The following is a 57,671-nucleotide window of genomic DNA, read 5'->3' as shown; positions in this document are numbered from 1 at the left end:
CTCTTCAAGTGCAACCTCCGCAGGCTGTCGGATTATGCCAATCTCCAGTCCTTCTGCCGCCGCATGTTCGACTGGCCTGGGATCGCCGAGACGGTCAGCTTCGATCACATCAAGCGCGGCTACTATTCGGTGACGGCGCTCAATCCGAGCGGTATCGTGCCGCTCGGCCCTGCACTCGAAGAGCTGTTCTGATACTCGACCGCCCCCAAAAACCCGTCTAAGGTCCGCCTCGTTTTGATGGAATTGGGAGGACCGTTATGAATGGGGAGGAGTTTCGGCGCTGGTCGGAAAAGGCGGCGAATTGGGGTGCGGATTATCGCGCATCGCTCCGGGACCGGCCCGTGCGGGCGCAGACGGCTCCCGGCGAAATATCCGCGCATATTGCCGATTCCCCACCGGAATCCGGCGAAGCGATGGAGGATATCTTCAAGGATTTCGAGGATATCCTCGTTCCCGGCATGACGCATTGGCAGCACCCACGCTTCTTTGCCTATTTCCCCGCCAATGCCGCCCCGGTCTCGGTGATCGCCGAATATCTGGTCAGCGCCATTGCCGCCCAATGCATGCTTTGGCAGACCTCGCCTTCCGCCACCGAGTTGGAGACCAAGGTGGTCGACTGGCTGCGTCAAGCCCTCGGCCTGCCTGACAGTTTCACCGGCGTCATCCAGGATTCGGCCTCAACCGCAACTCTTGCCGCCGTTCTGGTCATGCGCGAGCGGGCGCTGGACTGGCATGGCAACAGCCATGGACTTGCTGCAAACAAGGCGGTGCGGATCTATTCGACCGATCAGGTCCATACGTCAATCGACCGCGCCATCTGGATTTCCGGCGTCGGCGCGGAGAACCTGGTGCGCATCCCCTCCACCGGTCCGAACAAGGCCATGGATCCTCAGGCGCTTGCCGCGGCGATAGAGCAAGACCGCGCCGCCGGCTTGCTGCCGGCCGGTGTTATCGCCTGCGTTGGTGGCACCAGCGTCGGCGCCTGCGATGACATCGCTGCTGTCGTCGATGTGGCGCATGCCCACGGACTTTACGTGCATGTCGATGCCGCCTGGGCGGGCTCCGCCATGATCTGCCCGGAATTCCGTGAGCTGTGGCAAGGCGTCGAGCGGGCCGATTCCATCGTCTTCAATCCGCATAAATGGCTTGGCGCGCAATTCGATTGCTCCGTCCAGTTCGTTCGCGAACCGGAAACGCTGGTGCGGACGCTGGCGATCCAGCCCGAATATCTGCGTACCCATGGCCATGACGGCATCATCAACTATTCGGAATGGTCGGTGCCGCTTGGCCGGCGCTTCCGCGCGTTGAAGCTCTGGTTCCTGCTGCGCTATCACGGCCTGGAAGGGCTGCGGGGGATGATCCGCAATCACGTCGCATGGTCGCAGAATCTGGCTAAGCGCCTGGCGGCCGAACCCGATTTTGAGATTGTCACCCAGCCGTTTCTGTCGTTGTTTTCGTTCGATCACAAGGCGCCGACGGGCGCCGATCAGGAAAGCCATACGCAGCGCCTGATTGCCGCGATCAACAATGACGGCCGCATCTATCTGACGCAGACCCGCGTTGCCGGCCGCCTGGTCATTCGCTTTCAGGCCGGACAGTTCGAAGCGACAGCGGAAGATATCGATACGGCTTTTGCTGTCATCGTCGAAATCGCCAGAGCATTGCCCCCGGTCTAGAAAAACTGTTGTTCCCACGCGGAACGCGGGAGCATGCTATGCTCTGAAATCGATTGATGACACTGGTAAATAATTCGTTCATATATGGTGTCACCAATCTTGGCTTTGAAAGCAATCTCGTCTTTGAAAAATGCAGGGAAGGAAAATCCATGAAATTGTTGCGTGTAGGGCAAGCCGGAAAGGAAAAGCCGGCACTTCTAGATAGCGACGGCAAGATCCGCGATCTCTCCGCGCATGTCGCCGATATTGGTGGAGAGGCCATTTCGCCGGCTGGTCTCGCAAAGATCGCCGCTCTCGATCCGAAGAGCCTGCCGGAACTGGCGGAAGGCCGCATCGGCGCCTGTGTCGCCGGCACCGGCAAATTCATCTGCATCGGTCTGAACTTTTCCGACCATGCCGCGGAAACCGGTGCCACCGTGCCGCCGGAGCCGATCATCTTCATGAAGGCAAGCTCGGCCATCGTCGGCCCGAATGACAACGTGCTGATCCCGCGCGGCTCGGAAAAGACCGATTGGGAAGTCGAGCTCGGCGTCGTCATCGGCAAAAAGGCGAAATATGTCAGCGAAGCCGATGCTCTCGATTATGTCGCCGGCTATTGCGTTTCGCACGATGTTTCCGAGCGCGCTTTCCAGACGGAACGTTCGGGACAATGGACCAAGGGCAAGTCCTGCGACACCTTCGGTCCGATCGGCCCGTGGCTGGTTACGAAGGACGAGGTTGCCGATCCGCAGAACCTCGGGATGTGGCTGAAGGTCAACGGGAAGACGATGCAGAACGGCTCGACCAAGACCATGGTCTATGGTGTTGCCTACCTCGTATCCTATCTCAGCCAGTTCATGTCGCTGCATCCGGGTGACGTCATCTCCACCGGCACGCCTCCCGGCGTCGGCATGGGCATGAAGCCACCGCAATATCTGAAGCCGGGCGATGTCGTCGAACTCGGCATGGAAGGCCTCGGCACGCAGCGCCAGACCTTCCTCGCAGACGCATGAGGCCTTGAGGCTCAGGAACTTTAATCTTTTGAGATCATTGTTGATGCCGGAGAAGCGATTCTCCGGCGTTTTTATAGGTAAAACTCTCTGCAGTTATGTTGCCCCCCAGCAAAAACTGCTAGACTGGTTAGTAAGAGCTTAAAGGATGGAGATTGCGCCTGAGGAGCCGCAATCATCCTGCTGCGCAGCGCAACCGGAGGAGCGCCGCAATGAAAGCAGCGACATATGAGGCGCATGAGCTTTTGAAAATCTATGTGATTTGCAAGTTCGCGCGCCGGCATCTCGAAAGGTGACGCCCCCAAATGTTTTATCAGTTTTACGAACTCAATCATGCCGCCCTCGCACCCTTCCGCGCCGCTGCCGACATGATGCGCCTGGCCTCTGCCAATCCCCTTAATCCGCTGTCGCATACCATGCTTGGCCGCACGTTGACGGCAAGCCTCGAAGTCTTCGAGCGCACGACCAGGCGCTATGGCAAGCCGGAATTCGGGCTTCATGAGACGGCGATCGACGGCAAGCCGGTTTCGGTGCACGAAAAGATCGTCTGGAAGAAGCCGTTTTGCGATCTCATCCATTTCGAGCGCAGCCTGCCCGCCGGTCACGGCATCGATCCGCGCATCCTGATCGTCGCGCCGATCTCGGGCCACTATGCGACACTGCTGCGCGGAACCGTGGAAGCCCTTCTGCCGGGCGCCGATATCTATATCACCGACTGGATCGATGCCCGCATGGTGCCCATGACCGAAGGCACCTTCGATCTGGAGGATTATATCGATTACGTCATCGAGATGCTGCACCATCTCGGGCCGGACACGCATGTCGTTGCCGTCTGCCAGCCGTCCGTGCCGGTTCTCGCGGCCGTTGCGGTGATGGAGGCGGCCGGCGATCCTCTGGTGCCGGCGTCGATGACGCTGATGGGCGGCCCGATCGATACGCGCATCAATCCGACGGCGGTCAACAAGCTGGCCAAGGACAGGCCGCTCGAATGGTTTGCCGACAATGTCATCATGAATGTCCCCTGGCCGCAGCCGGGCTTCATGCGGCCCGTCTATCCCGGCTTCCTGCAGCTTTCCGGCTTCATGTCTATGAACCTCGATAGGCACATGATCGCCCACAAGGACTTCTTCGTGCATCTCGTCAAGAACGACGGCGAGCCGGCGGAGAAGCACCGCGATTTCTATGATGAATACCTGGCTGTCATGGATCTGACTGCGGAATTCTATCTGCAGACCGTGGACCAGGTGTTCATCAAGCATGCGCTGCCCAAGGGCGAACTCATGCATCGCGGCCGGCCGGTCGATCCTTCGGTGATCCGCAATGTCGCGCTGCTGACCGTCGAGGGCGAGAATGACGATATCTCCGGCGTCGGCCAGACCATGGCGGCGCAGACCATCTGCACCGGCATCCCCGATCATATGCGCATGCATTATCTGCAGCCGGACGTCGGCCATTACGGTGTCTTCAACGGCTCGCGCTTCCGCCGCGAGATCGCGCCGCGCATTTTAGCCTTTGCCCGCGAGCATGCCCGCACCGGCCGGCCGGTCGTCAAGCGGGTGATCAAGGGCGGGAAATCCGCCTGAGGAGCATGATCCAAAAAAGGCGCAGCGATTTTTGGATGAAGATCATGCAAAATCAAATAGTCAGAGCGTGATGACGTCCGAAAAGAACGTCATCACGCTCTGGCAGCGCAAATTATTAGCTTTTGTTGAATTATCCGCGCGGATTCAAGGGCTTGTCCGATTCCGCTTGAATATGCCATTGAAGGCTCACGAAGAGGTTACCATCTCGATTCCAGCGGTTTCGAAGATGATCGGGCCGTTTACCGCGCCGCGCGTCCTTGGAACGCGCTGAGATGCAGTAGAGCTTTAAAAAATGCGCAGAAGCCTTTCCGTCGATCGGTGTTGGTCGAGGGGCGATGCGCCGTGCGAGGATACCTCACGATGAACCAATCTGCATTGCTACGCCCGGATTGGACTCCGGCTACTATTGCCCTGATGGTGCTTGGCTTCGTGGTCTTTTGGCCGCTGGGCTTTGCCATGCTCGCCTATATTCTCTTCGGGGAACGTTTGCGGGATTTCAAAAGGGATGTGAATGAAAGGGCCGACGGCATGTTTGCCGGCTGCGGCCGCCATCGCGGCCGTCACCGTCATTCCTTCTCCACCGGCAACGTCGCCTTCGACGACTGGCGCAAGGCGGAACTTGAGCGCCTCGAGCAGGAGCGCCGCAAGCTGGACGAGATGCGCGCCGAATTCGACAGCTACGTCCGCGAGCTGCGCCGCGCCAAGGATCAGGACGAGTTCGACCGCTTCATGCGCGAGCGCAACAGCGTCAAGCGCAATGACAACAATGGCGGTCCGGCGACCGAATTCCAGACGCCATGACCGAGGCCCTGTGACGTAATCGAAACCGGCATCTGGCGATGCCGGTTTTTCTTTGCCAGATATCAGCCCGAATCGTATAAAACTGCCTTCCATGTTTCCGCTTCTATCCAGATCCCGCAGAGCGTCTGCCGAACCACCCGCGCCGGAAACGCGCACCCTGAACGTCGCCGGCCGTCTGATGCCGCTGACGATCCGCCAGCATGAGCGGGCGACGCGCATCACGCTTCGAATCGAGCCGGGCGGACGCTCGCTGAAGATGACCATTCCGCGCGGTCTTGCGGCACGCGAGGTCAATGCCTTCCTCGACCGGCATCAGGGCTGGCTTTTGACAAAGCTCGCCAAATTCACGACGGACAGCAGCCTGCGCAGCGGCAGCGAAATCCTTCTGCGCGGCGTGCGTCACCGGATCGAGCACACAGGTACCCTGCGCGGTCTCACCGAAGCCATCATTGTGGACGGCCAGCCGGTGCTGCGTGTCAGCGGTCTGCCGGAACATGCCGGCCGCCGCATCGCGACTTTCCTGAAGAAGGAGGCACGCGCCGATCTCGAAAAGCTCGTGGCGGTGCACGCCGGAACGATCCGCGCGCCTGTCTCCTCCATCACCATGAAGGACACCCGCAGCCGTTGGGGCTCTTGCTCTTCCCAGGGAAACCTCAGCTTCTCCTGGCGCATCGTCATGGCGCCGCCGCTGGTCATCGACTATCTCGCCGCCCATGAGGTCGCGCACTTAAGAGAAATGAACCACGGCCCGCGCTTCTGGGCGCTCTGCCGCAAGCTCTGCCCCGGCATGGACGATGCCAAGGCCTGGCTGAAGCGCCACGGCAGCCAGCTGCACGCGATCGATTTTGATTGAGCAAGCCGTTATCGGCTAAAGGCTTCTGGCCCTTTTCGCGTGATGTGGCTCATTCGGGTGCAGCGATGCGAATCGGCCGTGTGCCGATCGGAGCACCGGTTGCACGGTCGATCATGACGGGATCGATCTCCGTCCCGGTCTCGGCGTCGAAGAACCGGGTTACACCGTCTGCATTGCGGTGCTTTCGCCCCCACGCGCCGATCGCAAAAAGGACGGGCAGGAAGTCCTGGCCCGCTGCAGTCAATATGTACTCATCCCGCGGCGGCCGCTCCGAATAGCGGTGCTTCTCCAGCAGCCCGTCCTCCGTGAGCGCTGCAAGCCGACGGGTCAGGATCGTCGGGGCGATGCTGAGGCTCTTGCGGAATTCATCGAATCGGGTGAGCCCGGCATGGGCGTCCCTTAGGATCAGCATGCTCCATGCGTCCCCCACCAGCGCGAGGCTGCGGGCAATCAGGCATGATTGGTCTGAAAGATTCTGCATGTTAGTATCTTTTTGATAGTGACTTAGTTTCGAAATGATAGTAACTTGGTTTTCATCGATGTTCCATGATAAAAATGAAAGCCGAGACAGATGAGCGGTAAAGAACGCGGCGTCGCCCTGGTCACAGGCGCTTCCTCCGGCATTGGGCTGGCAACCGCACGAGCGCTGCGGCGCAATGGTTACCAGGTGTTCGGAACCAGCCGCAAGCCGATGGCCGACACCTCCGATGGCGTGACGATGCTGGTTTGCGACGTCACTGACGATCGTTCGGTACAGAGTGTGGTCGAAGATGTTGTGATCCGTGCAGGACGAATCGATCTTCTCGTCAACAATGCCGGGATCGGGTTGCTCGGAGGCGCCGAGGAGTCTTCTGCCGTACAGGCAAAGGCTCTGTTCGATGTGAATGTCTTCGGCGTCGTGCGTCTGACGAATGCGGTGCTGCCCATTATGAGACGCCAGCGAAAGGGCAGGATCATCAACATGAGCTCCATCCTTGGTCTCATACCCGCCCCTTCAACGCCCTCTATGCATCGACCAAGCATGCGATCGAGGGCTATTCGGAATCGCTCGACCACGAGGTGCGAACGCAAGGCATTCGCGTCGTGCTGGTCGAGCCTGGCGTCACCCGCACGTCTTTCGAGGAAAATCTCACGCGTGCTGATCAGCCGCTTCCCATCTACGACACCATTCGCACCGATGCGGAAAAGCTGATGCGGGAGATCGTCGAGACGGGAGATGCACCGGAGATCGTCGCCGACATGCTCGTTAAGGCGGCCAATGCGGCATCACCGAAGAGACGTTACACCGCAGGAAAGATGGCAGGCCAGGTCCGCTTCATACGCCGCTTCCTGCCCGAGTCATTCGTCGACAAAAATCTTCGGAAGTTCAACAGGCTTCCGGCCTGAGCCGCTAGCGCCGCAACCTTAGGAAAAGAAAGTCAGTATCATGAAGGCATTCTTGATCGATCGCTATGCGAAAGGTGCTGCTCTGCGCTTGGGCGAAGTCCCCGAGCCGGAGTTGCGGGAAGACGAAGTTTTGGTCCGGATCCATGCTGCCAGCGTAAACCCGGTGGATGCCAAGATCAGGGACGGCGAGTTCAAACTTGTGCTGCCATACCGCCTGCCGCTGATCCTGGGCAATGACGCGGCAGGCGTCGTGGTTCGGGTCGGATCTAAAGTCCGGAAATTCAAAACCGGCGATGAAGTCTATGGACGCCCGGCCAAGGACCGTATCGGCACATTCGCGGAGTTCATTGCGATCAACGAGGCCGACGTTGCGATGAAGCCGAAGAACCTGACAATGGAAGAGGCGGCATCGGTGCCGCTCGTCGCCCTGACCGCCTGGCAGGCGCTTGTCGACCGGGCAAACCTGAAGAAGGGGCAGAAGATTCTGATCCATGCCGGCTCGGGCGGCGTCGGGGCGATTGCCATCCAGCTTGCCAAACATATCGGTGCGACCGTGGCGACGACGACAAGCACAGCCAATGTCGATCTGGTCAGAAGTCTCGGAGCGGATGTCGTCGTCGACTACAAGAAGGACGATTTCGAAAACGTCCTGCAGGGGTATGATGTCGTGCTGAACAGCCTTGGCAAGGATACGCTGGAAAAATCACTCCGCGTCCTGAAGCCGGGTGGGAAGTTGATCTCGATCTCCGGTCCGCCAGATCCGGAGTTTGCCAGGGAAAGCGGTTCCGGCTGGCTGCTTCGGCAAGCTATGCGCCTGCTGAGCTTTAGCATCCGCAGAAAATCCAAACGCCATCGCGTCAGCTATTCGTTCCTCTTCATGAAGCCGAGCGGCGGGCAGCTCGAGCAGATCGCCTCATTGATAGAGGCAGGAGCCATACGACCTGTCGTCGATCGGGTCTTTCCGTTCGAAAAGACCAACGAGGCGCTGGCCTACGTCGAGACAGGCCGTGCTCGGGGCAAGGTCGTCATCGCGGTGCGGTGAGGACTTTTGCCACATGAAGGCCATTGTATAGGTTTCAGGCCAAAGAGCACTGTTACCCGCCGTCGCCTTCGGCAGCGCAAAATTCCCCCGCCTGTCGCCTTTAGGCTCGACTCTTTTGAAATTTCGTGTCACTCCGCTGCCATGAACCCCGATGTCAAAATTTGCGGTCTGAAGACGCCGGAAGCGGTGGATCGTGCGCTTGCGCGCGGCGCCACCCATATCGGCTTCATCTTCTTCGAGAAGAGCCCACGCTATATCGAGCCCGATCTGGCCGGCCGGCTGGCCGAGCGCGCTCGCGGCAAGGCAAAGATCGTTGCCGTCACGGTCAATCCCACCAATGACGATCTCGATGAGATCATGTCGCTGGTGCAGCCGGATATATTGCAGCTCCATGGTAATGAAAGCCCGGAGCGTGTCTTGACGATCAAGGCGGTTTATAATGTCTCCGTCATGAAGGCCATGTCGGTGCGTGACGCCGACGATCTGAAGCGGGTCGAATCCTATATCGGCATTGCCGACCGCTTCCTGTTCGACGCCAAGCCGCCTGTCGGCTCGGAGCTGCCGGGTGGAAACGGCGTGTCCTTCGATTGGGGCCTGATGAGCTGGCTCGACGATCGGGTCGACTACATGCTGTCGGGCGGCGTGAACAAGGACAACGTCGCGCTCGCGCTGGCATCCACCAAGGCCACGGGCATCGATCTTTCCTCCGCCGTCGAAAGCGCGCCGGGCGTGAAGGATCTGGGTAAGATCGACCAGTTTTTCGACGCATTTGCAGAAGCATGTCTGCCGGAACCGGCAGCAGGGAGTAGAGAGTGAACCAGACGCCAAAACTGAATTCCTTCCGCGCCGGCCCCGATGAGGACGGTCGTTTCGGCATTTACGGCGGCCGTTTCGTTGCCGAAACGTTGATGCCGCTGATCCTGGATTTGCAGGAGGAATGGAACAAGGCGAAGAACGATCCGGCCTTCCAGGCGGAATTGAAATCTCTCGGCACGCATTATATCGGCCGCCCGAGCCCGCTTTACTTTGCCGAGCGCCTGACGGCCGAACTTGGCGGCGCGAAGATCTATTTCAAGCGCGAAGAGCTGAACCACACCGGGTCCCATAAGATCAACAACTGCATCGGCCAGATCCTGCTGGCCAAGCGCATGGGCAAGACCCGCATCATCGCCGAAACCGGCGCGGGCCAGCATGGCGTCGCTTCCGCGACGGTTGCCGCCCGTTTTGGCCTGCCCTGCGTCGTCTACATGGGCGCGACCGATGTCGAGCGGCAGGCGCCGAACGTCTTCCGCATGAAGCTTCTTGGCGCCGAGGTCATTCCGGTAACGGCCGGCAGCGGCACGCTGAAGGATGCCATGAACGAAGCCCTTCGCGATTGGGTCACCAATGTCGACGACACCTATTACCTGATCGGAACGGCCGCCGGCCCGCATCCCTATCCGGAAATGGTTCGGGATTTCCAGGCTGTGATCGGCACGGAAGCCAAGCAGCAGATGCTGGAAGCCGAAGGGCGCCTGCCGGATCTCGTTATCGCGGCCGTCGGCGGCGGTTCGAATGCGATCGGCATCTTCCATCCCTTCCTCGATGATGAAGGCGTCAAGATCGTCGGCGTCGAAGCCGGCGGCAAGGGCCTTGAGGGCGACGAGCATTGCGCCTCGATCACCGCGGGCTCGCCCGGCGTGCTGCACGGCAACCGCACCTACCTGCTGCAGGACGATGACGGCCAGATCAAAGAGGGACATTCGATTTCGGCCGGCCTCGACTATCCCGGCATCGGCCCGGAACATTCCTGGCTGAACGATATCGGTCGCGCCGAATATGTGCCGATCATGGACCATGAGGCGCTGGAAGCCTTTCAGACGCTGACGCGCCTCGAAGGCATCATTCCGGCGCTGGAGCCGAGCCATGCGCTCGCCGAAGTCATCAAGCGCGCCCCGAAGATGGGCAAGGACGAGATCATCCTGATGAACCTCTCCGGCCGCGGCGACAAGGACATCTTCACCGTCGCCAAGATTCTGGGAATGTGAGTTAGACGCAATGACCGCACGTATGGACAAACGCTTCGCCGCTCTGAAGGCTGAAGGCCGCCCGGCACTCGTCACCTATTTCATGGGTGGCGATCCCGATTACGACACCTCGCTCGGCATCATGAAGGCGCTGCCGGAAGCCGGTGCCGACGTCATCGAGCTCGGCATGCCCTTTTCCGATCCCATGGCCGACGGCCCGGCGATCCAGCTTGCAGGCCAGCGCGCCTTGAAGGCCGGCCAGACGCTGAAGAAGACGCTGCAGCTCGCCGCCGATTTCCGTAAGACGGATGCCGATACGCCGATCGTGATGATGGGCTACTATAATCCGATCTATATTTACGGCGTCGAAAAGTTCCTCGATGACGCCCTTGTCGCCGGCGTCGATGGCCTGATCGTCGTCGACCTGCCGCCGGAAATGGACGACGAACTCTGCATTCCCGCCATCAGGAAGGGCATCAACTTCATCCGCCTGGCGACGCCGACCACCGATGACAAGCGCCTGCCGACCGTTTTGAAGAACACGTCCGGTTTCGTCTATTATGTCTCGATGAACGGCATCACCGGTTCGGCTCTGCCGGATCCGTCGCTGGTGTCGGGCGCAGTTGAGCGTATCAAGCAGCACACCGACCTGCCGATCTGCGTTGGCTTCGGCGTCAAAACAGCAGAGCATGCCAAGGTAATCGGCGGCTCCGCAGACGGCGTGGTCGTCGGCACCGCCATCGTCAACCAGATCGCCACCAGCCTCACCAAGGATGGCAAGGCCAGCGCCGACACCATCCAGGCCGTCGCGACGCTTGTCCGGGGCCTGTCGACGGGAACCCGCTCGGCACGCCTTGTTGCCGCCGAATAGTTTCCCCATATAGGCCTGTCTTCAAATCGTTGCGAATTGAAGACATGGCCTATGGGCATTAAGTGACGACTACGATATCGATTGATATGGTCGATTAGGAGTTTCGAATTGAACTGGATCACGAATTACGTTCGCCCACGGATCAACTCCATGCTGGGCCGTCGCGAAATTTCGGAGAATCTCTGGATCAAGTGCCCGGAGACCGGCGAAATGGTCTTCCACAAGGATCTTGAGGACAACAAGTGGGTCATCCCCGCTTCCGGCTTCCATATGAAGATGCCGGCCAAGGCGCGCCTTGCCGATCTCTTCGACAATGGCGAGTATGAAGCCCTGCCGCAGCCGAAGGTCGCGCAGGACCCGCTGAAGTTCCGCGATTCGAAGAAATATACCGACCGCCTGAAGGACAGCCGCATCAAGACCGAGCAGGAAGACACGATCCTTGCAGGCATCGGCAAGGTTCGGGGCGTCAAGCTCGTTGCCGTCGTGCATGAGTTCAATTTCATGGGCGGTTCGCTCGGCATCGCTGCCGGCGAGGCCATCGTCAAGGCATTCGAGCGGGCGATTTCAGAGAAATGCCCGCTGGTCATGTTCCCGGCTTCGGGTGGCGCGCGCATGCAGGAAGGCATCCTGTCGCTGATGCAACTGCCGCGCACCACGGTTGCCGTCGACATGCTGAAGGAAGCCGGCCAGCCCTATATCGTCGTTCTGACCAATCCGACGACCGGCGGCGTCACCGCCTCCTACGCCATGCTGGGCGATATTCATCTGGCCGAGCCGGGCGCGGAAATCTGCTTTGCCGGCAAGCGCGTCATCGAGCAGACGATCCGCGAAAAGCTGCCGGAAGGCTTCCAGACCTCGGAATACCTGCTGGAACACGGCATGGTGGACATGGTCATCAAGCGTCACGACATTCCGGATACCCTGGCCACGCTCCTGAAGATCCTGACCAAGGCGCCGGCAAACGACGTGTCCGCCAAGAGCAAGAATGGTGCTGCGCTGGCGATAGCGGCGAGCGCCTGATATCATCGATGGCGGAGGTGCGGGATGACGGCTATGGATCAATCCGCAATGAGCGAGGCAGCACGGGAGATTGACAAGCTGATGGGGCTGCACCCCAAGGGCTTCGATCTCTCCCTGGAGAGAATAACCCGGCTGCTCGATATCCTCGGTAACCCTCATAGGAAATTGCCGCCGGTGATCCATGTCGCCGGCACCAACGGCAAGGGATCGGTGACGGCCTTCTGCCGCGCGCTGCTCGAAGCCGGCGGTTACAGCGTCCACGTTCACACCTCGCCGCATCTCGTCAATTGGCACGAGCGCTACCGCATGGGCGTCAAGGGTGGCCGCGGCAAGCTTGTCGACGACGCCGTGTTCGCTGATGTGCTGCGGCGCATCGCCGACGCCAATGGCGGCCAGAAAATCACGGTCTTCGAGATCCTGACGGCAGCGACCTTCATCCTATTTGCCGAGCATCCGGCCGATGCCGCCGTCATCGAAGTCGGCCTCGGCGGCCGTTTTGATGCCACCAACGTCATTTCCGATCCGGCCGTGTCGGTCATCATGCCGATTTCGCTCGATCACCAGCCCTATCTCGGCGATCGCGTCGAGCTGATTGCGGCCGAGAAGGCTGGCATTATGAAATCAGGCCATCCTGTTGTCATCGGCCACCAGGAATATGATGCGGCGCTCGACGTGCTGATATCGACGGCCGAGCGGCTGCGTTGTCCGACGGCCGTTTTCGGCCAGGATTTTTCCGCCCACGAAGAATATGGCAAGCTGGTCTACCAGGACGAGTTCGGCCTCGCCGATCTGCCGCTGCCGCGCCTGCCGGGCCGCCATCAATATGCCAATGCCGCCGCCGCCATCCGCGCCGTCAAGGCCGCCGGTTTCGTCGTCACCGAAGCGATGATGGAAAAGGCGATGACCTCGGTCGAATGGCCGGGCCGCCTGCAGCGGTTGACGGACGGCAATCTGATGTCGCATGCACCCGAAGGCGCGGAGATCTGGGTTGATGGTGGCCATAATCCCGGCGCCGGCGAAGTCATCGCCGAAGCCATGGCCAATTTCGAGGAGCGCCAGCCACGGCCTCTGTTCCTGATTATCGGCATGATCAACACCAAGGATCCGGTCGGTTATTTCAAGGCCTTCGCCGGTCTTGCGGAAAAGGTCTATTGCGTGCCGATCCGCGCCAGCGACGCGATGATCGATCCGGTCATTCTGGCGAACGCGGCCTATGATGCCGGCCTGGTGGCGGAACCGATGTCTGATGTCGGCGAGGCGCTGGATGCGATCAAGGCCTTCGTCGTGCCGAATTCACCCGCTCCGCGCATTTTGATCGGTGGATCCCTCTATCTGGTCGGCGACGTTCTTGCCGATAACGGCACGCCGCCCCGATAAATTGGATCAGGATCAATAAAAAAGCCCGGTCGAGCCGGGCTTTTTTATTCTATTCAGTCGATACCTATCAGGATGCGCTGGAAATCCAGCTCTGCAGGGCGGTCTTCGGAGCGGCGCCGACCTTGATGTCAGCCACTTCGCCGCCCTTGAACATGGCAAGCGTCGGGATCGAGCGAACGCCGAACTGGGCGGCCAGTTCCGGATTTTCGTCGATATTGAGCTTGGCGACCTTGACCTTGCCTTCAAACTGTACGGCGAGCTCTTCCAAAGCCGGAGCGATCATCTTGCACGGACCGCACCATTCGGCCCAGAAATCAACGACGACGGGCTCTGCGGACTGCAGGACTTCAGCAGTGAAGTTGGAAGTATCGACTTTAACGGTAGCCATAGGCTGCTCCTTTACCAGGATTTGCGGTTGCTATGTATGTGAGGGGGCGGCGCCTGAATTTCAATGTCCGATATTTCACTTTGTCTGGAGCTCCGCAAGCGCCAATGCAAGGGCGTCGTCGGACAGCGTATAGATCGAAGCGTTTTCGGTATAGACCAGCAGGCAATCGATGCGTTTTCCCGGATAGAGCGGCGAAAGGACGGAGCGGTAGATAGCAAGCTGCGCTTTGTGCGCGAAGGGAATGTCCCGCTCACTGCCCGGGGGCACGCGATTCGTCTTGTAGTCCAGGATGACGATGCGGTCGTCGAGTACCGCCAGACGGTCGATGCGGCCCGAGACGGCGTAGGACTGGCTGCCGAGCGTCAACGTGCCCATGATCGAGACTTCGGCCTGGGCATGCGCGCTGAAGGTGCCTTGCAGGTCCGGGTGCGAGAGTAGCGCCATGACGGAGCCGATCAATGCTTCCCGCTCGGCCTGGGGCCAGAAGCGCGCGGCGCGTTCGGCGTAGCGCCGCGCCGCGTCGGCGCGATCCTCCGGCGCGATATCAGGCAGTGTCTGCAGCATGCGGTGGATGAAGCGGCCCTTCTGCAGAGCGTGGTCGGACTTCGCTTTCTCGCCGAAAAGCGCCGAAGTGACGAGCAGATTGTCGGCCTCATCGTCGATGACGGTGCCGACCCCAGAGGGGCTGAGCGGCCGGGGAAGGTTCCTCTGCGGCGGCAGTGGTCGGCTGAGTCCCGCAGGCAAGCCCGCGCGCTCCATCAGTTTCTCCGGCTCCGGCATGATTTCGAAATCGAGCTTCACTTGCGCAATTCGCCAGCTCAAGCCCTGCCAGTCACCATCAGCGCCGGAGAAAGTCCTCAACGTACAATGCTGCTCGTCCTGGCGCAGCGCCGCCGAAATCATCGCGTGCCATGTATCGCTGTTTTCGCGGATGCCGCGGTAGCCGCAGATGATCAGCCGGTCGGCAGCGCGCGTCATGCCGACATAGAGCAGGCGACGATATTCTTCCTCGGTCAGCGACTGCAGCCGCGCCGTATCGGCCTGCGTCAGCGAATTGGCAAGCGCGGAGACCGGCACCCAGACCGGCAGCGGGATCTGGTCCTTGCCGGTTTCGATCAGCCGCATCTTCGGCAGATGCGTATGGGTAAAGGCCTTGCCGCCGCCGTCGACGAGGAAGACGATCGGCGCTTCCAGCCCCTTCGATGCATGCACCGTCATGATCCGCACTTCGTTGCGGCCCTTGTCCTGCTCGCGCTTGACGGTTGGTGCTTCCAGTTCCAACGTCGAGATGAAGGATTGCAGGCCGGGCAGGCCGCCCGTCTCGTGATCCAGCGCGAAGGTCAGGAATTCGTCGAGGATGTCGCTGACCTCGGTGCCGAGCCGCGCCAGAAACTGCCGCCGGCCGCCGAAGCTGCCGAGCACGCGAGCGTAGAAGTCATGCACCGCCAGGCTTTTCGACAAAGCAAGGAAGGTCTTCAGCTGTTCGACGGCCCGGCTAAAGCGGTCATGGCCGTCTTCGGCGAACCGTTGCAGATGGCTCCAGACGCTCTCGTGGTCATCACGATAAGCCGCGACCGCGAAGACATCCTCTTCGCTGAGGTCGAACAACGGGCTTTTCAGCAGTGCGCAAAGCGAAAGATCGTCTTCCGGCAACAGCAGGAAGCGGCCGAGCGCCAGGAGATCCTGAATGGCGATATGGCTGGTCAACACCAGCCGGTCGGCACCGGCGACGGGAATGTTGCCGCGCCGTTTCAGGGCGCGGGTCAGCGCGTTGACGAAGCTGTCGCGCTTGCGCACCAGCACGAGAATGTCGCCGGCTTCGATGAAGCGGGCCTTGCCTTTTTCGATGATCGTCTCTCGCCCGATGAGGTTGCCGATCGTCTGCGCCATCCGCCGCGCCAGGATGGCGGGCGGTGCGCTTTCCGGCGTCGAATCGAAAGGTGCCGTCCAGTCCTCCTCCTTGGCAGCCGGTTCCGGCGCGATCATCTCCCAGAGATCGACGGCGCCGGGATGGCCGATGCGGCTGGAGCGGTGCACCACCGGCTCGTTGACGGCGCTGAGCCCCCTAGCGTTCTCCGGGCTGGTGAAGATATGGTCGACGGCGCCGAGCACATCGGCCGTCGAGCGGAAGGACAGCGGCAGCCGAATCGACGAGAACCGCAGGCCGCTGGCATCCACCCGTCGGCGGGTGCGATCGCTTTCCTCGGAAAAGCGCTCCGGCCGCGCGCCTTGGAACGAATAGATCGATTGCTTCTCGTCGCCGACGGCAAAGATCGTCCGCAGCGTCGGCCGCGCGCTTTCGCCGGCGAAGAAATCCTCCGCTAGCGACTGGATGACGCTCCACTGGATCGGGCTGGTATCCTGTGCCTCATCGACAAGGATGTGATCGATACCCTTATCCAGCTTATAGTGAATCCATGGCCCGACGCCCTTCTTGTTGAGAAGGTCCGCCGTGCGGGTGATGAGATCCTCGAAATCGAGCTGGCTGCGCCGCTTCTTCAGCTCCTCATAGTCTCGGTTCAGCCGGTCGGCGAGGATAAGGGCAGCGCGGGTCGCCCGGTACATCCGCATCAGTTTCAGCCGGTCGCGGCAGGCAACGACATGAGCGCGTGCCGCCGCCACTGCATCGGAAAGTGCCGGAGCGTCCGCCAGCATCGCCTTCACAAAAAACTGGCTGTCCGATTTCGGTTCGCCTTTCGCGGTCAGCATGACCTTTTCGAGTATCTCGGCGCGGGCGATAGCATCCGCCTCGCGTTTGGCGAGGCGCAGCGCATAAGCGATCTCCTGTGCTTTTGCACCGCCCTTCTGATCGGCGAGCGTGAGATAGAGCTCCAGCGTCGCACCGAAGAGGCCGGGAAGCGGCCAGTACTGTTCCGCAATGCCGGCTTCCGTGTCGTCGGCGGAAAGTCCGAGCCGCGCCAGCAGCGTCGCTTCAAGGCCGCCCTGTCGCTCCGCCGCTTCGGTAAAGCGGCGGATGGCGTTGCGTTTGGCGACGATATCGCCGAGCAGCGTTTCCAGGCCCGATTCATCGCCGAGATCGAGCACATAGGCAAAGGCTTGTGCCAGCTCGGCATCGCCGTGCGGCGTCGCGGAGGCCAGCAGCGCGCGGCGCGCATCCTCGAGTAGGGTCGCCGCCGCACGGTCGTCGAGAACGGAGAAATGCCCGGCGACATTCGCCTCGAGCGGGAATTGATGCAGCAAGGCCTCGCAAAAGGCATGGATCGTCTGGATCTTCAACCCGCCCGGCGTCTCCAGCGCCTTGGCAAAGAGCCGACGCGCCTCGGCAAGCTTGAAGATATCCGGTTCCGCGCCCTCGATATCGGCGATGCGCGTTTTCAACTCCTCGTCCGGCATCGTCGCCCAAGTTGCCAGCCGGTCGAAGACGCGGTTCGACATTTCGGAAGCGGCGGCCTTGGTATAGGTGAGGCAGAGGATGGCCGAGGGCCGGGCGCCTGATAGCAGCAGGCGGATGACGCGCTGGGTGAGCACATGCGTCTTGCCCGAGCCGGCATTGGCCGAAACCCAGGCCGAACGTTCGGGGTCCGAGGCGATGGATTGCTGGATCGTCGTCCAGCTGATCCAGACGCCGGGGTCGTCGCTGTCGGGCAGGCCGGCTGGTTCGCTGGCGGAAAGCTCACTCATCGCCGCCGCCTTCCTGTTCGCTTTCTGCCGTCGACCATTCCGAAACGCGGGCGAGGTGATCGTAATCGCCGCCATATTCGAACTGCTGGGCGGGGATCAGCCGCGAGGAGAAGCCCTTCTCGCCGGATTGCAGCAGCGAAACGAATTTGACGAACTGGTCCATCGCTTCCTGCGCCAGGTCCATAGCCGACTTTGTTTCCGTCTTGCTGCCGCGGCTGGAATGTTCGTTGTTGACCTGATCGACCTTGAAACGATCGCCCGGCCGCAGCCGCACGTAAAGCAGGTTTTCGGGAACCATCGCGCCGATATTGCGGAAGGCACCCTGTCTGAGCGCATAGGCCTCCAGCGCCAGCTGCGGGTCGAGCAGCGCGCGGGCCTGCGGCGGCGAGGGATTGTAGCCGGTCTTGTAGTCGATGATATCGGCCGCCTTGTCGCTCTTGATGTCGATGCGGTCGGCGACGCCAGTCAGCCTGACGCCGATGGGCTCGATTTCGACACCGGCCGGCACTTCCGTCGCCGTCTTGCGAACCTCCGGCCGTCGTTCCGCTTCCCAGGAGAGAAAGGCGCGGGCCACTTCGCGGAAGCGCGGCCGCCAGACGCTGTCGATATGGTCAGGCAGCCGCTGTGCATCGAACAGCTCAGCGATGATGCGATCCATAGCCAGCGTCGCATCCGGCGTGCCGGCAATGTGGCCTTCACGAACGAAGCGGTCGATGATCTTGTGATAGAGCGTGCCGCGCTCGGCCGGGCCGGGATCGCGATTGAACGGATCGACCGGATCGAGCCGCAGCACGCGCCGCGCATAGATGGCATAGGGGTCGCGACGCAGGCGGCCGACCTCGCTGAAGGAATAGCTTTTCGGCTGCAGTTCAGCGGGCGGCTTCGGCGCCGGCCGCAATGCCGGGGCCTGATTGTCGCCTTCGTCGATCAGGCCTGCCCAATGGCGGTATTGATCGCCGCGTGCCTTCAATGTGCTTTCAAGGTCTTCGCCGCCGAGCGCGATCAGCCGCTGCAGCCACCGGGAGGCGACCGTCGGCGTCGAACCCTGGCGCAGAGCGCGCGAATAGATGAGGTCACGGGTGCCGTTTGCCATTTCGAAATCGTGGGCAAGCTGGCCGATGCGTCGTTCCGGCGGCTCAAGGCCGATCTCCGTCTTCATCGTGCGCGAGATGAAGGGATTGTTCGCCGTCTGTCCGGGCCATGAGCCTTCATTCAAGCCGCCGAGGATCAGTGTGTCGACGCTCTGCAGGCGCGCTTCAAGCGTGCCGAAAATGAAAAGGCGCGGGTGGCTGAGAGCCCGCGGCTTCACCGCCTGTCCCACGCAGAGGGCCGTCATGATGTCGATCCATTGCGGCCCGTCCGCCTCGAGCTGGCCTTCGGTGTCGATGACTTCCTTCAGCAGGCTGGCGAGCGTATCTCCGGCTTCCCCGGACCAAAGCGCCGCGAGATCACCGCGCTCGTCGGTCGCGACGGCTTCGAGCGTCCGGCCGGTGCGCTCGGCCCATTCCGAAAGGGTAGGTAAGCCGTCGGCCGTCTGCAAGGAGAGTGCCGTCACAAGCGGCTCACATGCCCTGGTGACCCTACTCGCCAGCTCGCGTGCATGCTCCACGGATTCGGGGGGAAGCGATTTGCGCCATTGCGGCGCGTGGCGGTCGTTCGCCTGTTCGGCGAGCCTGATATCGAGCAGCGCCTCCAGCGTGCCGATATCGACATGGGTGACTCCGCCCCTGAGCGCCAGGATTTCCAGCGCGTCGACGCCGAGCCGGTGCGTCTGCGACAGCAAGCCGAAGCGGGCGAGGGGATGCTTGAGCAGCGAGACGATGGAGACGGGATCGCCAGGGCGGAGCGTCGCTTCGAGCAGCAATTGCAGCAGCGTGCCTTGCGGCATGGCCGAAAGCGGCGTGCCGGCCGAATCGTCGGCGGTGATGCCGAAACGGGATAGTTCTGCGGTCACGCGCCTTGCGAGGTTGCGGTCGGGCGTGATCAAGGCGGCCTGGCTTTCGCCGCCATTGCGTCCCGGCTTCTCCAGCGCCAGTCGCAATGCGATGGCGATTGCCGTCGCTTCCTCGCGCTCGTTTGCCGCCTCGATCAGGGCGACATCGGTGAAAGCGCTGGCTATGGCATCAGGAGCAAGCGTCTTGTGCCAGCTTCCCCAGCCGCTCGTCGCCTCTGCCGGCGCCAAAGCGCGCGACAGGATCTGCGCCCGCATCTGCATGCTCTCCGCCGCCTCGGCAACGGTTTCGACATCGTGACGGGTGGCATGCAAGCGCTTCAGCAGCAATGAAAGGCCGTATTGCGGATGGCTGCGCGTGGTCGGATCGGGCCTTTCGCCGGCGACCGTTTCCGGCGCGACGAGCTGCCAGTGCTCTTCCGGCATCGAAAGATCGAGTCCGGGCAGGACGATCACCCCCTGCGGCAACGAGGCGACGGCCGCGATCAGCTCCGCAGTTGCCGGCACCGAGCCGGTCGAACCCGCGACGATCACCGGTCCCGGATGCTGCGTCGCGGCAATCCGCTGTGCTTCGGCGCGAAGGATGGCATTGCGATTGCGGGCGGCGGAGGACTTGCCGAGCTCTTCGAGGCGCGCCGGCCAGAAGGCGCTGGCGATCCGCAGAAATTCGGCCGTCAGCTGCCACCAGAGCGCATGCTCTTCGGCGTTGAGACTGGCAAGCTCGCTCCAGTCCCGATCCTCGGTCTCAAGCGAATCGATAAGCTCGGCGAGATTGCGCGCCAGCCATATGGCATCGGCCGGGCTTGCGGGGGCGACGAGCGGTGAATCGGAATGGATGTCGCGCACGATCTGCGGCAGCTTGTTGCGCCAGGCAAGGATCAGCCGCGCCAGCTCCAGAAGCCGCGCCGTATTGGCAAGCGGCTGCGCCAGATCGGCCGTATCAGGTAGGGTTTCCTCGAAATAGCCGCTGTCGTCATCGGTTTCGCCGAGCGGGCGAATGACCGGCAGGATGGCGGAACGGCCGCCGAGCAGATCGACGAATTCCGAGCGCAGGACACGCGCCGCGCGCCGTGTCGGCAGGAAGATGGTGACCTTGGCGAGCGACAGCGGATCGCTCGGATCATGGCGGAAATGCTCGGTCAGCCGGCCGTCGCAAAGAGCAGCCGCAAGGGTCTTCAGGAAGGGCAGGCCTGTCGGGATCGTCAGGATGCGTTGCCGGTGGCCGCCTGCCATGGGCCTCACGCAAACGCCCGGAAAGTCCGGATCGTTTCCTCCGCCTCGCCGACTGCCTCGGGTGTCCCCACAGTCAGCCAGTGACCTTCGAGCATCGTACCGTAGAGCCGGCCGCGGGCAATGGCCTTGTCGAAGTATATATTGATGTTGAAGGCGTCAGCCGGTGCGTCGTCGAGGAGCGACGGATCCATCGCGATGGCGCCGGCATAGACGACGCCGTCATGCGGCGCGTCTCGATAGCGCTGGAGCCGGCCGTCTTCAGCCATGCTGAAATCGTTCTTGCCGTTATGGCCCGTCGTTTTTTCCAGCTCGACGCAGAGCATGGCCATGTCCATGCGGGAGGCGTCGTAGAATCCGGCTAAACGCTCAAGGTTTGTCGGTTCGCCTGGCCGTTCGCCGATCCAGAACAGATCGGCATTCATCACGAAAACCGGGTCGCGGCTCAGCAGCTTGAAGCCTTTGACCAGGCCGCCGCCGTTGTTCATCAGCGCGTCTCGCTCGTCTGAGATCAGGATCTCGAGCCCGCGATAGCTGCGCAGATGCGCTTCCATCTGGTCGGCATGGTGATGCACATTGACGACTGCACGCTCGACGCCGGCTTCGGCCAATGCGTCCAGTGCGTAATCGATCATCGACTTTCCGGCGATCTTCACCAGCGGCTTCGGGATGGTGTCGGTGATCGGCCGCATGCGGGTTCCGAGCCCCGCGGCCAATACCATGGCTTGCTTGATGGTCATCTCGTCTCGAACTCGTGATTCGGTCGCTTGCTTTCCTTTAGCACAAGGCCGGAAAGCCGTCGCCGGGTCTTCGGTCGCTATTCCTCGCCGATACCGGCTTTCTCGCACCATTCGCGCAAGGGAGCCAGCGCCTCATGCTCGAAGGCGATGGCGAGATAGGCGAGGGTGCGCGGCATGTGCTTGAGGTAGCCGGGTTTGCCGTCACGCTGCAGCAGCCGCACCCAGAGGCCGGCGAGCTTGCAGTTGCGCTGCGCCGACATGATGGCCCAGCTTTTCAGGAACTTGGCCTCGTCGAAGCCGCCCTCGGCATGCCGAAGTGCGAGGTAGTCCGATATCAGCTGATCGTGCAGATCGCGCTCGATCGTCACGCGCGCATCCTGCACGAGCGAGGCGAGATCATAGGACGTAGGCCCGATCATCGCGTCCTGGAAATCGATGAGACCGATGCGCTGGATGCCTTTTTCCGCCGCCCGCCAGATGATGTTGGGCGAATGCATGTCGCGCAGCAGCAGGTTTTTTTCCGCGTCATCAAGCTGGTCGATGAGCTGATCCCAGATCGCCAGATAATCGGCGCGTTCGGCGTCGCTGGCCGGGGTGCCGCGTTTCCAGGGCAGATGCCAGTCGAGAAGCAGCCGCGCTTCCATCTTCATGGCGGTCCGGTCGAAATCCGGAATGTGATGGGTATGATCCGGCGTCACCGGAATATCGTGGGGAATGGTAAGGCTGTGCAGATGTGCGAGGCACGCGACGCTGGCGCGATAGCGCTCGGCAATGGGCCTGCCATGCTCGTCGAGCACGCCATCGGTGCCGAGATCCTCGATCAGCAGGATGCCTTGCTCGTAGTCGACGGAGAAGATTTCGGGTGTGGCAAAGCCGTTCTCGCGGAGAATGTCGGCGAGAGCCACGAAGGGATAGGCATTTTCGGCGAGATGCGCGACCTTCGGATAGGGCTTGCCATCGAGCACCGCCGGTCCCTCCGGCAGTGGCGGCCAATCCATCAGGATCACACGGCTGCCCTCGCCACGCGGATAGATGGACTCATAGGCCCGCAGCGAGGCGTCCCCGGTCAGGAAGCGGCGCCGGGCGCCTGCATAGCCACTAGCATCGAGAAAGGCGCGTATCGCCAGCACGCGCCGGATGCGCGCCATTTGCCTGGCCGGGGCCATGATCGTCGCCCGCCGTCCTTCACCCTCATGTTCCAGTTTGATTACGATGCGCTCTTTCGGCAGCTCGCTTTCCGCCATTTCAGGCCACTCGACGAGGCAGATGCCGGTCTGCAGCGCTTCGTCGAAGCCGAGTTCCATCAATTCGCTGGGATCGCCAAGGCGATAAAGGTCAAAATGGGAGACGGGGATGCGCAGCTCATAGGACTGCACGAGCGTAAAGGTCGGGCTTGGTACGTCGAGTTCTACGTCATCGGCCATGGCACGCAGCAGCGCGCGTGCGAGCGATGATTTGCCTGCGCCGAGGTCGCCGGAAAGCGCCACGCAGTCGCCTGCCTTCAACGCCAGCGCCAGATCCTCCCCAAGCTGGGCGGTGGCCGTATCATCTGCGAGGAAGAGGGAGATGCTGGTGTCGGTTGCTGTCATTCTGCTGCGACGGAGTGGGGCAGTCCGGCGGACGGAATACGGCAGGTCACCTTCGTTCCCTTGCCCGGTTCGCTTTCGATCGAGACCTGGCCGTCATGCAGGCTGACAAAGCTTTCCACGATGGAAAGGCCAAGGCCCGCGCCGCTGCGCTTGCCGCCCTTGCCGTTGGAAGCGAAGCGGTTGAAGACCGTGTGGATCAGATCTTCCGATATGCCGGGGCCGTTATCCGCGACCGAGAAGACGAAATCCGTGCCTTCGCGTCCGCAGGTCAGCGCGATAGTCGATCCCTCGGGCGCGAAATTGGCGGCATTGGTCAGAAGCTTGAGCAAAATCTGCTTCAGCCGCTGCTGGTCGGCGACAATGGAGCCGAGATGGGCGGGCACGGTGATTTCCAGCGTCACGCCGCTTTCCTGCAGCCGGTCGGCAATCTGCATCGATACTTCGTCTAGAAGATCGCTGAGCACGATCTCGGAATAGTTCAGCCGCATGATGCCGGCATCGACCGTCGCCAGGTCGAGAATATCGTTGACAAGCGTCAGCAGCACCGACGACGAGGTGGAGATATGGTCGATATATTCGGCCTGCCGATCGTTCAGCGAGCCGATGCCGGGCGTCTTCAGGAGATCGGTGAAGCCGATGATGTTGGTCAGCGGCGAGCGCAGTTCGTAGGAGACATGCTGGACGAAGTCGTTCTTCAGTTCGTCCGCCTTCAGCAGCGCCTCGTTCTTCTCGGTCAGTGCCCGTTCGGCGCGCACGCTGTCCGTCTTGTTGACGAAGGTCAGCATGGTCTGCGCATTCGGCAGCGGAATGACGGCGTAATCGAGCACCAGATTTGAATAGAGCTCCAGCGTGCCCTGCGACGACGGCCGCTCGTCATCGAAGCTGGTGATCTGCTCGGCAAAGCGCTTCCAGCCGTCCGGTCGGTCGTAGGAGGGCGTGCAGGCCTCGGCCAGCGCCTGGATATGCGTGCCGGGCTTGGCCTGCGCCTCCGTGATGTTCCACAGAATGCGGAAGGCCGGGTTCGAAAGGCGGATACGGCCATCAGGCCCGAAGACGGCGACGCCTTCGGATAGGTGGTCGATGGTCTCGCCCTGCACCTTGACCAGCGTATTGTAGCGCGTTTCAAGGTCGACCTGCTCGGTCAGGTTCTCGAACACCCAGGTGGCGCCGCCCTGGGGATGCGCCGTGGCGAAAACCCTCAAAATCTGGCCATTGGGTAGGTGCCAGAGGTCGCTCTGCGTATCGAGCGCACGATAGACCGAAAGGACGCCGTCCTTCCATGTCTTCCAGTTCAGCTGCTCGGGCAGCTTCTTGGCGCCGCGCAGCCGGTCCAGGATCTCGCTATTGTCGGGTCGCTTCTCGAGGAAGGCGATGTCGAGCTCCCAGAGCTGCACGAAAGCCTGATTGTAGAACTGCAGCCGTCTGTCGCCGTCGAAGATCGCAACCGGCGTCGCCAGATGATCGAGCGTCTCGGCATGGCTCTTCAGCGTACGCGCCAGCTCGGCCCGGACCGCTTCCGCCTCGGAAACGTCGATGGCGATGCCGGCGGAGCCGCTCGGAGACTTTACGTCGATGACGTCGAAGAACGTGCGGTTGCCGTGTACGACCGTCGAAATCTTGTCGTGGAAGGGCGATTCCGGGGTCGCCGAAGCGCGAATGCGCTCGCGGGCCACGGTCGTCAGGAATTCGCGCCCCTCGCGGATGGCTTCTTCCGTCGAGACGGCTTCAACAGCTTCGCCATAGGCCTGGTTGATCCAGGTCAGCTTGCCTTCGGCATCGCGCTGCCAGACCGGCAGGTCGATGGCGTCGAGCAGATTCTGGAAGGCGGAGATCGACGTCATCAGCCGGTCGCGCTCGATCTTCAGCTCGGCCAGTTCGGCGCGCAGATTGTTGAGCGCGATGAAGCGAACGAAGGCGCGGCCGCCGGAAATGCGGCCCTGCGCTTCTAGGATCTCGTCGCGGTTGGTCTCGACCACCATGTCGAAGCTCTGGCCGTTGCCGCGCAGCTTGTCGATCGCCTTGTCCAGCTCGCCGGCCGACCACGACTTCAGCCAGCGGCCGAAGGCAAGGAATTCGTTGTCCTGAGGCGCGCCGGTCTCGACCGGGAGTTGGCCGAGCAGCTCCGGGCGCGCATTCTGGCCATCCCAGATGACGATACGGCGGTTCTTGTCGGCGATCAGCGCCTGGTACTGGGAAATGCGTTGATTGGCATCGGACAGCGCCGTGCGGATCTCGCGGCTTTCGTTTTCCAGATTGCCACGCTGCCGGACCATCCACACGGTCGACAGCAGAGCGGCGGAAATGACGCCGATGATGATGGAAAAAACAGCCATTTCGGAAGAGGTGAAGAGGCGCACGGTCGCCTGCGACGCGATGTTGCTCTGCGCGAGAACAGGACCCGCCAGGCCGGTAACGAGGCCACCGAACACGCTGAGCCGCAACAGACGGGTCAGCGAGGCCAGCCGACCCTTGTCATTCCCTCGCTTCGTCCGCGGTAAAAACATATATGCACCGCCCTGCCGCAACCACGCTGCCGCTCCGCGTAGCGCTGGCTGATGCAAGTTGTCTTCCCCTTCAGACATAAGAGGTCTGTCTCCGTCCTTCAGAGCAGGATGCCGAAAAGTGTAAGCGGTTTTCGGACGACATCATGCTCTACTTATTTGATTGGAGAGCGGATTCAGATGTTAGGTCGAGCCGACCCAACATCATCCGGCTCTACTGTGCCGCATCCTGACAAGACATCCCATTTTCATGGCTCCGGGCGCGCCGGTTCGTCACGAATCAAGTTCAAAAACAATACTGCCTAAGGGAATCTGCGGGAAGGGAGCTGGCCAAAAAATAAGCCCCGGCATTTGTCAATGCCGGGGCCACAAGATGTTGTGGATATTGATCTTAAAATCAGTATCTGTAGTGGTCGGACTTGAAAGGACCTTGGGTCGTGACGCCGATATACGCGGCCTGCTCGTCCGAAAGCTCGGTCAATTTTACGCCGAGCTTGGCGAGATGCAGGCGGGCGACCTTTTCGTCGAGGTGCTTCGGCAGCACGTAGACCTGATTCTGATACTGACCGGGCTTGGTGAAGAGCTCGATCTGCGCCAGCGTCTGGTTGGTGAAGGAAGCGGACATGACGAAGGACGGATGGCCGGTGGCGTTGCCGAGGTTCAGCAGGCGGCCTTCCGACAAGAGGATGATGCGGTTGCCCTTGGCGAACTCGATCAGGTCGACCTGCGGCTTGACGTTCGTCCACTTCAGGTTACGCAGAGCGGCAACCTGGATTTCGTTGTCGAAGTGGCCGATGTTGCCGACGATCGCCATGTCCTTCATCGCGCGCATATGGTCGATGCGGATGACGTCCTTGTTGCCGGTTGTGGAGATGAAGATATCGGCGCTGGAGACGACGTCTTCGAGCTGAACGACTTCGTAACCGTCCATCGCAGCCTGCAGCGCGCAGATCGGATCGACTTCCGTAACCTTGACGCGGGCGCCGGCGCCGGAAAGCGAAGCGGCAGAGCCCTTGCCGACGTCGCCATAGCCGCAGACGACAGCGACCTTGCCGGCCATCATGACGTCGGTGGCGCGGCGGATGCCGTCAACCAGCGATTCCTTGCAGCCGTACTTGTTGTCGAACTTCGACTTGGTGACCGAGTCGTTGACGTTGATCGCCGGGAAGGGCAGCAGGCCCTTCTGGCTGAGCTGATAGAGGCGGTTGACGCCCGTGGTGGTTTCTTCGGTTACGCCCTTGATGGCGTCGCGCTGCTTGGTGAACCAGCCCGGCGAAGCCTGAAGGCGCTTCTTGATCTGCGCGAAGAGGATTTCCTCTTCTTCGGAATGCGGGTTGGAGAGCACGTCCTCGCCGGCTTCGGCGCGGGCGCCGAGCAGGATGTACATGGTGGCGTCGCCGCCGTCGTCGAGGATCATGTTGGACAGGCCGCCATCGGTCCACTGGAAGATCTTATCGGTGTAGATCCAGTAGTCCTCGAGGCTTTCGCCCTTGATGGCGAAGACCGGCACGCCGGAAGCAGCAATCGCCGCAGCGGCATGGTCCTGGGTCGAAAAGATGTTGCAGGATGCCCAGCGAACCTCGGCACCGAGCGCCACCAGCGTCTCGATGAGAACGGCTGTTTGAATCGTCATGTGCAGCGAGCCGGTGATGCGCGCGCCCTTCAGCGGCTTCGTTTCGCCGAACTCGGCGCGGCAGGCCATCAGGCCCGGCATTTCGGTTTCGGCGATCGTGATTTCCTTGCGACCGAAGTCGGCAAGGCCGATATCCGCGACGACGTAGTCTTTTTCAGTGCTCATGAAGATCTCCAGCCTGAACGATGCAACCGCGCCGTGGGCAAAACGCCTCGGCCGAATGCAACAAGAATTGCACGCTGACAGCGTGTGGGATGATGCCGTGTAGCAGGCTTCAGGCTGGAAATCAATAATGATATAAAGAAGTCTTTATGTCTTTATATCCTGGCGGCAGCCAAGAGGAAAACTTAGATTTCCTCGCCGAACTTGTTGGCCACAAGCAGGTCCAGCGCCTCGAGCGCTTCGGCGGCCTGATTGCCGCTCGCCGTCACCAGCACGCTGCAGCCGGGGCTGGCCGCCAGCATCATCAGGCCCATGATCGAATTGCCGCCGACCGTCGTCCCGTCCTTGGAAACGGTGATGGCGGCGTCGTAGGCTTCGACGGTCTGGACGAATTTGGCGGAGGCGCGGGCGTGGAGGCCTCGCTTATTGATGATCAGGAGTTCCCTGGAAAGCTCGGTCATAGAGGCGGTGCTGTCCGTCATTTGCCGCTGAGCACACGGCTGGCTACGTTGATGTATTTGCGTCCGGCCTCCGAAGCTTCAACCAGAGCCTTCTCCATGTTGTTGTCGCCGCGCACGCCTGCAAGCTTGATAAGCATCGGCAGATTGACGCCGGCGATGACCTCGGTATGGCCGCTATTCATGACGGAAATTGCAAGATTGGAGGGCGTGCCGCCGAACATGTCGGTCAAGATGATAACGCCGTGGCCATCATCCGCGCCGGCGACGGCTTGCAGGATATCCTGTCGCCGCTTGTCCATGTCGTCTTCGGGACCAATGGATACCGTTTCTATGAACTTCTGCGGACCAACGACATGCTCGACCGCATGCCGAAACTCTTCAGCTAGCTTGCCATGAGTGACAAGCACAAGTCCGATCATGATATTACTGCTCCCATCGCATTACGCAAACAGGTGGCCAATATCGCAATGCAGCAATGTCGTCCACCGGTTGGGGGGACATCTTGGCGATGAAAAGACGAAGTGCAAGCTTAAAATACAGGATTTGAACGCCTGTGAAGGCTTAAAAGGCCGATTAATCCAAACTGGAAGCGATTTTCGCCATAATTGTTGCGAGCGGATTCACCGAGTTGGCAGACAGGCGGATTAGCGGCAGCCGGATGGAGCCGGTCACGTTTATCTGCTCGTCCTCGGGAGGCAGCCTTTCCGCCGTCGCTGGATCGACCGGACGGATGGCGAAGTGCATTTCGGCCTTCTGAACATAAGGCAGGCGAACAATGCCGGTGTAGCGGATTTCCATCAGGCCGGCGATCGAAGGCGGGCATTCGGCGAAAATGGAACCATCGTGCTCTGTGATCAACACCCGGTCGTCGGCGACCAGCGCTGCGGCGAGCCCGAGCGGATTGGCGGCTGTCAGACATGAAAAGGCGAGCGAGGATTTGCCGCTGCCCGAAGGCCCCAGGAACAATAGGCCGGTATTGCCGATGACGATCGCTGTCGCGTGAATATTATTGGCTGCTTCGACGGTCATGCGGCCGCTCATGCCGGCGTCTCGGCGGGCAGAGACAGGATGAAGCGGGCCCCCAGCAGCGTTGTGCCGTCAGTGTCGATAATGTTCTCTGCGCGGAGCGATCCGCCATGCGCCTCGGCAATCTGCCGGCTGATCGACAGGCCGAGACCCGAATTCTGCCCGAACTCCTCCGAATCCGGCCGGTCGGTATAGAAACGTTCGAAGATGCGGTCGATGTCCTCGGCCTGGATGCCGGGGCCATTGTCCTCGACGTAGATGACGCAGCGCGTCCTCGTGCGCGTCAGCCTCACCGTGATCTTCCCGGTGCCGTTCGGGACGAAGGATCGAGCGTTTTCGATGAGATTGGTGACGATCTGGCCGATACGCAGGTCGTGACCGACGACGGTGAACTTCGCCTTGTTGGCCGGCTTGCGGTCGACCAAATACTCAATCTCGACTGCCCTCTTGCTGTGTCCGACCTGGCGGGAAATATCGATCATGTCGCGCAGCAGCACTTCCAGATCGAGCGATTTTTCATCCGAGCGGGCGAGTTCAGCGTCGAGACGCGAGGCGTCGGAGATATCGCTGATCAGCCTGTCGAGGCGGCGCACATCATGCTGGATCACATCCATCAGCCGCTTCTTGGAATCGTCGCTCTTGGCCAGCGGCAGCGTCTCGACGGCGCTGCGCAGGGATGTCAGCGGGTTCTTCAGCTCGTGGCTGACATCGGCGGCAAAACTTTCGATCGCGTCGATGCGGTCGTAGAGCGCCGACGTCATGTCGCGCAGCGCGATCGAGAGGTTGCCGATCTCGTCCTGGCGGGCGGAGAAATCGGGAATTTCCTCGCGCTCCTTCGCCCCGCCGCGGCGCACGCGAATGGCGGCGGCCGAGAGCCGGCGCAGCGGATTGGCGATGGTTGACGACAGAAGCAGCGACAGGACGACGTTGACCAGCGTCGCAACGCCGAAGACGCGCATGATCGCCAGGCGCTCGGCATGGACGATCTTGTCGATGTCGCCGGCTTGGGTCGAGAGCAAAAGCACGCCGAGCACAGCCCGGAAACGCTGGATGGGCACTGCGACCGAGACGATCAGCTCGCCCTTTTCCGTGGTGCGGACGACGGCGCCGCGCACGCCGGTCAGTGCGTTCATGACTTCCGGATAGATCGAACCGTCGCCTCCGGGCGCTTCCTTGTAAACAGGCAGGTTGCCTGGCTGCAGCATCTTGTTCAGCAATCCGCTGAACCAGTCCGACCAGCTCTGCTTCTCGTCGTCAACAGGTGGCAGGTCATAGCGCAACACCTGGCCGCGGGAATAGAGGTGGCGGCTGTCGAGCAGCAGATTGGCATCGGCGTCGAAGATGCGGGCGCGGGTGCGTGTCGGCGAGATCAGCCGGGTCAGCACCGGCGCCACCTTTTCCGGATCGATCGGGAATTCCAGGTCCTCGTCGTTCGGAACAGGCGTAATGCTCTGGCCGGCCTGCAGCTCGAGCAGCTTCTGCGGATCGATGGTGATGGAATTGGTATCGACCGATGCCGAGGCGGAAACGGCACCGGCGATGATTTCGCCCTGGGTCAGCAGGCTCTCGACGCGCGCGTCGATCAGGCCTTCCCGGAACTGGTTGAGATAGAGAATGCCGCCGACAAGAACGACAAGGGCGGCAAGATTGAAGAACAGGATGCGCCGCGTCAGGCTCGAAAAGACGGCATTGCCGAAGATACGGCGGATCAGCGTGAACGGATGAGTCCATCGGCGGCGCGCAGGTCGAGCGCCGCTCGGGCTTTCCGCGTCATCTATATCTCTGTCCTGCACCAGCTGTGCCAATCCAATGGCCCTTTCGAAGAACGGGATCGCGGTCCCGTCCGCATGCTCTTATTCCATTGCCCGCTGTATGGTCCAGTTAACTATTCGGGCATGATGCCGAAAGGTGTGAGGGGATTTCGGACGACGTCATGCCCTATTTCTGATTCCGGAGCGGATTCAGATTTTAGGTCGATCCGACCTAAAATCATCCGGCTCTAGGCAGCTTCGCGGAAGCGGTAGCCGACGCCATACAGCGTCTCGATCATATCAAAATCGAGATCGACCATCTTGAATTTCTTGCGGAGCCGCTTGATGTGGCTGTCGATCGTGCGGTCGTCGACATAGACCTGCTCGTCGTAGGCGGCATCCATCAGAGCGTCGCGGCTCTTCACGACGCCGGGGCGCTGCGCCAGGGAATGCAGGATCAGGAATTCCGTGACGGTCAGCGTCACCGGCTCGCCCTTCCAGGTGCAGGTATGCCGCTCCTGGTCCATGACGAGCTGGCCGCGCTCCAGCGAGCGGGCCTGCTGCGTGGCACCCGGCTTGGCGGCTGCGCTGCCGCCGGCTGCGTTCGCGGCCTCGCGGGCGGAAGCGCGGCGGAGCACCGCCTTGACGCGCTCGACCAGCAGGCGCTGCGAGAAAGGCTTGGTGATGAAGTCGTCGGCGCCCATCTTCAGGCCGAAGAGTTCGTCGATCTCCTCATCCTTCGAGGTGAGGAAGATCACCGGTATATCGGACTTCTGCCGCAGGCGGCGCAGAAGTTCCATGCCATCCATGCGCGGCATCTTGATATCGAAGATCGCCAGCTGCGGCGGCCGGGCGAGCAGACCATCGAGCGCGGACGCGCCGTCCGTATAGGTCTCTACCTTATATCCCTCTGCTTCCAAGGCAATCGACACGGAAGTCAGGATATTGCGGTCGTCGTCAACGAGCGCGATTGTCAACATGGTATTCGTCTCCGTCATCAGTGCGCGTCTCCCGGATTTGGAATCCAGCCCAGGCGGTTTGCCAGCTCGGTCGGCGGTAACCTGGCGCGCTTATGGGGATAAAGGTGGAACAAATTGTGGCAAAGATAAAGGGGTGGATTGTCGAACCGCGACGCGCTTGCTCAAAGGTTGTGCGACGAAACGTCCCGGTGTTGTCAATTCAAACGATTTAAAATTATCGAAGTTTATTTAAATCGATTAAATAACTGATATCATTAAATATTTTTTGTTTTTCGCTCTTGTGCTTTTAAAAAGACGTCTCTACGCTTTAGAAAGTTCTAACGGCCAAGGCCTTGTTGAGGAAAAAAGTGATGGAGCAATTCGGCGTCCGTAATCCCGCAACCGAACTGGGAACGATCGGCCTGGGAGCCGCCGCCAGCGTGCGCTATAACCTCATGGAGGCCCACCTCTATGAAGAGGCGATTCGCCGCCGCGAAGCTGATCTCACCGCCGATGGTGTGCTGAGGGCGCTGACCGGGCAGCACACCGGCCGTTCCCCGAAGGACAAGTTCGTCGTGCGCGACGCCACCACCGAAGATCAGATCTGGTGGGACAACAACAAGCCGATGTCGCCGGAGCACTTCGCGCTGTTGCAGGAAGACATGCTGGCGCATGCGCATGGCAAGGACCTGTTCGTCCAGGATCTCATCGGCGGCGCCGATCGCGACTACGCCCTGCCGACGCGTGTCATCACCGAATTCGCCTGGCATTCGCTGTTCATCCGCAACCTGTTGATCCGTCCCGAACGTTCGGCGCTCGAAAGCTTCGTGCCCAGGTTGACGATCATCGACCTGCCGAGCTTCCGCGCCGATCCGGAGCGTTACGGCTGCCGCACGGAAACGGTGATTGCCTGCGATCTGGTCAACGGCATCGTTCTGATCGGCGGCACGTCCTATGCCGGCGAAATGAAGAAATCGGTCTTCACCGCGCTGAACTATCTGCTGCCGGAACGCGGCGTCATGCCGATGCACTGCTCGGCCAATGTCGGCCCTGATGGCGACGCCGCGATCTTCTTTGGTCTGTCGGGCACCGGCAAGACGACGCTCTCAGCCGATCCGACGCGCACGCTCATCGGCGACGACGAGCATGGTTGGGGCGAAAACGGCATCTTCAACTTCGAAGGCGGCTGCTACGCCAAGACCATTCGCCTGTCGGCCGAGGCAGAGCCGGAAATCTACGCCACGACCCGCCGCTTCGGCACGGTGCTGGAAAATGTCGTGTTGGACGAGCATGGCCGCCCGGATCTCGACGATGGTTCGCTGACGGAGAATACCCGCAGCGCCTATCCGCTGCATTTCATCCCGAACGCCTCGGAATCCGGCTTAACAGGCCATCCCGAGACGATCATCATGCTGACGGCCGATGCCTTCGGCGTCATGCCGCCGATCGCCAGGCTGGCGCCGGAACAGGCGATGTACCACTTTCTCTCCGGTTACACCGCCAAGGTCGCCGGCACGGAGAAGGGCGTCGTCGAGCCGGAAGCCACGTTCTCGACCTGCTTCGGCGCTCCCTTCATGCCGCGCCATCCGGCCGAATACGGCAATCTGCTCAAGGAACTGATTGCCCGCCACGGCGCCAGCTGCTGGCTGGTCAATACCGGCTGGACCGGCGGCGCCTATGGCACGGGACGGCGCATGCCGATCAAGGCGACGCGTGCCCTGCTGGCCGCCGCACTGAAGGGCGATCTCGACAATGTCGAATTCCGCATCGATCCGAATTTCGGCTTTGCGGTGCCGGTTGCCGTCGAGGGCGTCGACACGGCCATCCTCGACCCCCGCTCCACCTGGGCCGATGGCGAGGCCTATGACGCGCAGGCCAAGAAGCTGGTCCAGATGTTCGTGACCAACTTCGCCAAGTTCGAGGATCACGTCGACGGCAATGTCCGCGACGCGGCGCCGGGAATGCCCGTCGCAGCAGAATAAACATCCAGAACGGGAATGACTCACGTGAAACCCGGCGACCAGTTCGCCGGGTTTTCATTTTGCCCGGCAGTAGTTTTCAACCGCGCTCCGATGTGGGATAGACAGGCGCGGAGAAAACCATGGCCAGCGAAGCGCTTTATATCAACGACCGGATCACCATCGCCGGCTGGGAACTGACGGAACAATTCGTTCTGGCGGGCGGTCCTGGCGGCCAGAACGTCAACAAGGTTGCGACGGCGGTCCAGCTTTTCTTCAGCCTCCAGAATTCGCCGTCGCTCAACGAGCGCGTCAAGGCTAATGCGGCGAGGCTTGCCGGGCGGCGCCTTTCCAAGGACGGCGTGCTGATGATCGAGTCCAGCCGTTTCCGCAGCCAGGATCGCAATCGCGAGGATGCCCGCGAACGCCTGAAGGAACTGATCCTCGAAGCCGCGGCCCCGCCGCCGCCGCCGCGCAGGAAGACCAAGCCGACGAAGGGTTCCATCGAGCGCCGGCTGAAGGAAAAATCCGGGCGCTCCGAAGTCAAGAAGATGCGCGGCAAGCCTGGCGGCGATTAAGTCAGCTTTCGGGCTGCGCTTTTGGTTTGGCGGGATTAGAATGCGGATTGTCGGGCGATCTGATTTCGCGGCAGCTACCGGTGCCTGCGACGACGGCACATTCACCTGGCCGGCACCATCAGGAAAACATCAATGCTGCTTCCCAACGGTATTCGCCATCTCCCCGACTATCTCGATCGCCCCAAACAGGAAGGCCTGGTCGAGGCCATCCGCGCAATCGTGGCCGAAGCGCCGCTGTTCACGCCCGCCATGCCCGGGACAGGCAAGGAAATGTCGGTGCGCATGACCAATTGCGGTGCGCTCGGCTGGGTGACGGACAAGCAGCGCGGCTATCGCTATCAGCCGACGCATCCCGTCACCGGCCGACCATGGCCGGCCATGCCGCCGCAATTGCTCGATCTCTGGAATGATATAGCTGGCTATGAAAAGCCGCCGCAGGCTTGCCTCGTCAATTTCTACGCCGACGATGCCCGCATGGGGCTGCATCAGGACCGCGACGAGCAGGATCTGGCCGCACCCGTCCTGTCGATCTCGCTGGGCAACAGCTGCCTCTTCCGAGTCGGCGGTCTCAGCCGCAATGATCGCACGCTATCTTTCAAGCTCTCCAGTGGCGATATCGTCGTTCTCGGCGGGGAGGGCAGGCTCTGCTTCCATGGCGTCGACCGCATCTATCCGGCCACGTCGACATTGCTGAAGAATGGCGGGCGGATAAACCTGACTTTACGGCGGGTTGATCCCTGAACGTCAAAGCTTCCTGAGCGCTACCTGTTCGATCAGATGGTTCTTGCCCTTCTGCAGGATGAGGTCGGCGCGCGGGCGGGTCGGCAGGATATTCTGGCGCAGGTTCTTGAGGTTGATGTTCTTCCAGAGCCCTTCGGCGATGGCCAGGGCCTCCTCGCCGCTGATCGAGGCGTAGCGGTGGAAGAAGGAATTGGGATCGCGGAAGGCGGTTTCTCGCAGCTTCATGAAGCGGGCGACATACCAGGTATGGATAAGCTCCTCGTCGGCGTCGATATAGATCGAGAAGTCGAAGAAATCTGAAACCATCGGCACGATCTTGCCATCGGCCGGCAGATGCCGCGATTGCAGCACGTTGATGCCTTCGAAGATCAGGATATCCGGACGGTCGACCGTCTTGAATTCATTCGGCAGCACGTCATAGACGAGGTGCGAATAGCAGGGCGCCTTCACATCCGGCTGTCCTGCCTTGATCGCCGAGAGGAAGCGCAGCAGCGCTGCCGTATCGTAGCTTTCCGGAAAACCCTTGCGCTGCATCATGTTGCGGCGCTGCAGTTCCGCATTCGGATAGAGAAAGCCGTCCGTGGTGATCAGGTCGACCTTCGGGCTCGACGGCCAGCGGCGCAACAGTTCTTTGAGGATACGGGCCGTGGTGGACTTGCCGACGGCGACGGAGCCGGCAATGCCGATGACGAACGGTGTCTTGGCGACATTCGAGAGGCTCAGGAACCGGTTGCGCTGCTCGAACAGGATCTGCGAGGATTCCACATGCGAGGACAAAAGGCGCGACAGCGACAGATAGATGCGCCGGACCTCGTTGAGATCGATCGGATCGCCCATCGAGCGCAGCCGCGTCACTTCGTCGGCCGTCAGCGTCAGCGGTGTGTCGGCCCGGAATTTCGCCCACTCTTCCGAAGAAAAGAAATAATAGGGCGAATAGGCTTTCGCCTGAAAAATATCGAGCGTTTCGGGCACAGGTGGGGACTTGGTCGCTATCGTCATCGCTCTCTACCGGCGCGCCTTCTCCTGAAGGCCGGATTGTGCGGTGCGCCTTTCGAGCTCACCCATGACATTCTGCAACGGAATGCCTGCAATCTTCAATACGACCATAAGATGATAAAGCAAGTCCGCGGCCTCATAGGTGAGGTTGTCGTGATCGTTGGTGACCGCCGCCATCACGGCCTCGATCGCTTCCTCGCCCAGTTTCTTCGCGGCTTTCGGCTGGCCGGCGGCGCATAGTCTCGCGGTCCAGGATTCCTCCGGCGAGGCCTTGGAACGCTCCTCGACAATTCGTTCGAGGTCGGAGAGGGTAAATCCGCTCATTGGTTCGCTGCCTCCTAATCGAGCCGCATGGGAATGCCGCGCTCCGCCATGTAGCGCTTTGCTTCGCCCACCGAATAGGTGCCGAAGTGGAAGATCGAGGCGGCGAGCACCGCCGTCGCATGGCCTTCCTTGACACCGGCGACGAGATCGTCGAGGTCGCCGACGCCGCCGGACGCGATAACAGGCACCCGCACGGCATCCGCGATCGCCCGCGTCAGCTCCAGATCGTAGCCGACCTTGGTGCCGTCGCGATCCATGGAAGTGACGAGAAGCTCGCCGGCGCCGCGCTCGACCATCCGGCGCGCGAAATCGACGGCGTCGATGCCGGTCGCGTTGCGGCCGCCATGGGTATAGATTTCCCAGGCGCTCATATTGTCGCCGCCGAGCGCCTCGGTTCGCCGCCGCTTGGCATCGATCGAGACGACGATGCACTGGTTGCCGAACTTGTCGGCCGCTTCGGCGACGAAATCCGGATTATTGACGGCTGCCGAATTGATCGACACCTTGTCGGCGCCGCAGAGCAGCAGCTTGCGGATATCGGCGATGGAACGCACGCCGCCGCCGACAGTCACCGGCATGAAGCATTGCTCCGCCGTCCGCGCCACCACATCGAAGATGGTTTCGCGATTGTCTGAAGAGGCCGTGATGTCGAGAAAGCAGAGCTCGTCGGCGCCGGCGGCATCATAGGCCTTGGCCGCCTCGACCGGATCGCCGGCATCGACGAGATTGAGGAAGTTGACACCCTTGACGACGCGGCCGTCCTTGACGTCGAGGCAGGGGATGACGCGGGCTTTCAGGGTCATTGCACTGTCTCCCTGGCCTGCTTGATCAGTGCCAGTGCTTCCTTAGGGTCGATGCGGCCATCATAGAGCGCGCGGCCGGAAATCGCACCCTCCAGTTTGCGGGCGTCAGGCTCGATCATGCGGCGGATATCGTCAAGCGAAGCCAATCCGCCGGAGGCAATGACCGGGATGGAAACAGCTTCGGCCAGTTCCAGTGTCGAAGCCCAATTGATGCCGGTGAGGATGCCGTCGCGGTCGATGTCGGTGTAGATGATGGCGGCGACGCCGGCGCCTTCGAATTGCTTCGCCAGCTCGATGACGCCGAGTTCGGAGGCTTCCGCCCAGCCCTCGACTGCCACCTTGCCGCCCTTGGCGTCGATACCGACGGCGATATGGCCCGGAAACTGCCTGCAGGCTTCCACGACAAGCGCCGGATCGCGCACGGCGACCGTGCCGAGGATGACGCGGGTCAGACCGCGCGACAGCCAGTTTTCCATATGCTCGAGGGTGCGGATGCCGCCGCCGAGCTGTACCGGGTTCTTCGTTGCCTTGAGGATGGCGTCGACGGCAGCGCCGTTGACGGTCTCGCCGGCGAAGGCGCCGTTGAGATCGACCACATGCAGCCACTCGAAGCCGTGGTCCTCGAAGGCTTTCGCCTGAGCCGCCGGATCGGGATTGTAGACGGTCGCCTGCTCCATGTCGCCGAGCTTGAGGCGCACGCATTGGCCGTCTTTTAGGTCGATAGCAGGGAAAAGAATCATGATTTCTGTCCTTGGAGCGCGAGCCTTACGGCTTCCAGCGCAGGAAATTGGTAATCAGGGCGAGGCCGAGTTTCTGGCTCTTTTCCGGATGGAACTGCGAGCCGGCCATATTGTCGCGTCCGACGAAGGCGGTCATTGGTCCGCCATAGTTCGTGGTGGCGATGACGTCTTCGCCATGGTCGGCGGCCAGATGATAGGAATGGACGAAATAGGCGTGCAGCCCGTCCGGCCCGGTCGGAATCCCGTCGAAGAGCGCATGCGGATGCCGGATATCCAGCGTGTTCCAGCCGATCTGCGGGATCTTCAGGCTGGGATCGTTCGGGGTCATCTCCTTGACGTCGCCCTTGATCCAGCCGAACCCTTGGGTAACGGTCTTTTCCAGCCCGCGCGACGACATAAGCTGCATGCCGACGCAGATTCCGAGGAAGGGGCGGGCCTTGTGTTCCACGACATCGATCACGGCTTCCGCCATGCCGGAAACGGCATCGAGCCCGCGACGGCAATCGGCATAGGCGCCGACGCCGGGGAGTACGATGCGGTCCGCGGTAGCGACGCGCTCGGCATCATTTGTGAGGTCGATGTCCGCATCGATGCCGGCTTCGCGGGCAGCCCGCTCGAAAGCCTTGGTGGCCGAGCGCAGATTGCCGGAACCATAGTCGATAATTGCGACGCGCATGGTCAGCGTCCTCCGTCATAGCCGGGGAGACCGAAGCTCGGACCGGAACGGCTGGAATTGCTGTTGTTGGCCGAGATATCCCAATTTTTCGAATGGATATCCTGCTGCGGTTCCTCCTCGATGTGGGAAAAATGGATTTGCTCCGCCGTCGCCAAATCATGCGCTGAGACGAGATTTTCCATTTTCCACCCGCGGTCCATAAGCCGCTGGCCGAGCGCATACGGGCCCTCGAGGGCTGCCAGAACATGCACGCCGAGCAGAATGGCTGCGCCGGCGGCAAACAGGCCCGGCTGGCGCATCAATTCCAAGGCAAGGCCTTGCAACAGAAAAGCTGCGGCGGCATGCAGCCACAAACGATGGAAAAGCATCCACAGCACCGGAAACAGGAAGGCCTTCAAGGAAAAGCCGTCGCGGATGAATCGCGTACCGTCGCGATACCGGTCCGATACTTCGGATCGGTTCGCCGCTCCGGGTGGAGTCAAAATCAGATAGCTTGCCATTTCTTCACTTCCCCAGGTTGGGGTTCAGGCGAGCGTGCCCTTCGTCGAGGGCACCCGGCCTGCCTGCCGCGGATCGATCTCGGTTGCGGTACGCAATGCGCGCGCAACGGCCTTGAAGCATGTCTCGGCTATATGGTGATTGTTGGCGCCATAATGGTTGAGAACATGCAGTGTGATGCCGGCATTCTGCGCTAAAGCCTGGAAGAACTCACGCACCAGTTCAGTGTCGAACGTGCCGATCTTCGGGGCGCTGAAGCTGACGTTCCACACAAGGAAGGGCCGGCCCGAGAGATCGACGGCCGCCTTGGTCATCGTCTCGTCCATGGCAAGGTCGATCGAGGCATAGCGCGTGATGCCGCGCCGGTCGCCCAGCGCCTTGGCGATGGCCTGGCCGATGGCGATGCCGGTATCCTCGACCGCATGATGGTCGTCCACATGCAGGTCGCCCTTGGTGTCGATCTCCATGTCGATCAGCGAATGTCGCGAAAGCTGTTCCAGCATATGGTCGAAGAAGCCGACACCCGTCGAAATCGTCGACTTGCCGCTGCCGTCGATATTGACGGACACGGAGACGGAAGTCTCGTTGGTCTTGCGGGAAACGCTTGCCGTGCGGCTCGCTGGGGTCTCTGCCATGGGCTGCTCCATCGGAATACGCGGGTTCCTTATCAGGCGTATCGAGAAATATCCAGAAGTTACGCGCGGGCTTGCGTCTTTAGCCGGCTCGTCTGCATTGATCCGGCTTGGCTGCCATTTGCAATCGTCAAAAGCCCTCTTACATAGGTGCTGACGGGGCCGAAACGCGGCCCGGCAGAAAGCCCGCCGGAACGGGGGCAAACAGGTGTTAAATGACGACAATTGTGACTATTCGCAAGAACGGCAAGGTCGTGATGGCCGGTGATGGCCAGGTCAGCCTTGGCCAGACCGTAATGAAGGGCAATGCCCGCAAGGTTCGCCGCATCGGCAAGGGCGATGTCATCGCCGGTTTCGCCGGCGCGACCGCCGATGCCTTCACCCTGCTCGAGCGCCTTGAAAAGAAGCTGGAACAATATCCGGGCCAGTTGATGCGCGCAGCCGTTGAGCTCGCCAAGGACTGGCGCACAGACAAATATCTGCGCAACCTCGAAGCCATGATGCTGGTTGCCGACAAGAGCGTGACGCTCGCCATCACCGGCAACGGCGATGTGCTCGAGCCGGAACACGGCGCCATGGCGATCGGCTCCGGCGGCAATTTCGCGCTTGCGGCCGCCCGTGCGCTGATGGATACCGACAAATCCGCTGAGGATGTCGCCCGCCGCGCCCTCGATATCGCCGCTGACATCTGCGTCTACACCAATCACAACGTGATTGTGGAAACGCTCGACGCTGAAGCCTAATTTCCTCTCTTGATAGTTTCTAGCCCTGACGGGAAACACACGAAATGACCACTTTTTCCCCCCGCGAGATCGTTTCCGAACTCGATCGTTATATCGTCGGCCAGCATGAGGCCAAGCGCGCCGTGGCGATCGCCCTGCGTAACCGCTGGCGCCGCCAGCAGCTCGAGCCCGATCTGCGCGATGAAGTCATGCCCAAGAACATCCTGATGATCGGCCCGACCGGTGTCGGCAAGACGGAGATCTCCCGCCGCCTCGCCAAGCTCGCCGGCGCGCCCTTCATCAAGGTCGAAGCCACCAAGTTCACCGAGGTCGGCTATGTCGGCCGCGATGTCGAACAGATCATCCGCGATCTCGTCGAAGTCGGCATCGGCCTGGTGCGCGAAAAGAAGCGCGCCGAGGTTCAGGCCAAGGCGCATATGAGCGCCGAGGAACGCGTGCTTGACGCCCTGGTCGGCGCGACTTCATCGCCGGCGACGCGCGACAGCTTCCGCAAGAAGCTGCGCGACGGTCAGCTTGATGACAAGGAAATCGACATCGAAGTTGCCGACACCGGTTCCGGCATGCCCGGCGGCTTCGAAATCCCCGGCATGCCCGGCGCCAATATCGGCGTGCTCAACCTGTCGGAAATGTTCGGCAAGGCCATGGGCGGCCGCACCAAGAAGGTGCGCACCACGGTCAAGGATTCCTACAAGGAACTGGTGCGCGACGAATCCGACAAGCTGATCGACAACGAGGCGATCCAGCGCGAAGCCGTGCAATCCGCCGAGAATGACGGCATCGTCTTCCTGGACGAAATCGACAAGATCGCGGCCCGCGACGGCGGCATAGGCGCCGGCGTCTCCCGCGAAGGCGTGCAGCGCGACCTGCTGCCGCTGGTCGAAGGCACGACGGTTTCGACGAAGTATGGCCCGGTCAAGACGGACCATATCCTCTTCATCGCCTCCGGTGCGTTCCACGTGTCGAAGCCTTCGGATCTCCTGCCGGAACTGCAGGGCCGCCTGCCGATCCGCGTCGAGCTCCGGCCGCTGACCAAGGAAGACTTCCGCCGCATCCTGACCGAACCGGAAGCCAGCCTCATCCGCCAGTACAAGGCGCTGATGGAAACGGAAGACCTGAAGCTCGATTTCACCGACGACGCCATCGACGCACTTGCCGATGTTGCCGTGCATCTGAACTCCACAGTCGAGAATATCGGCGCACGCCGCCTGCAGACGGTCATGGAGCGCGTGCTTGATGAGATCTCCTACAACGCTTCGGACCGCGCCGGCGTATCGGTGACCATCGATGCCGCCTATGTTCGCGAGCATGTCGGCGATCTCGCCAACAACACCGATCTCTCCCGCTTCATTCTGTAGCAGGCTGGCAGAGGCGATTTAAAACAGTAAGCACTCGACAGCGGGCCGTTAACTTTTTAGTTAGGGGCCCGTTTCTTTGTGTCGGATGGCTTTATTCGGCCAAGTTTATCCGTCAGGCAGCCGCACGGAAACATCGGTTGAAACTTCGACAGGACAGCCATCTTGCGACGCATACTGATCATATTTCTTCTGGCGGTCGCCAGCTTCTCCTGGATGCCCGCCTTTGCGGAAGCGGCAGTCGCGGTGCCGCCCGGTAACCGAAATGCCGAGCAGCCGCCGGTTCCCGGCGCCTCCGTGCGCCGCACCCGAGGCACGAATTCGACCTTCGACCGCAAGTACCAGAAAGTCCGCGAGCTGCTGGCGACCGACACCAAGCTTATGTCGAAGATCAAGTCGACGGCACGCGCCTATGGCATCGATCCGATCCATATCATCGGCGCGCTCGTCGGCGAGCACACCTATAACGTCGATGCGTATGACGGTCTGCAGTCCTATTACGTCAAGGCCGCCTCCTATGCCGGCCAGAGCTTCCGCTTCGCCTATGACGGCGAAAGTGTCGACGATTTCATCGCCCGGCCGCAATTCGACGTCTGCAAGAGCAAGAGGGACTCCTACAGCCTCTGGACCTGCCGAGACGATGTCTGGGAAGACGATTTCCGCGGCAAGACGGTCGGCGGCAAATCCTATCCCGACAATCGCTTCAGCGCGGTTTTCTTCCAGCCCTTCTATGCCGGTCAGACCTTCGGCCTCGGCCAGGTCAATCCGCTGACGGCACTTGAACTATCCGATCTGGTCAGCAGCACCTCGGGCATTCCGAAGCTGGATGAGAAGGATGCCGGCGGCGTCTATAAGGCCATCATGGATCCGGACCTGTCGCTGGCCTTCGTTGCCGCATCGATCCGCAAGTCCATCGACGACTATCGCTCGATCGCCGGCATGGACATATCAGGCAATCCGGGCATCACCGCGACGCTCTACAATCTCGGCAACACCCGCAAGCGCGCCGCAGCACTTGCCGCAAAGAACCGCGGCGCCGCGCAGCCGGTCTGGCCGGAGGAAAATTACTATGGCTGGCTTATCAATGATAAGCTGAGTGACCTGAAGTCGCTTCTCTAGATTTTGCTGGCGGCATTCACCATATCGGGTGTCTGATGCCGTTCAGGCCGTTCAGGCCGCTCCGGCCGCATGGGCCAAGCAGGAGCCCGGCTTTCGAGGAGAATTGATCTCATGGACATGATCCCGGAAGCCTTTTCTCCGCCCGCGCCGGTCCCGCGCACCGTCCCGCCATCGCGATTGACGATCATCCGTACCATCCTGCGCAATCCGCTCGAATTGTGGGGCGAGCCCTCCTATACGCTGCCTTGGATCAAGACCAAATTCTTCAACGAGAGGACGCTGATCGTCAACGATCCCGGCCTGATCAAGCATATCCTGGTCGACAACGCCGCCAACTACCGCATGGCCGATATCCGCCAGCTCGTGCTCCGGCCGATCCTGCGCGATGGGCTGCTGACCGCGGAAGGGCCTGTCTGGAAGCGCTCGCGCAAGGCTGTGGCACCGGTGTTCACGCCACGCCACGCCCAGGGCTTTGCCGGCCAGATGCTGAGTCAGAGCCTGGAATATGTGCACAAATACGAAGGTGTCGGCGACAAGGGCGCGACTTTCGACATCGCCGCCGATATGACCGAGCTCACCTTCGCCATTCTGGCCGAGACGCTGTTTTCCGGTGAGATCGTCACCGAAAGCGAGCATTTTGCCGACGATGTCAACGAGCTGCTGCATCGCATGGGGCGCGTCGATCCCATGGATCTGTTGCGCGCGCCCGCCTGGGTGCCGCGCGTCACCCGCATCGGCGGCCAGAAGATGCTCGACAAGTTTCGCGGCATCGTCCGCAATACCATGAACCTGCGTCTCGACAAGATGCGCAGGGATCGCGCCAGCGCGCCGGATGATTTCCTGACGTTGCTTCTGGAAAAGGCCGGCCCAGACGGGCTCACGATGGAGGAGATCGAGGATAATATCCTCACCTTCATCGGCGCCGGTCATGAGACGACGGCCCGCGCGCTTGCCTGGACGCTCTACTGCGTTGCCAACAGCCAGCATATCCGCGAAGCCATGGAAGAGGAAATCGACCGGGTGCTGGCAACAGATGCCGAGCCCGTCGCCTGGCTCGACCTGATGCCGCATGTCCGTGCCGCCTTCGAAGAGGCGATGCGCCTCTATCCGCCGGCGCCTTCGATCAACCGTGCCGCTATCGCCGACGACGAATGGACGAGCACGAAGGGCGAGCGCGTGACGATCCCGAAGGGGATCACCGTGTTGATCATGCCCTGGACGCTACATCGCCACGAGCTCTATTGGGAAAAGCCGCGGGCCTTCATGCCCGAGCGTTTTCTTCCGGAGAACCGCGGCAAGATCAACCGTTTCCAGTATCTGCCTTTCGGCGCCGGTCCCCGCGTCTGCATCGGCGCCACCTTCGCCCTCCAGGAGGCGGTCATCGCTCTTGCGGTCATAATGCGCCGCTTCCGCTTCGACACGACTGAAGAGACCGATCCCTGGCCGGTGCAGAAGCTGACGACCCAGCCGCGCGGTGGTTTGCCGATGCGGGTTACGGTGAGGAACGGTTCGGCATAGCCGAAGCAATCGATCCGGTGAATCGATTGCAGTGACGAATGCCCGGAGCGGAAGCGAAGGGCCAGCGGCTGAGAATGCGGGGCCTATCTCGCCCCTGGCGGCGAGAAAGCAATTTCACTGGTTTAGGAATTGCGAAACAGGAGTTCTATACGTTCAAAAATCTCGGTACAATTTCTAAGCCATTGAAATTGCAAGAGCGGAGGTCCGTATCTTGCCTATTGTCGAGATTCTCCGCGCCCCACCTGCCCCCTCTCTTGCAAAAACTAAGAATTAGACGGCGGACAAGCCCCTGCCTAATCTTAAGTTTTTGCTTTCTCGCCCGCCAAGGGCGAGATAGGTTTCGCGCTTGCCGCTTCGACCTCAATCCCCAAGGATGAATTGATCAGTGACGTCTCATTTCCTGCTCGGCATCGACACGGGTGGAACCTATACCGATGCGGTTCTCTTCCATGAAACCGATGGTGTGATCGCCAAGGCGAAATCGCTGACCACGCGGCACGATCTGGCCGTCGGCATCACCGGCGCCGTTGATGCCGTCATTGCCGATGCCGGCGTTCCGGTTACGGCGATCGGCCTTGTTTCGCTGTCGACGACGCTCGCCACCAATGCGCTGGTGGAAGGGCAGGGCGGTCGCGCCGGGCTGGTCATGATCGGCTTCGGTCCCGATGATCTGAAGCGCGATGGCCTGGCGGAAGCGCTCGGGTCCGATCCCGTGCTGTTTCTGCCGGGCGGCCACAATGTTCACGGCAACGAAAATCCGCTCGATCTGACGGCATTGGAAGACGCACTGCCGGAACTGGCAAAGACGGTCTCCTCCTTCGCCATTGCCGGCTATTTCGCCGTGCGGAATCCGGCTCATGAAATCAGGGTGCGCGATCGTATCCGCGAATTGTCGCATCTGCCTGTTACCTGCAGCCACGAGCTATCCTCCAAGCTCGGAGGCCCGCGACGGGCTCTGACGACGCTGCTCAATGCCCGTTTGGTATCGATGATCGATCGTCTCGTCGGTGCCTGCGAAGGGTTTCTGGCAACGCGCGGCATCGCTGCGCCGATGATGGTGGTTCGTGGCGATGGAGCGTTGATTTCGGCTGCCGAGGCCAAGCTTCGGCCGATCGAGACCATTTTGTCCGGCCCGGCCGCGAGCCTGGTCGGCGCGCGCTATCTCACAGGCCTCGACAATGCTGTCGTTTCCGATATCGGCGGCACGACCACCGACGTTGCCATCATGGATGCCGGCCGGCCAAGGCTCGACGCCGATGGCGCTGTTGTCGGAGGCTATCGCACCATGGTCGAGGCCGTCGCGATGCGCACCTATGGCCTTGGCGGCGATTCGGAGGTGAAGATCAACGATCGCGGCCTCGTCGCTGGCTTCGAGCTCGGGCCGCGTCGCCTGCTGCCGCTCAGCCTTGCCGCCCATGCGCATGGCGAGGCCGTGCTTGACGTGCTGGAGCAGCAATTGCGTGCGCCGCATCTTGCCCGCAATGCCGGCCGCTTCGCCATGCGCACCGGCGTGCCGGATCATCTGGCGAGCGGCCTCACGCCGCTCGAACAGGCGCTATTCGACAGGATTGGCAATACTCCTCTGGCACTCGACAAGCTTCTGACCGTAACCTCGCAGAAGGCTACTCTGGACCGGCTGGTGGCGCGGGGGCTAGTGCATCTGAGTGGTCTCACGCCGTCGGATGCCATGCATGTGCTGGGTCGGCAGAACCAGTGGAATGCGGAAGCTGCGCAGCTTGGGTTGGCCTTGGCGATGCGGCTGAAGGATGGCTCCGGACGCGCCATCGCCTCTTCCATCGAGGAATTGGCACAGAAGATCGTCAATCGCCTTACCCGCCAATCGGCCGAGGTCATTCTTGCCGCCTGTCTTGCCGAGGACGGCGTTGCCGATCTGGATCCGGCCAGGTCGATCTCGATCGATCGCGCCCTTCGCCGCGCCTCGGGCATTGCTCGCTTCGCTGTTTCGCTTGACCGCCCCCTTATCGGGCTCGGCGCTTCGGCACCGGTCTACTATCCCGCTATCGCCGCAATGTTGGCGAGCGAAACCACCATTCCTGCTCACTCGGATGTGGCCAATGCGGTCGGCGCCGTTGTCGGCCAGGTGCGAGCCAGCGCCACCGTCTTCGTCACCATGCCGGAAGATGGTATCTACGTTTTGAACGGAGCCGGCGAAAGTCTGCGGTTCACCGATGAGGACAGGAGCTTTGCCGATGCGCGGGCGCGGGCCGTCGAGGCTGCGATGGCGCAGGCGCGGCTCAATGGCGCCGTGGATCTCGTGGTGGCAATGGATGAGCAGGTCGACGCGCCGGAGGTCGAGGGGAGCCGCAAGCTGATCGAGGCACGTTTCATTGCGACCGCCAGCGGGCGTCCTCGCATTGCCATGGACTGATTGTTTCCGACGGCGCATAAATCTTTCTAACTATTGCCAAATTGACGGAAAGCGAAACCGTGAGCAAAGTGGCAGCATGTGAAAATTGAGCCGTGAAACGGCCTTGAGGAGTATTTGGCATGAGCCGTATTGAGAAGAACGGGCTGCAGATCGAACCGGTACTTTATGATTTCCTCGTCAAGGAGGCATTGCCGGGTTCTGGTATCGACGCCGACACCTTTTTTGCCGGCTTCTCCAAAATCGTCCACGATCTCGCGCCGAAGAACCGCGAGCTGCTCGCCAAGCGCGACCGGATGCAGGCGGCGCTCGACGATTGGTATCGCAAGAATGGCGCGCCGGTCGATATCGCCGTCTACGAGGCTTTCCTGCGCGAAATCGGCTATATCGTGCCGGAAGGCCCGGCCTTCACGGTCTCGACCGCCAATGTTGATCCGGAAATCTCTCATATTGCCGGCCCGCAGCTCGTCGTTCCCGTCATGAACGCCCGCTATGCGCTGAATGCCGCCAATGCCCGCTGGGGATCGCTCTACGACGCGCTTTACGGCACAGATGCCATCCCCGAGACCGATGGCGCCGAGAAGGGCCGGGGCTATAATCCCAAGCGCGGCGAAAAGGTCATCGCCTGGGTGCGCGATTTCCTCGATGCCGCCGTGCCGCTTACCGGCGTAAGCTGGAAGGATGTCAGCGGCTTTGCCGTGAACAATGGCGCTCTGGCGATCACGACCAAGAGCGGCGTCGCAGCGCTGGCGGATGCTAGCCATTTTGCCGGCTATCTCGGCGATGCGGCCACCCCGTCCCATATCCTGCTGAAGCAGAACGGCATTCATATCGAAGTTGTCATCGATACCGCCACCGAGATCGGCAAGACCGATCCGGCCAATATTTCCGACGTCCGCCTGGAATCGGCGATCACCACGATCATGGACTGCGAGGATTCCATCGCCGCCGTCGACGCCGAGGACAAGGCGGAAGTCTACCGCAACTGGCTCGGCCTGATGAAGGGCGATCTGACAGAGGAAGTCGCCAAGGGTGGCAAGACTTTCATACGCCGGCTCAATCCCGACGTAGCCTACACGGCGCCGGACGGCAGCACGTTCGATCTGCACTGCCGCTCGCTGATGCTGATACGTAACGTCGGCCACCTTATGACCAATCCGGCGATCCTCGATCGCGATGGCAACGAGGTCCCGGAAGGCATCATGGACGCTGTCATTACCGGTCTGATCGCGCTTTATGACATCGGTCCGAACGGTCGCCGCAAGAATTCGCGCAGCGGCTCCATGTATGTCGTCAAGCCGAAGATGCATGGACCGGAAGAAGTCGCCTTCGCCGTCGAGATCTTCTCGCGCGTCGAGGACGTGCTCGGCATGCCAAGCAACACCATGAAGATGGGCATCATGGACGAGGAGCGCCGCACCACGGTCAACCTCAAGGAAGCCATCCGCGCCGCCGGCGAGCGCGTCGTCTTCATCAACACCGGCTTTCTCGACCGCACCGGCGATGAAATCCATACCTCGATGGAAGCCGGACCGATGATCCGCAAGGGCGACATGAAGCAGGCCGCCTGGATCGCGGCCTATGAGAACTGGAATGTCGATATCGGCCTGGAATGCGGCCTTTCCGGCCACGCTCAGATCGGCAAGGGCATGTGGGCCATGCCGGACCTGATGGCGGCCATGCTGGAACAGAAGATCGCCCATCCGAAGGCCGGAGCGAACACCGCCTGGGTGCCGTCGCCGACGGCCGCCACACTGCATGCGACCCATTATCACCGCGTCAATGTCGCCGATGTCCAAAAGAGCCTGAAGAGCCGCGCCCGCGCCAAGCTTTCCGATATCCTCTCGGTGCCGGTCGCCTCGCGGCCGAACTGGACGCCGGAGGAAATCCAGCGCGAGATCGACAACAACAGTCAGGGTATCCTCGGCTATGTCGTCCGTTGGGTCGACCAGGGCGTCGGTTGCTCCAAGGTGCCCGATATCAACAATATCGGCCTGATGGAGGATCGCGCCACACTCCGCATCTCGGCGCAGCACATGGCCAACTGGCTGCACCACAAGGTCATCACCGAGGCCCAGATCGTCGAGACGATGAAGCGCATGGCTGCCGTCGTCGACCAGCAAAATGCCTCCGATCCGCTCTACGTCGCCATGTCCGGCAATTTTGACGGTTCGATCGCCTTCCAGGCGGCGCTCGATCTCGTGCTCAAGGGTCGCGAGCAGCCGAACGGCTATACGGAACCGGTGCTGCATCGCCGCCGTATCGAGCTGAAGGCAAGGCAGGCAGGGTGATACCGTCTCTTGCTCAGAGGCCACCTCGATCCTTCGAGGCCTCGTCGTCTGCGCTGATGCTTTGACGGCAAGGCACCTCGGGATGAGGTGGGGAGAGTCCTACGGCCAGCGGAAAAGATCAGTCCTCATCCTGAGGTGCGCACCCGAAGGCGGAGCCTCGAAGGACGAGGGCGGGTGGGACGGCATAGCATCACCCCGCTTTCTCGAACAAAAAGGCCGCCGGATGGATATCCGGCGGCCTTTTTCAATCTGAATAGCAGCAATGATTACTGGATGACGACGACCTTGGTGCTGCGGCCCGGCAGAACGCGGCTATAGAGATCGATGACGTCCTGATTGATCAGGCGGATGCAGCCCGAGGAAGCAGCGGTACCGATCGAAGCCCATTCCGGCGTGCCGTGCAGGCGGAACAGCGTGTCCTGGCCCTTGTCATTGTAGAGATACATGGCGCGCGCGCCGAGCGGGTTCGAGAGGCCGGGATTCATGCCGCCATCGACATACTTGGCGATTTCCGGACGGCGGACCGCCATTTCCTTCGGCGGATGCCAATTCGGCCATTCCTGCTTCCAGGCTACGTAGGCCGTGCCGGACCAGGAGAAGCCCTGCTTGCCGACGCCGATGCCATAGCGCATCGCTTCGCCGTTGCCGAGAATGTAGTAGAGATGACGCTCGCGCGTGTTGACGATGATGGTGCCTTCAGCCTCGTCGGACTTATAGGCAACGATCTGGCGGCGGAACTGCGGCTTCACCTTCTGGATCGGGATCGCCGGCAGTTCGAAGCCGTTGTCATTGGTGATGCCGTAGTCACCATCGAAAGTCTTGATGGTATCGGCTGCGGAGTTTGCGGTGGCGGACGGCGCGGCTGCGGCAGTGGTGGCATAGCCAGCCGACGCGAGCATTGCGACAAGGCCGAGTGCGGTCATAGCATTACGGATGCGCATGGAGGACTCTTGAAATTTCGTGGCAGGGGATGGATGACTATCAATCATCTTTGTCTACGGTTTATTTTCCATTAAACTAAGCTTTGCAAGCTGCTGTTGGGCTCAAAAATAGCTCCGGCGCGCAAATTAGAGGGACATGGTTTTTTTGCAACAATGCTTGCCCCGTCCCTGAGGCAATTCATGACGATTTTGAACGTTTACAATAACAATCCGTTAATAGATGGCAGGCAGTCGGAACGAGCTATGCTTGTACGCAAGGGCGTGCAATTATTACTGCACGAGATGCGTCATGCCGTCCTGCCGGAGTTGCCGCTAGCGAGCCGCCGCCGGGCCGACCTCGTCAGCCTTTCCGAAAAGGGCGAAATCTGGATCATCGAGATCAAGACCTCGATCGAGGATTTCCGCGTCGACCGCAAATGGCCCGATTACCGCCTGCATTGCGACCGGTTGTACTTTGCGACGCACAAGGACGTTCCGCTCGATATCTTCCCGGAAGATTGCGGGCTCTTCCTGTCGGACGGCTATGGCGCCCACATGATCCGCGAGGCGCCGGAGCATCGGCTGCCGCCGGCGACGCGCAAGTCGGTGACGTTGAATTTCTCCCGCACCGCCGCCCAGCGTCTGATGCTTGCTGAATGGGCAACGGGCAAGGATTTTACCTTCTCCCCTCGGGGAGAAGGTGACAGCCCTTCGATCAATCCAGGGGCGGATGATGGGGGCGAGGAGCTTTAGAGCGTTTTAAGTTTTGACGGAAGCGTATCCTGCGTTTGTGAAGTAGTTTGCGCATTCGTCCGACTTGATGGTGTCGGCGAGGTATCCGAGCTGCCGCCAAGTGTCGTCGCTCGTTCTCATTTGGGCTTGGCGCATCCAATGTTTGATCTTGGCGAAGGCCTGCTCGATCGGATTGAGGTCGGGCGAATATTTCGGCAGGAACCATAATCTGGCGCCGACTGCCTTGATGGCATCGCGAGTGGCCTTGGCTTTGTGGGAGCCAAGATTGTCGAGGATAACGATGTCGCCGGGTTTGAGGGTCGGGATCAACTGTTGTCGGACATAGGCTCCGAAACATTCACCATTGATGGGGCCATCGAAGACGCAGGGGGCGGTGAGCCGGTCGCAGCGCAGCGCGCCGAGAAAGGTCAGGGTGCGCCAGCGGCCATGCGGGGCAAAGCCGCGCAGCCTTTTGCCCCTCGGCCCCCAACCGCGTAACGGTGCCATGTTGGTGCGGATCCACGTTTCGTCGATGAAGACCAGCCGTTTCGGATCGAAACGCCCCTGCCAAGCCTTCCAGCGTGCTCTGTGCCTGGCAACGTCGGTACGGCTTTGCTCAAGGGCGAACAGCGTTTTTTTTGAAGCTCAGACCTTCTCGGCGCATGAACTGCCAGATGGCATTATGGGAGACGGTCACACCGCGGGCAGCCAGTTCGTCCTTCAGTCGGTGCAGCGTCAAGTGTGAGGTCTGCTCGATCCGCTCGACGATGAAAGTCCGATGCGGTTCCAAAATACGCCGACGATGGCCGCCCATCTTACCGGGCGACACGCTGCCGGTCCTGCGATAGCGCTGTGACCACTTCACCACAGAGGAGACGGCTATGTCGAACCGCTCCGCCACCACCCGACAGTTCTGACCGGCCGCAACTGCAGCCACTACGCGTTCACGAAGATCATTCGAATAAGGTCGCGTCATGGATGCTGGCCTCCATTCCAGCATCCATCATGAATCACAATTCCGCTGATTTGGGAATCCAGAACGGATTCCGATAAGTCATGAACCGCTCTAGCGTCGAGCACGCGGAGCGTAAGCGAAGGGCCTTCTACTTGGGTGCGCGCTTGGCGAGGATGCGCTGCAGCGTGCGACGATGCATATTGAGGCGGCGGGCCGTCTCGGAAACATTGCGCTCGCACATTTCGTAGACGCGCTGAATATGTTCCCAGCGCACCCGGTCCGCCGACATCGGATTTTCCGGCACTTCCGCCTTCTCGCCTGGGCGCTGCGTCAGCGCCGCGTAGATATCGTCGGCATCGGCTGGCTTGGCGAGATAGTCGAGCGCACCGAGTTTCACGGCCGTGACCGCCGTCGCGATATTGCCGTATCCGGTCAGCACCACGATATGCGTATCGTCGCGTCGCTGCCGGATCGCCTCGATGACATCCAAGCCGTTGCCGTCGCCGAGCCGGAGGTCGACGACTGCATATTGCGGCGGGTTGGCCTTGGTCTTGGCAACACCTTCCGCCACCGATTCCGCCGTCTCGACCACGAAGCCCCGGATTTCCATCGCGCGCGCCAGCCGGCGCAGGAAGGGGCCGTCGTCATCGACGATCAGCAGTGTCGCATCCGTGCCGATATGGGCTGCGGCATCCTTGTCCCCGGCACGCGAGGCGGCAAGCTCTTTATCCGTCATTCTATCTTCTATCCCGGCGACCATCCGCCTGCATATTCCACCAATTTGACGACCGCTGTTTTAAGCCGTGAAAATCATTTTGTCGAATTACTGTCGATCAACATGCGCGGCCATTCGACGCGCACGCGCGCGCCCGGCGTTTCCGGATCGCGATTACCGAAGGCGAGCGCCGCGCCGGAGCGCTCCAGCAGCGTCTTGGCGATGAAGAGGCCGAGCCCGAGGCCGCCAGCCGTGTCGTCGCGCTGCCGCGTCGTCACGTAAGGTTCCCCGATCCGCGTCAGGATCTCCGGCGAATAGCCGTTGCCGTCATCCTCGATGACGATCGTGAGCGTATCGGCGCTGTACTCCACCGTGACGGTCACCGTCTGGCGGGCATAGTCGACGGCGTTCTCGATGAGGTTGCCAAGACCGTACATGATGCCGGCATTGCGGTTCAGCACGGGCTCGCCGGCTCGCGGGCTCTTTTCGATCAGCTGCAGCGTGATCCCGAACTCGCGATGCGGGGCGATGATCTCTTCCATCATCGACGACAGGGTCAGCCGCCGCATATGCGCCTCGTCCTCCGAGGAGAGCGTGGTCAGCCGCCGCAGGATATCGCGGCAGCGTTCGCTCTGGCTGCGCAGCAGCGCCACATCCTCGCGGAAACGGTCGTCCTCTTTGAGCTCTCGTTCCATCTCCTTGGCGACGACACTGATGGTCGCAAGCGGCGTGCCAAGCTCATGCGCCGCCGCCGCCGCCAGCCCATCGAGCTGCGACAGATGCTTTTCCCGCTGCAACACCAGCTCCGTCGCCGACAGCGCGTCGGCAAGCTGCGATGCTTCCATGGAGACGCGATAGGCATAGAAGGCCGCAAAAGCCATGGTGGAGGCAATGGAGCACCAGACTCCCAGCTGCATCACGCTGTGCACGCTCGTGGCAACCCCGTCATACCAGGGCAGCGGGAAGGGCGAGAAGGCAAGGCCGGTGATGCAGATCATCGCCAGCACGATCAGCGTCATGCTGTAGCGGATCGGCTGCGAGGCGAAGGAAATGATGACAGGCACGCAGACCAGCACGGAGAAAGGATTGGTCAGCCCGCCGGTGATCAGCAGCAACCCGCAGAGCTGCAGAAGATCGAGGCCGAGCAGCGCAAACGCCGCCGGCGGCTCCAACCGGTGCGTCGGTGGAAAACGCAGGGTCAGGAAGAAATTGATCCAGGCAAGGCAGGCGATCAGCACGTAGCATGGCAAGAGTGGCATCGGAAATTTCAGCCAGAAGGCGACGATCGTCACCGTCGCCGTCTGGCCGCCGACGGCAAGCCAGCGCAGGCGAACCAGCGTCTGCAACCTCAGTCGCCGGCTGCTATGGTGGTCGTCCTGCGCCTTTATCTCTGCATCGGAAAGTTTTTCCAGTCCGCGGAAGAAGCGTGCCATCGTCAGGTTCCCCTTGGCTTGACGCGCGTCGTCGGCAAGGCATCCGCCGGATCTTCCGGCCAGGGGTGCCTCGGGTAGCGGCCGCGCATGTCGGCGCGCACATCCCGCCAGGATCCGGCCCAGAACCCGGGCAGATCGCGCGTCGTTTGGATCGGGCGATGGGCTGGCGACGTCAGCTCCAACACCAGCGGCAACCGGCCGCCGCCGATGGCAGGATGTTGTTTCAGCCCGAACAGCTCCTGGACGCGGATGGTCAACAGCGGCTCCTCGCCATCATATTGAATGGGATGGCGCTGGCCGGTCGGCGCCTCGAAATGCGTGGGTGCCATCCGGCCGAGATCGCGTTGCAGCTCATGCGGCACCAGCGACATCAGCCCGTTGGAAAGCCCGCCGGCGGAAATGTCGGAAAGTCCGCGAGCCTCGGCCTGGAAGGGTGTGAACCACTCGTCCAGCCGCGCGAGCAAGGCGTCGTCGCCCATATCAGGCCAAGGCTCGCCGATCGTGCGATGCAGAAAGCCTATCCGCGCGCGCAACTGCGCCGTTTCCTTGGAAAATGGCAGCACGCCGATGCCAAGTTCGCGAATGCCCTCGGCCAGCGCCTTTGCTGCCTGCTCGCCGGATGGGCGCGGCAGCGGCGTTTCCTCAAAGATGATCGCGCCGAGCCGCGTGGCGCGCCGCGCCCGCACCTGCCGGCTGGCTTTGTCGAAGAAGCTCTGATCCTCGGTGCGGATCTCGCCCGGCAGATGCTCTTCGACATCGGTGCGGGAAATCTCGGCTGCCGCAAGAATACGCGCTTGTGCCGCGCGGCCGGTCAGATCGGCGATGACAAGCATCTGGGAACCGGCAAGGCGCTCGGTTTCGGGCAGTTCGGCGCCGCGCCCGTTCGCCATGACGAAGCGCCCACGCCCGCCGCGCTGCAGCGCGATGCGATCGGGAAAGGCATGCAGCAGCAGCGAGCCGGCCAAAGACGGTGGCGTTGAGCCGGCAGTCCCTTTGCCGCTAGCCGCCGAGGCAAGCCTTCCGGCCAGCCGGCGCGCTGCCTCGGCGCGTTCGCCCTTTTCCGTCTTGAAGCGCCGCAGCCGTTCTTCCAGGTCGATGCTCTGTCCACCAAGTCCCTGTTCGGTCAGCAGCACGGCAAGCAATGCGGCCTCGCGCGCCTGGCCGAAATCGGCGGCTGAGATCACCATCGCCGCCAGCCGAGGCGGCAGTGCCAGCTCGCGCATCAGCCGGCCCCGCGCAGTCAGCCCGTTCTCCGCGTCGAGCGCACCCAGTTGCCGCAACAGCGCCCGCGCCTCGGCAAGCGTCGTGGCCGGCGGCTGGTCGGCAAAGGCGAGCGCGGCCGGATCCTGCACGCCCCAATGTGCGAGGTCGAGCGCAAGGCCGGACAGATCGCTGGAGAGGATCTGCGGCGGCGTGAAGGCGGGCAGCGCCGCCGTCTGGCCGGGGTGCCACAGCCGGATGGCAATACCGGGTTCGGTTCGCCCGGCGCGGCCGGCCCGCTGATCGGCCGAGGCGCGCGATACCCGCACCGTTTCCAGCCGCGTGATGCCGGTCGAGGCTTCGAAGACGGGCAGCCGCTGCAGGCCGCTATCGATGACGATGCGCACGCCGTCGATGGTAATCGACGTCTCGGCAATCGAGGTCGCCAGCACGATCTTGCGGGTACCTTGCGGCGCCGGCCGGATCGCCGCGTCCTGCTCCTTCTGGCTGAGATTGCCGTAAAGTGGCGCGATCATCGTGGCAGTGCCGAACCGGCCCTCCAGCCTTTCCGCCGTGCGGGTAATTTCCGCCTGTCCCGGCAGGAAGGCGAGGATAGAGCCTTGTTCCGACGCATGCGCGTCGAGGATCGCTCGCGTCACCGTATCCTCGATCCGCTCACCCGGCGGCCGGTCCTGATGACGGATGTCGATCGGAAAGCTGCGGCCCATGCTCTCGATGACGGGCGGATGGTCGAGCAGGGTCGCGACACGCTCCACGTCGAGCGTTGCCGACATGACAAGGATGCGCAGATCTTCACGCAGCGCCGATTGCACGTCGAGAGCCAGCGCCAGGCCGAAATCCGCATCCAGCGAGCGTTCGTGGAATTCGTCGAAGATAACAGTGGAAACGCCCGATAGTTCGGGATCGTCGAGGATCATCCGCGCGAACACGCCTTCTGTCACCACCTCGATACGGGTCTTGGCCGAGATGCGGTTATCGAGCCGCATGCGGTAGCCGACGGTGTCGCCGACCTGTTCGTTGAGAAGCGATGCCATGCGGGCCGCCGCTGCCCTTGCCGCCAGCCGCCGCGGCTCCAGAACAATGATCTTGCCGTCATCGCGCCATGCCTGCCCCAACAGGAAGAGCGGCACCAGCGTCGTCTTGCCGGCGCCGGGCGGTGCCGAGAGGACGGCGCGCCGATGCTCTGCAAGGGCAACGCCGATATCGGCGAGCACATGCGAGACCGGCAGGTCGGGCAATGAGGGCGTTGTATGCGTCACGCCTGCCTGCTCCGCACATATTCATAGGCAAGGATCGCGCCGGCGAGATCCTCGAGCGCCGCGCCCACCGATTTGAACAGGGTTATGTCCGCGTCATCGGTCCGTCCGGGATGCGCCCCGTTCACCAGCTCACGGAGCTCGGCCCGGATGTCGTCGGCTGCCAATACGCCATTCTTCAGGGGCTGGGTGATGTCGCCGGCCTCTTTCATCGCGCCGGCACGCGTGTCGACAAACACCTGCGCCCGCCGTATCGCCGTATCGTCGGCCTCGCGCATATCCGGCTTGAAACCGCCGATGAGATCGAGATGCGCGCCCGGCTTCAGCCATTCCCCCTGGATCAGCGGTGCACCCGATAGTGTCGCGCAGGAAATGATGTCGGCACTGCGAGCCGCGGCCTGCAGATCCGCGACGGGCTCCGCGGCCAGGCCGAGCGCCTGCGCCTCCCTGGCGATGCCTGCTGCTTTCTCGCGGTCCCGCCCCCATATGCTGATCCGCTTCAAGGGCCGGCCCGTGGCATGTGCCTGGATCAGATTGAGCGACAGTCGTCCGGTGCCGCACACAAGCAACTCCTCGGCATCCTCGCGCGCAAGATATCGGGCAGCAAGCGCCGAGGCCGCCGCCGTGCGCCGCGCCGTCAGCTCGCCGCCATCGATTACCGCCAGCATCTCCCCCGTCTGGCCCGAAGAAAGAAGATAGGTTCCGAAGATGGCCGGCAGGGCACGCGCCGCATTTCCCGGGAACACCGAAACCATCTTCACGCCCATATAGCGTCCCGGCAGCCAGGCGGGCATCAGGAGCAGCGTCGCGTCACTTTCGCCGGGAACCTCCATATCGTGATGATGTCGGACCGGCATGACGCAACCATCGGCAAACATCGCCGCTATCGCATCGATCAGCGCCGGCCATGCAAGTGCTGCGCGCGTCTGTTCTTCGTCGAGGACCAGCATTCTCCACTCCTTCAATAGCTCGGTTTCTATTAGGTCCTGGGCGCGAAACTGGCAATGCAGGCCCTTCGGCGACCCCATGGGAGCTTGAGTCTGCCTCTTTGAAAGCCGTTTCCTGGGTGTTTCCGTCCAAGGAAGTAAAATGAATCCGGAAATGGTGCTCGATCGGGTCAAATTTCCCAGCTTTCGCCTCATCTTTTAAAAATGATGTTTCAAATCAATCACTTACAAAAATGTCAGAATTTTTACAGTTGGTGTGTTGACTTGGTTCGTTGGGTAGGATTATAAGCCCACTCACTGAACGAGGGCGGCGGCGCTGCTGGCGACGACGACTTTCGCTCTAGTGTTTCCTGGATTGGCTGCGATGCTGATTGAAGGTTCTGGGCTTAGGTGCTTGGGCTTATAGGAAGTGATTTCGACTGGTTTTGCTGGTCAGTTCTTTGACAATTGAAGATGAGAAGAAAGAGAAACGTGGGCGGCGAAGCTTGCGGGATCTGAAG

At 61.4% G+C, this 57,671-nt stretch carries 49 protein-coding genes and 1 pseudogene (1 of these 50 running past the window's edge); 24 read left to right on the top strand and 26 right to left on the bottom strand.

All coding sequences use genetic code 11. The features are described from left to right. The 7 genes from FHT28_RS12200 to FHT28_RS12170 all read left to right on the top strand — a co-directional run. On the top strand, positions 1 to 192 hold the 3' end of the coding sequence (locus tag FHT28_RS12200; protein ID WP_168596398.1) for a glutathione S-transferase family protein. It extends 762 nt beyond the left edge of the window; 192 of the gene's 954 nt are visible here — the last part of the coding sequence; its start codon lies off the left edge, out of view; it ends in the stop codon at positions 190 to 192. 65 nt (positions 193 to 257) lie between these two features. Beyond that, positions 258 to 1,676: a pyridoxal-dependent decarboxylase gene (locus FHT28_RS12195; RefSeq protein ID WP_047559354.1), complete on the top strand. Its 1,419-nt coding sequence runs from the start codon at positions 258 to 260 to the stop codon at positions 1,674 to 1,676. A gap of 149 nt (positions 1,677 to 1,825) precedes the next feature. Further along, positions 1,826 to 2,668, top strand: a complete 843-nt coding sequence (locus tag FHT28_RS12190; protein ID WP_037196131.1) for a fumarylacetoacetate hydrolase family protein — start codon at positions 1,826 to 1,828, stop codon at positions 2,666 to 2,668. 302 nt (positions 2,669 to 2,970) lie between these two features. After that, positions 2,971 to 4,248 (top strand): polyhydroxyalkanoate depolymerase, encoded by a 1,278-nt coding sequence (gene phaZ / locus FHT28_RS12185; protein WP_168596397.1) that lies wholly within the window; start codon positions 2,971 to 2,973, stop codon positions 4,246 to 4,248. A 31-nt stretch (positions 4,249 to 4,279) separates the two neighbouring features. Further along, positions 4,280 to 4,519, top strand: a complete 240-nt coding sequence (locus FHT28_RS12180; RefSeq protein WP_141694044.1) for a hypothetical protein — start codon at positions 4,280 to 4,282, stop codon at positions 4,517 to 4,519. 89 nt (positions 4,520 to 4,608) lie between these two features. Further along, positions 4,609 to 5,049: a DUF2852 domain-containing protein gene (locus tag FHT28_RS12175; protein WP_092573051.1), complete on the top strand. Its 441-nt coding sequence runs from the start codon at positions 4,609 to 4,611 to the stop codon at positions 5,047 to 5,049. Positions 5,050 to 5,140: 91 nt separating this feature from the next. Further along, entirely contained in the window at positions 5,141 to 5,902 is a 762-nt protein-coding gene (locus tag FHT28_RS12170; RefSeq protein ID WP_037195567.1) for a SprT family zinc-dependent metalloprotease, read from the top strand. Positions 5,903 to 5,951: 49 nt separating this feature from the next. On the opposite strand, the gene FHT28_RS12165 is transcribed toward FHT28_RS12170, so the two are convergent. Then, entirely contained in the window at positions 5,952 to 6,383 is a 432-nt protein-coding gene (locus FHT28_RS12165; RefSeq protein WP_047637612.1) for a helix-turn-helix domain-containing protein, read from the bottom strand. Between the two features lie 90 nt (positions 6,384 to 6,473). Here FHT28_RS12165 and FHT28_RS12160 point away from each other — a divergent pair. The 7 genes and pseudogenes from FHT28_RS12160 to FHT28_RS12130 all read left to right on the top strand — a co-directional run bounded on the left by FHT28_RS12160 (position 6,474) and on the right by FHT28_RS12130 (position 13,604). Further along, positions 6,474 to 7,288 (top strand): annotated as a pseudogene (locus FHT28_RS12160) (oxidoreductase). A gap of 40 nt (positions 7,289 to 7,328) precedes the next feature. Then, positions 7,329 to 8,330, top strand: a complete 1,002-nt coding sequence (locus tag FHT28_RS12155; protein WP_037195561.1) for an NADP-dependent oxidoreductase — start codon at positions 7,329 to 7,331, stop codon at positions 8,328 to 8,330. 141 nt (positions 8,331 to 8,471) lie between these two features. Further along, on the top strand, positions 8,472 to 9,146 hold the full coding sequence (locus FHT28_RS12150; RefSeq protein ID WP_037195560.1) for a phosphoribosylanthranilate isomerase: 675 nt from the start codon (positions 8,472 to 8,474) through the stop codon (positions 9,144 to 9,146). After that, positions 9,143 to 10,357, top strand: coding sequence for a tryptophan synthase subunit beta (gene trpB / locus FHT28_RS12145; RefSeq protein ID WP_037195558.1), 1,215 nt, complete (start codon positions 9,143 to 9,145; stop codon positions 10,355 to 10,357). The genes FHT28_RS12150 and trpB overlap by 4 nt, the downstream gene beginning before the upstream one ends. 10 nt (positions 10,358 to 10,367) lie before the next feature. Then, on the top strand, positions 10,368 to 11,207 hold the full coding sequence (gene trpA, locus FHT28_RS12140) for a tryptophan synthase subunit alpha (RefSeq protein ID WP_168596396.1): 840 nt from the start codon (positions 10,368 to 10,370) through the stop codon (positions 11,205 to 11,207). Positions 11,208 to 11,315: 108 nt separating this feature from the next. Then, positions 11,316 to 12,227, top strand: coding sequence for an acetyl-CoA carboxylase, carboxyltransferase subunit beta (gene accD / locus FHT28_RS12135; RefSeq protein ID WP_168596395.1), 912 nt, complete (start codon positions 11,316 to 11,318; stop codon positions 12,225 to 12,227). Between the two features lie 48 nt (positions 12,228 to 12,275). Next, positions 12,276 to 13,604: a folylpolyglutamate synthase/dihydrofolate synthase family protein gene (locus FHT28_RS12130; protein WP_210255743.1), complete on the top strand. Its 1,329-nt coding sequence runs from the start codon at positions 12,276 to 12,278 to the stop codon at positions 13,602 to 13,604. A 67-nt stretch (positions 13,605 to 13,671) separates the two neighbouring features. Here the strand turns inward: FHT28_RS12130 and trxA are convergent, their stop codons facing one another. The 12 genes from trxA to FHT28_RS12070 form a co-directional block, all read right to left on the bottom strand. Beyond that, a complete protein-coding gene (gene trxA, locus FHT28_RS12125) occupies positions 13,672 to 13,992 on the bottom strand; it encodes a thioredoxin (RefSeq protein WP_037195551.1) in 321 nt (106 codons plus the stop codon). Between the two features lie 75 nt (positions 13,993 to 14,067). Beyond that, a complete protein-coding gene (gene addA, locus FHT28_RS12120) occupies positions 14,068 to 17,634 on the bottom strand; it encodes a double-strand break repair helicase AddA (RefSeq protein ID WP_168596394.1) in 3,567 nt (1,188 codons plus the stop codon). Further along, positions 17,627 to 20,818 carry a double-strand break repair protein AddB gene (gene addB, locus FHT28_RS12115; protein ID WP_168596393.1) on the bottom strand — a complete coding sequence of 1,064 codons (3,192 nt, stop codon included), beginning with the start codon at positions 20,816 to 20,818 and terminating at the stop codon, positions 17,627 to 17,629. Before addB ends, addA begins: the two co-directional genes overlap by 8 nt. Positions 20,819 to 20,823: 5 nt before the next feature. Beyond that, positions 20,824 to 21,555, bottom strand: coding sequence for a nucleotidyltransferase family protein (locus tag FHT28_RS12110; RefSeq protein ID WP_168596392.1), 732 nt, complete (start codon positions 21,553 to 21,555; stop codon positions 20,824 to 20,826). A 77-nt stretch (positions 21,556 to 21,632) separates the two neighbouring features. After that, positions 21,633 to 23,144 (bottom strand): tRNA (adenosine(37)-N6)-threonylcarbamoyltransferase complex ATPase subunit type 1 TsaE, encoded by a 1,512-nt coding sequence (gene tsaE / locus FHT28_RS12105; RefSeq protein WP_168596391.1) that lies wholly within the window; start codon positions 23,142 to 23,144, stop codon positions 21,633 to 21,635. After that, positions 23,141 to 25,726: a PAS domain-containing sensor histidine kinase gene (locus FHT28_RS12100; RefSeq protein ID WP_037195542.1), complete on the bottom strand. Its 2,586-nt coding sequence runs from the start codon at positions 25,724 to 25,726 to the stop codon at positions 23,141 to 23,143. The genes tsaE and FHT28_RS12100 overlap by 4 nt, the downstream gene beginning before the upstream one ends. A 316-nt stretch (positions 25,727 to 26,042) precedes the next feature. Next, positions 26,043 to 27,443: an adenosylhomocysteinase gene (gene ahcY, locus FHT28_RS12095; protein ID WP_037195540.1), complete on the bottom strand. Its 1,401-nt coding sequence runs from the start codon at positions 27,441 to 27,443 to the stop codon at positions 26,043 to 26,045. Positions 27,444 to 27,625: 182 nt separating this feature from the next. Further along, the gene (locus FHT28_RS12090) at positions 27,626 to 27,901 is read right to left on the bottom strand and encodes an HPr family phosphocarrier protein (RefSeq protein ID WP_037195537.1); all 276 of its coding nucleotides are present in this window, start codon (positions 27,899 to 27,901) and stop codon (positions 27,626 to 27,628) included. A 17-nt stretch (positions 27,902 to 27,918) separates the two neighbouring features. Then, positions 27,919 to 28,320 carry a PTS sugar transporter subunit IIA gene (locus FHT28_RS12085; RefSeq protein WP_034481375.1) on the bottom strand — a complete coding sequence of 134 codons (402 nt, stop codon included), beginning with the start codon at positions 28,318 to 28,320 and terminating at the stop codon, positions 27,919 to 27,921. Positions 28,321 to 28,474: 154 nt separating this feature from the next. After that, complete coding sequence (locus FHT28_RS12080; protein ID WP_168596390.1) at positions 28,475 to 28,930, bottom strand: HPr kinase/phosphorylase; 456 nt, start codon at positions 28,928 to 28,930, stop codon at positions 28,475 to 28,477. A gap of 8 nt (positions 28,931 to 28,938) precedes the next feature. Further along, complete coding sequence (locus tag FHT28_RS12075; RefSeq protein ID WP_168596389.1) at positions 28,939 to 30,732, bottom strand: sensor histidine kinase; 1,794 nt, start codon at positions 30,730 to 30,732, stop codon at positions 28,939 to 28,941. Between the two features lie 194 nt (positions 30,733 to 30,926). Continuing rightward, on the bottom strand, positions 30,927 to 31,658 hold the full coding sequence (locus FHT28_RS12070) for a response regulator transcription factor (RefSeq protein ID WP_197072741.1): 732 nt from the start codon (positions 31,656 to 31,658) through the stop codon (positions 30,927 to 30,929). A 350-nt stretch (positions 31,659 to 32,008) separates the two neighbouring features. Between FHT28_RS12070 and FHT28_RS12065 the strand changes: the two genes are divergently transcribed. The 3 genes from FHT28_RS12065 (at position 32,009) to FHT28_RS12055 (ending at position 34,914) form a co-directional block, all read left to right on the top strand. Then, positions 32,009 to 33,619, top strand: coding sequence for a phosphoenolpyruvate carboxykinase (locus tag FHT28_RS12065; protein ID WP_168596388.1), 1,611 nt, complete (start codon positions 32,009 to 32,011; stop codon positions 33,617 to 33,619). Positions 33,620 to 33,738: 119 nt separating this feature from the next. Next, positions 33,739 to 34,173: an alternative ribosome rescue aminoacyl-tRNA hydrolase ArfB gene (gene arfB / locus FHT28_RS12060; protein WP_092573044.1), complete on the top strand. Its 435-nt coding sequence runs from the start codon at positions 33,739 to 33,741 to the stop codon at positions 34,171 to 34,173. A gap of 132 nt (positions 34,174 to 34,305) precedes the next feature. Continuing rightward, positions 34,306 to 34,914 (top strand): alpha-ketoglutarate-dependent dioxygenase AlkB, encoded by a 609-nt coding sequence (locus tag FHT28_RS12055; RefSeq protein ID WP_047559318.1) that lies wholly within the window; start codon positions 34,306 to 34,308, stop codon positions 34,912 to 34,914. A 3-nt stretch (positions 34,915 to 34,917) separates the two neighbouring features. Here the strand turns inward: FHT28_RS12055 and coaA are convergent, their stop codons facing one another. The 7 genes from coaA to hisB are packed head-to-tail and all read right to left on the bottom strand — an operon-like array spanning position 34,918 to position 39,586. Further along, positions 34,918 to 35,913 carry a type I pantothenate kinase gene (gene coaA / locus FHT28_RS12050; protein WP_168596387.1) on the bottom strand — a complete coding sequence of 332 codons (996 nt, stop codon included), beginning with the start codon at positions 35,911 to 35,913 and terminating at the stop codon, positions 34,918 to 34,920. Positions 35,914 to 35,919: 6 nt separating this feature from the next. Then, positions 35,920 to 36,234 carry a phosphoribosyl-ATP diphosphatase gene (locus FHT28_RS12045; protein ID WP_047559314.1) on the bottom strand — a complete coding sequence of 105 codons (315 nt, stop codon included), beginning with the start codon at positions 36,232 to 36,234 and terminating at the stop codon, positions 35,920 to 35,922. A 14-nt stretch (positions 36,235 to 36,248) separates the two neighbouring features. After that, complete coding sequence (hisF, locus tag FHT28_RS12040) at positions 36,249 to 37,037, bottom strand: imidazole glycerol phosphate synthase subunit HisF (protein WP_037195520.1); 789 nt, start codon at positions 37,035 to 37,037, stop codon at positions 36,249 to 36,251. After that, positions 37,034 to 37,777, bottom strand: a complete 744-nt coding sequence (gene hisA / locus FHT28_RS12035; RefSeq protein WP_168596386.1) for a 1-(5-phosphoribosyl)-5-[(5-phosphoribosylamino)methylideneamino]imidazole-4-carboxamide isomerase — start codon at positions 37,775 to 37,777, stop codon at positions 37,034 to 37,036. The genes hisF and hisA overlap by 4 nt, the downstream gene beginning before the upstream one ends. A gap of 25 nt (positions 37,778 to 37,802) precedes the next feature. Then, a complete protein-coding gene (gene hisH / locus FHT28_RS12030) occupies positions 37,803 to 38,453 on the bottom strand; it encodes an imidazole glycerol phosphate synthase subunit HisH (protein WP_168596385.1) in 651 nt (216 codons plus the stop codon). 2 nt (positions 38,454 to 38,455) lie between these two features. Continuing rightward, positions 38,456 to 38,953 carry a DUF2628 domain-containing protein gene (locus FHT28_RS12025; protein ID WP_037195515.1) on the bottom strand — a complete coding sequence of 166 codons (498 nt, stop codon included), beginning with the start codon at positions 38,951 to 38,953 and terminating at the stop codon, positions 38,456 to 38,458. A gap of 24 nt (positions 38,954 to 38,977) precedes the next feature. After that, the gene (hisB, locus tag FHT28_RS12020) at positions 38,978 to 39,586 is read right to left on the bottom strand and encodes an imidazoleglycerol-phosphate dehydratase HisB (RefSeq protein ID WP_047559495.1); all 609 of its coding nucleotides are present in this window, start codon (positions 39,584 to 39,586) and stop codon (positions 38,978 to 38,980) included. 212 nt (positions 39,587 to 39,798) lie between these two features. Between hisB and hslV the strand changes: the two genes are divergently transcribed. The 6 genes from hslV to FHT28_RS11990 all read left to right on the top strand — a co-directional run bounded on the left by hslV (position 39,799) and on the right by FHT28_RS11990 (position 48,992). Next, entirely contained in the window at positions 39,799 to 40,326 is a 528-nt protein-coding gene (hslV, locus tag FHT28_RS12015) for an ATP-dependent protease subunit HslV (protein WP_034481393.1), read from the top strand. Between the two features lie 44 nt (positions 40,327 to 40,370). Beyond that, positions 40,371 to 41,681 carry an ATP-dependent protease ATPase subunit HslU gene (gene hslU, locus FHT28_RS12010; RefSeq protein WP_037195508.1) on the top strand — a complete coding sequence of 437 codons (1,311 nt, stop codon included), beginning with the start codon at positions 40,371 to 40,373 and terminating at the stop codon, positions 41,679 to 41,681. 162 nt (positions 41,682 to 41,843) lie between these two features. Further along, the gene (locus tag FHT28_RS12005) at positions 41,844 to 42,797 is read left to right on the top strand and encodes a DUF1402 family protein (RefSeq protein WP_092573038.1); all 954 of its coding nucleotides are present in this window, start codon (positions 41,844 to 41,846) and stop codon (positions 42,795 to 42,797) included. A gap of 111 nt (positions 42,798 to 42,908) precedes the next feature. Continuing rightward, positions 42,909 to 44,315 carry a cytochrome P450 gene (locus tag FHT28_RS12000; protein WP_168596384.1) on the top strand — a complete coding sequence of 469 codons (1,407 nt, stop codon included), beginning with the start codon at positions 42,909 to 42,911 and terminating at the stop codon, positions 44,313 to 44,315. Between the two features lie 385 nt (positions 44,316 to 44,700). Beyond that, a complete protein-coding gene (locus FHT28_RS11995; protein ID WP_168596383.1) occupies positions 44,701 to 46,704 on the top strand; it encodes a hydantoinase/oxoprolinase family protein in 2,004 nt (667 codons plus the stop codon). 119 nt (positions 46,705 to 46,823) lie between these two features. Further along, positions 46,824 to 48,992: a malate synthase G gene (locus FHT28_RS11990; protein ID WP_047559278.1), complete on the top strand. Its 2,169-nt coding sequence runs from the start codon at positions 46,824 to 46,826 to the stop codon at positions 48,990 to 48,992. 266 nt (positions 48,993 to 49,258) lie between these two features. On the opposite strand, the gene FHT28_RS11985 is transcribed toward FHT28_RS11990, so the two are convergent. Then, positions 49,259 to 49,933: a L,D-transpeptidase gene (locus tag FHT28_RS11985; RefSeq protein WP_037195499.1), complete on the bottom strand. Its 675-nt coding sequence runs from the start codon at positions 49,931 to 49,933 to the stop codon at positions 49,259 to 49,261. 180 nt (positions 49,934 to 50,113) lie between these two features. Here FHT28_RS11985 and FHT28_RS11980 point away from each other — a divergent pair, with 180 nt between their 5' ends. Further along, positions 50,114 to 50,665: an MmcB family DNA repair protein gene (locus tag FHT28_RS11980; RefSeq protein WP_047559276.1), complete on the top strand. Its 552-nt coding sequence runs from the start codon at positions 50,114 to 50,116 to the stop codon at positions 50,663 to 50,665. A gap of 6 nt (positions 50,666 to 50,671) precedes the next feature. Here FHT28_RS11980 and FHT28_RS11975 read toward each other — a convergent pair. From FHT28_RS11975 to FHT28_RS11955, 5 genes are all read right to left on the bottom strand, one after another. Then, positions 50,672 to 51,620 (bottom strand): IS630 family transposase gene (locus tag FHT28_RS11975; RefSeq protein ID WP_168596382.1). Its coding sequence is split into 2 segments (ribosomal slippage): positions 50,672 to 51,283 and positions 51,285 to 51,620, totalling 948 coding nucleotides; the frame shifts between segments, so codons are not numbered across the junction. A 127-nt stretch (positions 51,621 to 51,747) separates the two neighbouring features. Continuing rightward, on the bottom strand, positions 51,748 to 52,335 hold the full coding sequence (locus tag FHT28_RS11970; protein ID WP_037195497.1) for an ActR/PrrA/RegA family redox response regulator transcription factor: 588 nt from the start codon (positions 52,333 to 52,335) through the stop codon (positions 51,748 to 51,750). 74 nt (positions 52,336 to 52,409) lie between these two features. Next, positions 52,410 to 53,747 carry an ActS/PrrB/RegB family redox-sensitive histidine kinase gene (locus tag FHT28_RS11965; protein ID WP_037195495.1) on the bottom strand — a complete coding sequence of 446 codons (1,338 nt, stop codon included), beginning with the start codon at positions 53,745 to 53,747 and terminating at the stop codon, positions 52,410 to 52,412. A 2-nt stretch (positions 53,748 to 53,749) separates the two neighbouring features. Beyond that, positions 53,750 to 56,227 (bottom strand): ATP-dependent helicase HrpB, encoded by a 2,478-nt coding sequence (hrpB, locus tag FHT28_RS11960; RefSeq protein ID WP_168596381.1) that lies wholly within the window; start codon positions 56,225 to 56,227, stop codon positions 53,750 to 53,752. Next, positions 56,224 to 57,174: an ornithine cyclodeaminase family protein gene (locus FHT28_RS11955; RefSeq protein WP_168596380.1), complete on the bottom strand. Its 951-nt coding sequence runs from the start codon at positions 57,172 to 57,174 to the stop codon at positions 56,224 to 56,226. Before FHT28_RS11955 ends, hrpB begins: the two co-directional genes overlap by 4 nt. Positions 57,175 to 57,671 lie beyond the last annotated feature (497 nt).

The organism is Rhizobium sp. SG570, from assembly GCF_012275345.1.
Taxonomy (GTDB): Bacteria; Pseudomonadota; Alphaproteobacteria; order Rhizobiales; family Rhizobiaceae; genus Rhizobium; species Rhizobium lusitanum.
Note: the sequence above shows the minus strand (reverse complement) of the source record. Positions and strands in the feature narration are given on the sequence as shown.

Coding starts and splice junctions, on each gene's coding strand:
- FHT28_RS12195 (WP_047559354.1), top strand. CDS start 258: ATGAATGGGGAGGAGTTTCGGCGCTGGTCGGAAAAGGCGGCGAATTGG.
- FHT28_RS12190 (WP_037196131.1), top strand. CDS start 1,826: ATGAAATTGTTGCGTGTAGGGCAAGCCGGAAAGGAAAAGCCGGCACTT.
- phaZ (WP_168596397.1), top strand. CDS start 2,971: ATGTTTTATCAGTTTTACGAACTCAATCATGCCGCCCTCGCACCCTTC.
- FHT28_RS12175 (WP_092573051.1), top strand. CDS start 4,609: ATGAACCAATCTGCATTGCTACGCCCGGATTGGACTCCGGCTACTATT.
- FHT28_RS12170 (WP_037195567.1), top strand. CDS start 5,141: ATGTTTCCGCTTCTATCCAGATCCCGCAGAGCGTCTGCCGAACCACCC.
- FHT28_RS12165 (WP_047637612.1), bottom strand. CDS start 6,383: ATGCAGAATCTTTCAGACCAATCATGCCTGATTGCCCGCAGCCTCGCG.
- FHT28_RS12155 (WP_037195561.1), top strand. CDS start 7,329: ATGAAGGCATTCTTGATCGATCGCTATGCGAAAGGTGCTGCTCTGCGC.
- FHT28_RS12150 (WP_037195560.1), top strand. CDS start 8,472: ATGAACCCCGATGTCAAAATTTGCGGTCTGAAGACGCCGGAAGCGGTG.
- trpA (WP_168596396.1), top strand. CDS start 10,368: ATGACCGCACGTATGGACAAACGCTTCGCCGCTCTGAAGGCTGAAGGC.
- FHT28_RS12130 (WP_210255743.1), top strand. CDS start 12,276: ATGAGCGAGGCAGCACGGGAGATTGACAAGCTGATGGGGCTGCACCCC.
- trxA (WP_037195551.1), bottom strand. CDS start 13,992: ATGGCTACCGTTAAAGTCGATACTTCCAACTTCACTGCTGAAGTCCTG.
- addA (WP_168596394.1), bottom strand. CDS start 17,634: ATGAGTGAGCTTTCCGCCAGCGAACCAGCCGGCCTGCCCGACAGCGAC.
- addB (WP_168596393.1), bottom strand. CDS start 20,818: ATGGCAGGCGGCCACCGGCAACGCATCCTGACGATCCCGACAGGCCTG.
- FHT28_RS12110 (WP_168596392.1), bottom strand. CDS start 21,555: ATGACCATCAAGCAAGCCATGGTATTGGCCGCGGGGCTCGGAACCCGC.
- tsaE (WP_168596391.1), bottom strand. CDS start 23,144: ATGACAGCAACCGACACCAGCATCTCCCTCTTCCTCGCAGATGATACG.
- FHT28_RS12100 (WP_037195542.1), bottom strand. CDS start 25,726: ATGTCTGAAGGGGAAGACAACTTGCATCAGCCAGCGCTACGCGGAGCG.
- ahcY (WP_037195540.1), bottom strand. CDS start 27,443: ATGAGCACTGAAAAAGACTACGTCGTCGCGGATATCGGCCTTGCCGAC.
- FHT28_RS12090 (WP_037195537.1), bottom strand. CDS start 27,901: ATGACCGAGCTTTCCAGGGAACTCCTGATCATCAATAAGCGAGGCCTC.
- FHT28_RS12085 (WP_034481375.1), bottom strand. CDS start 28,320: ATGATCGGACTTGTGCTTGTCACTCATGGCAAGCTAGCTGAAGAGTTT.
- FHT28_RS12080 (WP_168596390.1), bottom strand. CDS start 28,930: ATGACCGTCGAAGCAGCCAATAATATTCACGCGACAGCGATCGTCATC.
- FHT28_RS12070 (WP_197072741.1), bottom strand. CDS start 31,658: ATGTTGACAATCGCGCTCGTTGACGACGACCGCAATATCCTGACTTCC.
- FHT28_RS12065 (WP_168596388.1), top strand. CDS start 32,009: ATGGAGCAATTCGGCGTCCGTAATCCCGCAACCGAACTGGGAACGATC.
- arfB (WP_092573044.1), top strand. CDS start 33,739: ATGGCCAGCGAAGCGCTTTATATCAACGACCGGATCACCATCGCCGGC.
- FHT28_RS12055 (WP_047559318.1), top strand. CDS start 34,306: ATGCTGCTTCCCAACGGTATTCGCCATCTCCCCGACTATCTCGATCGC.
- coaA (WP_168596387.1), bottom strand. CDS start 35,913: ATGACGATAGCGACCAAGTCCCCACCTGTGCCCGAAACGCTCGATATT.
- FHT28_RS12045 (WP_047559314.1), bottom strand. CDS start 36,234: ATGAGCGGATTTACCCTCTCCGACCTCGAACGAATTGTCGAGGAGCGT.
- hisF (WP_037195520.1), bottom strand. CDS start 37,037: ATGACCCTGAAAGCCCGCGTCATCCCCTGCCTCGACGTCAAGGACGGC.
- hisA (WP_168596386.1), bottom strand. CDS start 37,777: ATGATTCTTTTCCCTGCTATCGACCTAAAAGACGGCCAATGCGTGCGC.
- hisH (WP_168596385.1), bottom strand. CDS start 38,453: ATGCGCGTCGCAATTATCGACTATGGTTCCGGCAATCTGCGCTCGGCC.
- FHT28_RS12025 (WP_037195515.1), bottom strand. CDS start 38,953: ATGGCAAGCTATCTGATTTTGACTCCACCCGGAGCGGCGAACCGATCC.
- hisB (WP_047559495.1), bottom strand. CDS start 39,586: ATGGCAGAGACCCCAGCGAGCCGCACGGCAAGCGTTTCCCGCAAGACC.
- hslV (WP_034481393.1), top strand. CDS start 39,799: ATGACGACAATTGTGACTATTCGCAAGAACGGCAAGGTCGTGATGGCC.
- hslU (WP_037195508.1), top strand. CDS start 40,371: ATGACCACTTTTTCCCCCCGCGAGATCGTTTCCGAACTCGATCGTTAT.
- FHT28_RS12000 (WP_168596384.1), top strand. CDS start 42,909: ATGGACATGATCCCGGAAGCCTTTTCTCCGCCCGCGCCGGTCCCGCGC.
- FHT28_RS11990 (WP_047559278.1), top strand. CDS start 46,824: ATGAGCCGTATTGAGAAGAACGGGCTGCAGATCGAACCGGTACTTTAT.
- FHT28_RS11985 (WP_037195499.1), bottom strand. CDS start 49,933: ATGCGCATCCGTAATGCTATGACCGCACTCGGCCTTGTCGCAATGCTC.
- FHT28_RS11980 (WP_047559276.1), top strand. CDS start 50,114: ATGACGATTTTGAACGTTTACAATAACAATCCGTTAATAGATGGCAGG.
- FHT28_RS11970 (WP_037195497.1), bottom strand. CDS start 52,335: ATGACGGATAAAGAGCTTGCCGCCTCGCGTGCCGGGGACAAGGATGCC.
- FHT28_RS11965 (WP_037195495.1), bottom strand. CDS start 53,747: ATGGCACGCTTCTTCCGCGGACTGGAAAAACTTTCCGATGCAGAGATA.
- FHT28_RS11955 (WP_168596380.1), bottom strand. CDS start 57,174: ATGCTGGTCCTCGACGAAGAACAGACGCGCGCAGCACTTGCATGGCCG.